The sequence below is a fragment of the Clostridia bacterium genome, assembly GCA_035561135.1.
Classification (GTDB): domain Bacteria; phylum Acidobacteriota; class Terriglobia; order Terriglobales; family Acidobacteriaceae; genus DATMYA01.
Genome location: DATMYA010000055.1, coordinates 1 through 57,671 on the forward strand (window position 1 = coordinate 1; position 57,671 = coordinate 57,671).

The 57,671-nt window shown below is 58.0% G+C and carries 58 protein-coding genes and 1 tRNA gene (1 of these 59 running past the window's edge); 46 read left to right on the forward strand and 13 right to left on the reverse strand.

The window, feature by feature from the left end:
* Positions 1-6: 6 nt before the first annotated feature.
* Both VN622_12400 and pepE read right to left on the reverse strand, forming a co-directional pair.
* A tRNA-Val gene (locus VN622_12400) sits at positions 7-83 on the reverse strand.
* A gap of 157 nt (positions 84-240) precedes the next feature.
* Positions 241-948: a dipeptidase PepE gene (pepE, locus tag VN622_12405; protein HWR36661.1), complete on the reverse strand. Its 708-nt coding sequence runs from the start codon at positions 946-948 to the stop codon at positions 241-243.
* A gap of 217 nt (positions 949-1,165) precedes the next feature.
* On the opposite strand from pepE, the gene VN622_12410 reads away from it, so the two are divergent.
* Both VN622_12410 and VN622_12415 read left to right on the forward strand, forming a co-directional pair.
* Positions 1,166-2,488 carry an IgA Peptidase M64 gene (locus tag VN622_12410; GenBank protein HWR36662.1) on the forward strand — a complete coding sequence of 441 codons (1,323 nt, stop codon included), beginning with the start codon at positions 1,166-1,168 and terminating at the stop codon, positions 2,486-2,488.
* 395 nt (positions 2,489-2,883) lie between these two features.
* Positions 2,884-4,638 (forward strand): winged helix-turn-helix domain-containing protein, encoded by a 1,755-nt coding sequence (locus tag VN622_12415; GenBank protein HWR36663.1) that lies wholly within the window; start codon positions 2,884-2,886, stop codon positions 4,636-4,638.
* A 53-nt stretch (positions 4,639-4,691) separates the two neighbouring features.
* Here VN622_12415 and VN622_12420 read toward each other — a convergent pair whose 3' ends face one another.
* The gene (locus tag VN622_12420) at positions 4,692-6,515 is read right to left on the reverse strand and encodes an ABC transporter ATP-binding protein (GenBank protein ID HWR36664.1); all 1,824 of its coding nucleotides are present in this window, start codon (positions 6,513-6,515) and stop codon (positions 4,692-4,694) included.
* Positions 6,516-6,866: 351 nt separating this feature from the next.
* On the reverse strand, positions 6,867-7,652 hold the full coding sequence (locus VN622_12425; GenBank protein ID HWR36665.1) for an HD-GYP domain-containing protein: 786 nt from the start codon (positions 7,650-7,652) through the stop codon (positions 6,867-6,869).
* A gap of 106 nt (positions 7,653-7,758) precedes the next feature.
* Here VN622_12425 and VN622_12430 point away from each other — a divergent pair, with 106 nt between their 5' ends.
* The 38 genes from VN622_12430 to flgL all read left to right on the forward strand — a co-directional run bounded on the left by VN622_12430 (position 7,759) and on the right by flgL (position 39,974).
* Positions 7,759-8,445 carry a response regulator transcription factor gene (locus tag VN622_12430; GenBank protein ID HWR36666.1) on the forward strand — a complete coding sequence of 229 codons (687 nt, stop codon included), beginning with the start codon at positions 7,759-7,761 and terminating at the stop codon, positions 8,443-8,445.
* The gene (locus VN622_12435; protein ID HWR36667.1) at positions 8,442-9,137 is read left to right on the forward strand and encodes a hypothetical protein; all 696 of its coding nucleotides are present in this window, start codon (positions 8,442-8,444) and stop codon (positions 9,135-9,137) included. The genes VN622_12430 and VN622_12435 overlap by 4 nt, the downstream gene beginning before the upstream one ends.
* A gap of 59 nt (positions 9,138-9,196) precedes the next feature.
* Positions 9,197-10,393 carry a sigma 54-interacting transcriptional regulator gene (locus tag VN622_12440; GenBank protein HWR36668.1) on the forward strand — a complete coding sequence of 399 codons (1,197 nt, stop codon included), beginning with the start codon at positions 9,197-9,199 and terminating at the stop codon, positions 10,391-10,393.
* Positions 10,394-10,481: 88 nt separating this feature from the next.
* Complete coding sequence (locus VN622_12445) at positions 10,482-11,378, forward strand: HAMP domain-containing sensor histidine kinase (GenBank protein ID HWR36669.1); 897 nt, start codon at positions 10,482-10,484, stop codon at positions 11,376-11,378.
* A complete protein-coding gene (locus VN622_12450; GenBank protein ID HWR36670.1) occupies positions 11,375-12,724 on the forward strand; it encodes a sigma-54 dependent transcriptional regulator in 1,350 nt (449 codons plus the stop codon). The genes VN622_12445 and VN622_12450 overlap by 4 nt, the downstream gene beginning before the upstream one ends.
* Positions 12,721-13,080 (forward strand): flagellar biosynthesis protein FlgB, encoded by a 360-nt coding sequence (locus VN622_12455; protein ID HWR36671.1) that lies wholly within the window; start codon positions 12,721-12,723, stop codon positions 13,078-13,080. The genes VN622_12450 and VN622_12455 overlap by 4 nt, the downstream gene beginning before the upstream one ends.
* A gap of 3 nt (positions 13,081-13,083) precedes the next feature.
* Complete coding sequence (gene flgC / locus VN622_12460) at positions 13,084-13,524, forward strand: flagellar basal body rod protein FlgC (protein ID HWR36672.1); 441 nt, start codon at positions 13,084-13,086, stop codon at positions 13,522-13,524.
* 20 nt (positions 13,525-13,544) lie between these two features.
* The gene (gene fliE / locus VN622_12465) at positions 13,545-13,844 is read left to right on the forward strand and encodes a flagellar hook-basal body complex protein FliE (GenBank protein ID HWR36673.1); all 300 of its coding nucleotides are present in this window, start codon (positions 13,545-13,547) and stop codon (positions 13,842-13,844) included.
* 17 nt (positions 13,845-13,861) lie between these two features.
* Positions 13,862-15,496: a flagellar basal-body MS-ring/collar protein FliF gene (gene fliF, locus VN622_12470; protein ID HWR36674.1), complete on the forward strand. Its 1,635-nt coding sequence runs from the start codon at positions 13,862-13,864 to the stop codon at positions 15,494-15,496.
* Positions 15,493-16,512 carry a flagellar motor switch protein FliG gene (gene fliG, locus VN622_12475; protein HWR36675.1) on the forward strand — a complete coding sequence of 340 codons (1,020 nt, stop codon included), beginning with the start codon at positions 15,493-15,495 and terminating at the stop codon, positions 16,510-16,512. The genes fliF and fliG overlap by 4 nt, the downstream gene beginning before the upstream one ends.
* On the forward strand, positions 16,496-17,191 hold the full coding sequence (locus VN622_12480; protein HWR36676.1) for a FliH/SctL family protein: 696 nt from the start codon (positions 16,496-16,498) through the stop codon (positions 17,189-17,191). The genes fliG and VN622_12480 overlap by 17 nt, the downstream gene beginning before the upstream one ends.
* A complete protein-coding gene (locus VN622_12485; protein ID HWR36677.1) occupies positions 17,188-18,492 on the forward strand; it encodes a FliI/YscN family ATPase in 1,305 nt (434 codons plus the stop codon). The genes VN622_12480 and VN622_12485 overlap by 4 nt, the downstream gene beginning before the upstream one ends.
* 10 nt (positions 18,493-18,502) lie before the next feature.
* Positions 18,503-18,952: a hypothetical protein gene (locus VN622_12490; GenBank protein ID HWR36678.1), complete on the forward strand. Its 450-nt coding sequence runs from the start codon at positions 18,503-18,505 to the stop codon at positions 18,950-18,952.
* Between the two features lie 509 nt (positions 18,953-19,461).
* Positions 19,462-20,802, forward strand: coding sequence for a hypothetical protein (locus tag VN622_12495; protein HWR36679.1), 1,341 nt, complete (start codon positions 19,462-19,464; stop codon positions 20,800-20,802).
* Positions 20,803-20,813: 11 nt separating this feature from the next.
* Positions 20,814-21,092: a flagellar hook capping FlgD N-terminal domain-containing protein gene (locus VN622_12500; GenBank protein HWR36680.1), complete on the forward strand. Its 279-nt coding sequence runs from the start codon at positions 20,814-20,816 to the stop codon at positions 21,090-21,092.
* A complete protein-coding gene (locus VN622_12505; protein HWR36681.1) occupies positions 21,092-22,396 on the forward strand; it encodes a flagellar hook protein FlgE in 1,305 nt (434 codons plus the stop codon). The genes VN622_12500 and VN622_12505 overlap by 1 nt, the downstream gene beginning before the upstream one ends.
* Before the next feature lie 257 nt (positions 22,397-22,653).
* Entirely contained in the window at positions 22,654-23,106 is a 453-nt protein-coding gene (locus tag VN622_12510; protein HWR36682.1) for a flagellar basal body-associated FliL family protein, read from the forward strand.
* 27 nt (positions 23,107-23,133) lie between these two features.
* Entirely contained in the window at positions 23,134-23,391 is a 258-nt protein-coding gene (locus VN622_12515) for a FliM/FliN family flagellar motor C-terminal domain-containing protein (protein ID HWR36683.1), read from the forward strand.
* A complete protein-coding gene (locus VN622_12520; GenBank protein HWR36684.1) occupies positions 23,388-23,792 on the forward strand; it encodes a flagellar biosynthetic protein FliO in 405 nt (134 codons plus the stop codon). Before VN622_12515 ends, VN622_12520 begins: the two co-directional genes overlap by 4 nt.
* A complete protein-coding gene (gene fliP, locus VN622_12525) occupies positions 23,789-24,544 on the forward strand; it encodes a flagellar type III secretion system pore protein FliP (GenBank protein HWR36685.1) in 756 nt (251 codons plus the stop codon). Before VN622_12520 ends, fliP begins: the two co-directional genes overlap by 4 nt.
* Positions 24,544-24,813: a flagellar biosynthetic protein FliQ gene (locus tag VN622_12530; protein ID HWR36686.1), complete on the forward strand. Its 270-nt coding sequence runs from the start codon at positions 24,544-24,546 to the stop codon at positions 24,811-24,813. Before fliP ends, VN622_12530 begins: the two co-directional genes overlap by 1 nt.
* Before the next feature lie 4 nt (positions 24,814-24,817).
* Complete coding sequence (gene fliR / locus VN622_12535) at positions 24,818-25,585, forward strand: flagellar biosynthetic protein FliR (protein ID HWR36687.1); 768 nt, start codon at positions 24,818-24,820, stop codon at positions 25,583-25,585.
* A 9-nt stretch (positions 25,586-25,594) separates the two neighbouring features.
* Positions 25,595-26,656 carry an EscU/YscU/HrcU family type III secretion system export apparatus switch protein gene (locus tag VN622_12540; protein ID HWR36688.1) on the forward strand — a complete coding sequence of 354 codons (1,062 nt, stop codon included), beginning with the start codon at positions 25,595-25,597 and terminating at the stop codon, positions 26,654-26,656.
* Positions 26,656-28,746 (forward strand): flagellar biosynthesis protein FlhA, encoded by a 2,091-nt coding sequence (gene flhA, locus VN622_12545; GenBank protein ID HWR36689.1) that lies wholly within the window; start codon positions 26,656-26,658, stop codon positions 28,744-28,746. Before VN622_12540 ends, flhA begins: the two co-directional genes overlap by 1 nt.
* 35 nt (positions 28,747-28,781) lie before the next feature.
* The gene (locus tag VN622_12550) at positions 28,782-29,594 is read left to right on the forward strand and encodes a FliA/WhiG family RNA polymerase sigma factor (protein HWR36690.1); all 813 of its coding nucleotides are present in this window, start codon (positions 28,782-28,784) and stop codon (positions 29,592-29,594) included.
* Positions 29,579-30,553 carry a FliM/FliN family flagellar motor switch protein gene (locus VN622_12555; GenBank protein ID HWR36691.1) on the forward strand — a complete coding sequence of 325 codons (975 nt, stop codon included), beginning with the start codon at positions 29,579-29,581 and terminating at the stop codon, positions 30,551-30,553. Before VN622_12550 ends, VN622_12555 begins: the two co-directional genes overlap by 16 nt.
* A complete protein-coding gene (gene fliN / locus VN622_12560) occupies positions 30,553-31,350 on the forward strand; it encodes a flagellar motor switch protein FliN (protein ID HWR36692.1) in 798 nt (265 codons plus the stop codon). The genes VN622_12555 and fliN overlap by 1 nt, the downstream gene beginning before the upstream one ends.
* A 266-nt stretch (positions 31,351-31,616) precedes the next feature.
* Complete coding sequence (locus tag VN622_12565) at positions 31,617-32,246, forward strand: hypothetical protein (protein ID HWR36693.1); 630 nt, start codon at positions 31,617-31,619, stop codon at positions 32,244-32,246.
* 274 nt (positions 32,247-32,520) lie between these two features.
* Positions 32,521-33,258 (forward strand): flagellar basal-body rod protein FlgF, encoded by a 738-nt coding sequence (gene flgF / locus VN622_12570; protein HWR36694.1) that lies wholly within the window; start codon positions 32,521-32,523, stop codon positions 33,256-33,258.
* A 16-nt stretch (positions 33,259-33,274) separates the two neighbouring features.
* Positions 33,275-34,066, forward strand: a complete 792-nt coding sequence (flgG, locus tag VN622_12575; protein HWR36695.1) for a flagellar basal-body rod protein FlgG — start codon at positions 33,275-33,277, stop codon at positions 34,064-34,066.
* Positions 34,067-34,070: 4 nt separating this feature from the next.
* Positions 34,071-34,628, forward strand: a complete 558-nt coding sequence (locus tag VN622_12580; GenBank protein HWR36696.1) for a flagella basal body P-ring formation protein FlgA — start codon at positions 34,071-34,073, stop codon at positions 34,626-34,628.
* Positions 34,625-35,329 carry a flagellar basal body L-ring protein FlgH gene (locus tag VN622_12585; GenBank protein HWR36697.1) on the forward strand — a complete coding sequence of 235 codons (705 nt, stop codon included), beginning with the start codon at positions 34,625-34,627 and terminating at the stop codon, positions 35,327-35,329. Before VN622_12580 ends, VN622_12585 begins: the two co-directional genes overlap by 4 nt.
* 35 nt (positions 35,330-35,364) lie before the next feature.
* On the forward strand, positions 35,365-36,444 hold the full coding sequence (locus tag VN622_12590; protein ID HWR36698.1) for a flagellar basal body P-ring protein FlgI: 1,080 nt from the start codon (positions 35,365-35,367) through the stop codon (positions 36,442-36,444).
* Positions 36,441-36,833 (forward strand): hypothetical protein, encoded by a 393-nt coding sequence (locus VN622_12595; GenBank protein HWR36699.1) that lies wholly within the window; start codon positions 36,441-36,443, stop codon positions 36,831-36,833. The genes VN622_12590 and VN622_12595 overlap by 4 nt, the downstream gene beginning before the upstream one ends.
* A gap of 94 nt (positions 36,834-36,927) precedes the next feature.
* Positions 36,928-37,230 carry a flagellar biosynthesis anti-sigma factor FlgM gene (gene flgM, locus VN622_12600; GenBank protein HWR36700.1) on the forward strand — a complete coding sequence of 101 codons (303 nt, stop codon included), beginning with the start codon at positions 36,928-36,930 and terminating at the stop codon, positions 37,228-37,230.
* An 11-nt stretch (positions 37,231-37,241) separates the two neighbouring features.
* Positions 37,242-37,709: a hypothetical protein gene (locus VN622_12605; GenBank protein HWR36701.1), complete on the forward strand. Its 468-nt coding sequence runs from the start codon at positions 37,242-37,244 to the stop codon at positions 37,707-37,709.
* A 1-nt stretch (position 37,710) separates the two neighbouring features.
* Positions 37,711-39,078, forward strand: coding sequence for a flagellar hook-associated protein FlgK (gene flgK, locus VN622_12610; protein HWR36702.1), 1,368 nt, complete (start codon positions 37,711-37,713; stop codon positions 39,076-39,078).
* Positions 39,079-39,080: 2 nt separating this feature from the next.
* The gene (flgL, locus tag VN622_12615) at positions 39,081-39,974 is read left to right on the forward strand and encodes a flagellar hook-associated protein FlgL (protein HWR36703.1); all 894 of its coding nucleotides are present in this window, start codon (positions 39,081-39,083) and stop codon (positions 39,972-39,974) included.
* Between the two features lie 62 nt (positions 39,975-40,036).
* On the opposite strand, the gene VN622_12620 is transcribed toward flgL, so the two are convergent.
* From VN622_12620 to VN622_12640, 5 genes are all read right to left on the reverse strand, one after another.
* Positions 40,037-40,369 carry a hypothetical protein gene (locus tag VN622_12620; protein ID HWR36704.1) on the reverse strand — a complete coding sequence of 111 codons (333 nt, stop codon included), beginning with the start codon at positions 40,367-40,369 and terminating at the stop codon, positions 40,037-40,039.
* Positions 40,370-40,371: 2 nt separating this feature from the next.
* On the reverse strand, positions 40,372-40,836 hold the full coding sequence (fliS, locus tag VN622_12625) for a flagellar export chaperone FliS (protein HWR36705.1): 465 nt from the start codon (positions 40,834-40,836) through the stop codon (positions 40,372-40,374).
* Positions 40,833-42,167: a flagellar filament capping protein FliD gene (gene fliD, locus VN622_12630; GenBank protein HWR36706.1), complete on the reverse strand. Its 1,335-nt coding sequence runs from the start codon at positions 42,165-42,167 to the stop codon at positions 40,833-40,835. Before fliD ends, fliS begins: the two co-directional genes overlap by 4 nt.
* Positions 42,168-42,187: 20 nt before the next feature.
* Positions 42,188-42,523, reverse strand: a complete 336-nt coding sequence (locus VN622_12635; GenBank protein ID HWR36707.1) for a hypothetical protein — start codon at positions 42,521-42,523, stop codon at positions 42,188-42,190.
* 72 nt (positions 42,524-42,595) lie between these two features.
* Positions 42,596-43,750 carry a flagellin gene (locus VN622_12640; GenBank protein ID HWR36708.1) on the reverse strand — a complete coding sequence of 385 codons (1,155 nt, stop codon included), beginning with the start codon at positions 43,748-43,750 and terminating at the stop codon, positions 42,596-42,598.
* A 284-nt stretch (positions 43,751-44,034) separates the two neighbouring features.
* Here VN622_12640 and VN622_12645 point away from each other — a divergent pair, with 284 nt between their 5' ends.
* Genes VN622_12645 through VN622_12665 form a run of 5 tightly spaced genes read left to right on the forward strand, consistent with a single transcriptional unit; the run spans position 44,035 to position 47,103 of the window.
* Positions 44,035-44,286 carry a flagellar FlbD family protein gene (locus VN622_12645; GenBank protein HWR36709.1) on the forward strand — a complete coding sequence of 84 codons (252 nt, stop codon included), beginning with the start codon at positions 44,035-44,037 and terminating at the stop codon, positions 44,284-44,286.
* 14 nt (positions 44,287-44,300) lie between these two features.
* Entirely contained in the window at positions 44,301-45,080 is a 780-nt protein-coding gene (locus VN622_12650) for a flagellar motor protein (protein HWR36710.1), read from the forward strand.
* Complete coding sequence (locus VN622_12655) at positions 45,077-45,892, forward strand: flagellar motor protein MotB (GenBank protein HWR36711.1); 816 nt, start codon at positions 45,077-45,079, stop codon at positions 45,890-45,892. The genes VN622_12650 and VN622_12655 overlap by 4 nt, the downstream gene beginning before the upstream one ends.
* Before the next feature lie 48 nt (positions 45,893-45,940).
* Positions 45,941-46,210 carry a hypothetical protein gene (locus VN622_12660; GenBank protein HWR36712.1) on the forward strand — a complete coding sequence of 90 codons (270 nt, stop codon included), beginning with the start codon at positions 45,941-45,943 and terminating at the stop codon, positions 46,208-46,210.
* Positions 46,207-47,103, forward strand: a complete 897-nt coding sequence (locus VN622_12665) for an HDOD domain-containing protein (protein HWR36713.1) — start codon at positions 46,207-46,209, stop codon at positions 47,101-47,103. Before VN622_12660 ends, VN622_12665 begins: the two co-directional genes overlap by 4 nt.
* A 21-nt stretch (positions 47,104-47,124) precedes the next feature.
* On the opposite strand, the gene VN622_12670 is transcribed toward VN622_12665, so the two are convergent.
* Complete coding sequence (locus VN622_12670) at positions 47,125-48,123, reverse strand: response regulator (GenBank protein ID HWR36714.1); 999 nt, start codon at positions 48,121-48,123, stop codon at positions 47,125-47,127.
* Between the two features lie 376 nt (positions 48,124-48,499).
* On the opposite strand from VN622_12670, the gene VN622_12675 reads away from it, so the two are divergent.
* A complete protein-coding gene (locus tag VN622_12675; GenBank protein ID HWR36715.1) occupies positions 48,500-50,260 on the forward strand; it encodes a M20/M25/M40 family metallo-hydrolase in 1,761 nt (586 codons plus the stop codon).
* Between the two features lie 51 nt (positions 50,261-50,311).
* Here VN622_12675 and VN622_12680 read toward each other — a convergent pair whose 3' ends face one another.
* The 3 genes from VN622_12680 to VN622_12690 form a co-directional block, all read right to left on the reverse strand.
* Positions 50,312-50,758 (reverse strand): response regulator, encoded by a 447-nt coding sequence (locus VN622_12680; protein ID HWR36716.1) that lies wholly within the window; start codon positions 50,756-50,758, stop codon positions 50,312-50,314.
* A 339-nt stretch (positions 50,759-51,097) separates the two neighbouring features.
* Positions 51,098-54,592 (reverse strand): carboxypeptidase regulatory-like domain-containing protein, encoded by a 3,495-nt coding sequence (locus VN622_12685; protein ID HWR36717.1) that lies wholly within the window; start codon positions 54,590-54,592, stop codon positions 51,098-51,100.
* A 456-nt stretch (positions 54,593-55,048) separates the two neighbouring features.
* On the reverse strand, positions 55,049-57,671 hold the 3' portion of the coding sequence (locus tag VN622_12690) for a carboxypeptidase regulatory-like domain-containing protein (protein HWR36718.1). Its footprint extends 752 nt past the window's final position; only the last 2,623 of its 3,375 coding nucleotides appear in the window; its start codon lies beyond the right edge, outside the window; its stop codon occupies positions 55,049-55,051.

Genomic DNA, 57,671 nt, shown 5'->3' on the forward strand with positions numbered 1-57,671 from the left:
AAGAAATGGTAGGCACGAGGAGACTCGAACTCCTGACCTCTACCGTGTCAAGGTAGCGCTCTAACCAACTGAGCTACGCGCCTACAAAAGCGTCAGATGCGCTGGGAGCACATCTCTTCCCCCTTTCGGGGTTCGCCTGAATCCTATTGTAGCGATGGTTCTAGATTCTCGCAATTGGCATTGCAGCTTGCGCGGGGGAACCCGTAGCCGGAAACGTTTTCCCTCGCGCTGGCTATGTGTCTACAACGAGAGTTTTGCGACCGGCTGAGCTTCTTCCGGCTGCTGTCCGCGGCGGAAGATGCGCGCAGCGGCCAGTCCCTTCAGCCAGAGTTCGCCGTTGGCGACCCTGAGCATTGCGCCTTCGCGGAGGCCTATCACGGGCGTGTCATTCTCCTCCAGGTATTGCAGCAGCCGTTCTTCGCGGGTCTCGCCCATGTGACGCGAATCGGGATCGGGATCGATGTAGTGCGGATTAAGTTGGTAAGGGATGAGGTTAAGGGCGTCGAATGAAGGCGGCTCGACAATCGGCATATCGTTCGTTGTGCGGATGGTCGGACCGGCAACGTTGGAGCCGGCGCTGGCGCCCATATACGGCATGCCGTGCTCGACGCGGGCGCGTATCGCTCCGATGAGATCCTTATCGTAGAGAGCCTTCAGAAGCCGAAACGTATTGCCGCCGCCAATGAAAATAGCTTCTGCCTGTTGAACGGCGTTAAGCGCATCAGGCGCTTGGTGCAGTGAGTCAAGCTCAAAGCCCATGCGTTGGAAGCGTTCGCGAGCCTTTGCTGCATAGGCGTCGCAATCGTGCAGCGCGTAAGGAACAAAGAGAACGCGGCGCACAGAGGACAGGTGATCAAAAATCTCCGGCTCGGCATGATCGAGATATCCCGTACCGAAAACTGTGGAAGTGCTGATGAGCAGCAAGCGTCTGGACGAAGGAATCTGCATAAGGTCTCCGAATGAACTGTTAAAGGTAGCAGACGAGGGCTGCGGAACGAAACGGGTCAGATTCCGTTGGAATGTTGCAGTCGCGGTTTTACAATTCCCAGCCATGAGAAACAAGCTTACTTCCGTACTCGTCTTTCCTGCTTTCCTCCTGATCGCGATTGCGGCTTTCGCGCAGTCGCCGGGTTCCGCAGCAACGCCCAACGTACAGCCGCGGACGATGCGGCTGGACTACTACCACACCGGGAACGCGAAGGCGGAGATGTTCAGCGTGGACCGCATCGTGGTGGAGCCTCTGCCGTGGCCGGGAGATTTGAAGCGCGCGATCGACGAGACCAACCTCGGCAAGTATTTCTTCGAAGTGAAGGACAAGGCAAGCGGACGCCTGCTGTACTCGCGCGGCTTCGCGTCGATCTATGGCGAGTGGGAAACGACGGATGAGGCGAAGACGGCGAACCGCACGTTCAACGAGTCGCTGCGCTTCCCCATGCCTGAGGCTCCGGTCGAAATCGTGCTAAAAAAGCGTGACCCGCAGAATGAGTTCATGAACATCTGGACGACTGTCGTCGATCCCAAGGATATGTTCGTGGACAACTCTAAGCCGGCATCACCGGGGCCGCTGCTTGCGATTGAGAAGAACGGGGACTCCCGCAATAAGGTCGATTTCCTGATCCTCGGCGACGGCTACACGGCATCGCAGAAGGGCAAGTGCGAGAAGGACGCGCGCAGGTTGGCCGAGATCATGTTCGGCACAGAACCCTTCAAGCAGCGCAGGAAGGACTTCAATGTTTGGGCCCTGTGTCCGGCGGCGGCGGAGCGCGGGATTTCTCGACCTTCCACGGGCGTACATAAGCGTTCGCCAGCGGGCTCCAGCTATGACGCGTTTGGCTCTGAGCGCTACGTACTGACGACGGACAATCACGCGTTTCGCGACCTGGCTTCATTCGCTCCAAATGAGTTTGTCGAAATCCTGGTGAACAACAACACGTATGGCGGAGGTGGAATCTTCGGCCAGTATGGGACGGTGGCGGCGGACAGCTTATGGGCGCCGTACGTGTTCGTGCACGAGTTCGGACACCACTTCGCCGCGCTGGCGGACGAGTACTACACCTCCGACGTGGCGATGAGGTCTCCCGAGAAACTGATTGAGCCTTGGGAGCCGAATGTGACGGCGCTGCTGAATCCAGCGTTGCTGAAGTGGAAGGATCTTGTAGAACCAGGCACGCCGTTGCCTACCCCGTGGAACAAGGAAGCATTCGAAACGTATTCGCATCAAGTGCAGAACACGCGACGGCAGATCCGAAAGGACAATCGCCCGGAGAGCGAGATGGACGCGCTCTTCCACAAGGAGCGCGAGGACGAGGAGAGAATGCTTGGCGCAGAGAAGTACGCGCAAAAAGTTGGCGCGTTCGAGGGCGCGAATTACGAGCCCAAGGGCTACTACCGGCCGCAGACGAACTGCATCATGTTCACGCGTACCGAGCATTTCTGCCGCGTTTGCCAGAGGGCGATTGAACGAGTGATCGACCTGTACTCGCGATAGAAGAAGATGCTTCGACGAACCGGCCTGTGCGGTTCGCGACCTCCAGCACGCGTGGACCGCGGGCGTTATTGCTTCCCTACCGTTGTCGGATTGTGCGGAAGAACGATGTGGTCCGGTCCAGGAAACGGGGCTGTTCCAGAAGAACAGCCCCGATCCGGAGACCACCAACAACCCCCGTCCTCCCCCAAGTACGACGGCTGCTGGGTCCCACCCGAAGGTGGCGAGTAAGCATATTGCCGCGAGTACGTAATCGAGTGCAACCGCTCTCCAATGAACTCCGAATGAATTCTATGTGTCTCCATCTGAGACGTAGTTGGCTGTTACGAAATCGGAACAAAAGAAAGCTAGTTGGTATTGTCTGATTTGGAGCACTGTAGGCTTGGCTGCTCCGGCCCATGGATCGACCGAACCCAGTCCGATTCCGTTTTGGCTCCTTCGAGGCGGACCTCTCGACAGGAGAACTGTACGAGAACGCTGCGAAGATTCCTATGCAGGAGAAACCTTTTCTCCTGCTCGCAACGTTGCTTCAAGGCCAGGGAAGTGTTGTCACCCGCGAAGAAATATCAAAGCGGCTGTGGCCGAACACCCACGTACAAGTCGACCAGGGACTGAACGCAGCGATTCGCAAAGTGCGCTTCGCGCTGCATGACGACGCAAACGCTCCACATTTCATAGAGACGCTGGGTAGCCGCGGTTATCGCTTCATCCACCCATTCGAAGTGTTGCGCTGGTCCAGCGGGGGGCCGAGTACGTCTGGCAGAGGCGGCGAGATTCGCATCGCCGTGCTGCCGCTCGCAAACACTAGCGAACTGGAAGACTCAGTCATAAGTCGCCTTATGACTGAGCTGACGGCCCAACTTGGACGGTTGCACCCGCTAGTGCAGGTGATCGCTTCGGAGTCTGTGCCAGGCTATTGGGGCATACAAAAATCAATCGAGCAGATTCGGCGTGAGTTGCGAGTTGAGTACGTGCTGGTCGGGAATATTTGCAAGGCCGCTGTTGGCAATCAGGTTCGGATCACAACCATGCTTTTGCAGTCCGGCGACAGGAGTTGCGCCTGGGCGGAAACGTACGAACGTGGACCGGAACAGGTGTGTTCAAGCCCGGAGGAGATTGCAAATCATGTAGCACGGTCGCTAAAGAACAGGCTGCTGTCGCCGGCTGCGAACGAAGCCCGCCCATCCAAACCAACATTTGCGGTATACGAAAGTTACCTGCGAGGGCGCTACTTCTGGAATAAGCGAACGCCGCGCGACATCGCGAAGAGCATAGAGCACTTCGAAGCCGCAATCGCGCAAGACTCCGAGTGCTCTCTTGCGTACGCAGGTTTGGCCGACGCTTACAATTCACTCGGGGTACTGAACGTCATGGTGCCGCGCGATGCTTTCAAAAGGGCGGAGGCGGCAAGCAAACGAGCGTTGCAACTCGAACCGAATCTGGCTGAAGCATATGTCGCACTTGGGCTTTCAGAATTGGCGCTGGATCGCGATTTTCGTGCTGCCGAAGCTGCGTTCGCAAGGGCGCTCGCACTGGACCCCAATTATGGATATGGGCACGCCGCGCAGGCATACCTGCTTCTGGCGCAAAGCAGGCTGGAGGCAGCCATCGCCGTAATGGTGCAGGCTCATGAACTGGACCCGCTGTCGCTGCTGATCAACGCACTGCTGGCACAGATGTATTTCTATGCGCGTCGCTATGATGACGCCGTCGTCCAAAGCCAGCACACGCTTGAATTAGATCCGCACTTCCCCCCAGCCCGGACCTGCATGGCTCTGGCGTACCTGGCATCCGGTGATTTCTCCAAGGCAGTCAAGGAAGCTGAAGAGGCGGTGGATGCGGCCGCTGGCGCACCAATGCTGCTCGGTGAACTCGCTCATGCTCGGGCAGTCAGCGGCGACCGTGAGCACGCTCGCCGGCTCGTGATGGAGATTTGTGACATTCACCAATCAGCGGTTCCTAGCTATCACATCGGGTTAACTGAACTCGCGTTGGGAGAGACGGAGGAGGCCATGCGCTGGATCGAGAGGGCCTGGGACGAGCGCACACAACTGGTCCTGTTCCTAAATGTTGACCCGCGAGTCGAGGCCCTGCGCGGCAACCCGCGATTCGAAAAGCTGCTGCACGCTGAAACAGAGCACTCGAAAGCCTGAGCACTGCCCTCGGCCCAGCTCTGCCCTCCCTGTCGCGCTTGGTCCGTATCGAATTACTGGACCAGTTTCGAGCCGGAAGGAAAGCCACTGAGCAGTGGATCATTGCTCGGAGGCTTGCTACCCATTTGTTCTACGACCTGATTGAAGTCGCTCGTCTGCAGGATCAGGCGGCCTTCCTTCAATATGAGAATCATGTCGCATCGACGCACGGTGCTGAGGCGGTGGGCGATCATGAACGTCGTGCGCCCGACAACAAGATTATCGATAGCGTCCATGATCGCGGCTTCCGTCTTGATATCAATGGCCGAGGTAGGCTCATCGAGTATGAGCAACGGGGCGTTTTTCAGGAAAGCGCGCGCGATAGCTATTCGCTGACGTTCGCCCCCCGAGAGACGCAGCCCGTTGTCTCCAATCTGCGTGTCGTAACCCTGGGGCAGGCGGGATATAAACTTGTCAGCGTTCGCCGATTTAGCAGCGTCTACTATCTGGGCGCGGCTGGCGTCTGGACGCGCGTAGGCGATATTGCCGGCAATGCTGGTCGAGAACAGCATCGGCTCCTGCATAACAATCGAAAACTGATTGCGCAGGTCGGCGATGCGGAAGTTGCGCAAATCAATTCCGTCCAGGCGTATACGACCACAGGCGGGATCATAGAAACGCGTCAGCAGATTGATGAGGGTGCTCTTCCCAGAGCCGCTTGGCCCAACGATGCCGACGCGACAACCTGCCGGAATATAGAACGAGATATCGTGCAAGACGCGACGGTTCTCGCCGTACTGGAACGAAACGTTTTCGAACGAGACATCGCCGCGGATGGGCCGAGTGGTGGTTACGGACGTGTTCTCGCCAAGCTCCGGCACTTCGTCAAGCAACGAGAAGGCGCGCTGCACACTTGCGATGGCCCCCTGTAATTCCGGGATTTTCGCGCTGATGGTACGTAGCGGCTCATAGAGCTGCGCCATGTACGCCATTACCATAAAGAGTTCGCCGACGCTGATGCGTCCGGCCTGCACCTGCTTCACTCCAACCAGGAGTGCGGCGGCAGTGCCGAGGGCGATTGTGAGCCCAATGAAAACGTGGAAGCTCGCCTGAATGGAGGCAAGGTGAACCTGCTCGGACATTCGCAAGCGCGACTTGCGGCGAAACAGGTTGTCCTCAAACTGCTCCTGGCCGAAGGCTTTCACTGCGCGCACGGAGGACAGCGCTTCATGCAGAACCAGCATCGCCGAGCTGTCGAGTTCTTTAAGGCCGTCGTAGCCCGTACGGACCTTTCGGCTGGAGTTGCGTGCAAGCAGGTAGAGCAGCGGCGAAAGTAGTAGAGCGATTGCGGCCAGTTGCCAGTTGATGCGAGTGGTGACGTAGAGCATCGCAAGGAAGCTGAAGACGGCTGTCACCATCGGAAGGATTCCCTGCACCAGGATGTTCTGCACGGCGGGTGCATCGTGCTGGATCCGATATGCGGTGTCGATGTAGCCGCGGCGATCATGGAATCCGAGGCTCAACCGCTGGGCATGCCAGAGCAGTTGACTGCGGAAATCGAGCACGAGCTTCTCGCCCGTGTAGGTCTGCAGCAGCCAGGCTGCGAGCGATTGCAAACTGACGAGCACAGCAATCCCTAGGAGCAGTCCTGCGGCGACAACGACGGTCCCGGGGTGGCGGGCGGCGGAAACGGGCAATATCGTCGAAAGCCAGGACGGTAAAGCATCGTGACCAAGGACTCCGTCGACGGCTATCTTGAGCGGCAACGGCGCAAGCAGCGACAATGGCGTAGAGAGCAAACTTAGTGCGGCAATCGCGCACAGGTGTGGCCAGCATGGGCGCGAGAGAACTGCGAGACGCTTGCAGAACAGATGGTTTTTAGCGGAAAACTTCAGCACACAATCCCTGCAACGAACGACCTGAGATATTTGGAAAGCCTCGGGCAAGGCTTCCGCCACTTGAAGCTTGGCTATTCAGGATAGAAGTGCCAATCGGGAACGACAATTAGGTAGCGTGTTTAGTTCGTAGCGGGACGGGCCCTAGTACCGGGTACTCAACACACCACCTCCGCACCAAAATGGGACGCTGCGCGAATCGGGAATGTGAATATCGATTACGCACCCGCGGCTATGGAAACTACTGAAGTCCTGCGTCATGCTTGCCGAACACAGAGAACCCATGTCGCGCCCAAGAATTCGTATAGGCAACCGAAGGACGGCGACGTACACGAACTCAAATTGTGTGCTGAACTATTGCACTGTGCGAGGCGGGCACTCGCGCTCGGCAGAGACGCGCAGGTCCATCAACGTGGAGTCCGGTATGCGGAGGAAGAGCTGAGTCAACCGCGGATCGAATTGCGTGCCGGCGCACTCGCAAATTTCGCTTCTCGCTTCTGCAAATGTAAGTGCTTTGCGATAGCAGCGGTCGGAAGTCATGGCGTCAAGCGTGTCAGCGAAGGCAAAGATGCGAGAACCGAGAGGAATCTGATCGCATACCAGACGATCGGGATATCCGGAACCGTCATACCGCTCATGATGATGCCGGATGATGGCGGCGCTGTCGCGAAAGTGATCGATACGGGAAACGATCTGTTCGCCAACAACGGAATGCTCTTTCAGCAGAGCGAACTCTTCGGTCGTGAGCTTGTCCGGCTTGAGAAGAATGGCGTCAGGAACGGCGAATTTCCCAATGTCGTGCAACAGGGCAGCCTGCTCGAGTTGTGGAAGCAGGGCGGCGGGATAGCCGGCGAGCCGTGCCATATGCGACGTGTAGGCGCGAACACGGAAAGAGTGCGCGGCGGTTTCATGCTCGCGCGCGTCGAGCGCAGCGACCAGGGCCACAAGCGTGCTGCTGTAGCTGCTATCGACCTTGCGCATCGCAGCTTGCAGTTCGAGCGATCGACGCTGCATGGCAGATCCGAGCGACTCCATTTCATCATTGGAGAGCGCAGAGTCTTCCTGGATATCGATGATGAGGCGGCGAATATCAGGCTCGTCATTGATCACCAACACCTTGGGACGGGTATACGTCAGCATCGAAGACTCCGCGGCACGTGCGACAAGGCCTATACAGAATGATCGTCAAAGACGCGACAACACTTGAGTGGAACCGAGACGGCAAACTTTAAAGGCAGGCGAGTCGATGAGAATCCTGGTTGTAGAAGACGATGCACCACTGGCGAGTTTCGTGCGCAAGGGCCTCGAGGCCGAATGTTACGCCGTTGATGTTGCGTGTGATGGCGAGCAGGCGCGCGACATGGCCCTGGAATACGAATACGACCTCGTGGTGCTGGACCTGAATCTCCCCAAGCTGGACGGGTTAGCGGTACTGAACCTTTTGCGTCCGGCTAAGCCTAACCTCCCCGTATTGGTTTTGACCGCGCGCAGCCGCGTGGAGGATCGGGTGCAGTCGCTCGATCATGGCGCCGACGATTGCCTGAACAAGCCGTTTTCTTTCACAGAACTTTCGGCAAGAGTTCGTGCGCTTCTGCGCCGCGGACGTGCAGCCACCGGCTCGGTACTGAAGGTTGAGGACCTTACGTTGGATCGAATCGAGCGTCGGGTGGAGCGCGGCGGAAAACGGATCGAACTTACATCGAAAGAGTTTGCGCTGCTGGAGTATCTGATGCGCAACACTGGCCGTCGCATCACGCGCTCAATGATCGTGGAGCACGTCTGGAACATATCCTTCGACACGGCGACGAATGTGGTCGATGTATACATCAATTACCTTCGAAAGAAGGTTGATGAGGGCTATACACCGAAGGTGATTCACACGGTTCGAGGTGTGGGCTATGAGATGCGCGGCCAGCAGGAGCCAATGGCATGAACGCCGAACAACCGCGCGACCCTGATCAGATCGCGGACCGACAGCGCCTTGTCTCCGACATTTTTCACACCTTGAGCCAGCCGCTGACCTCATTGCACTGCTCACTCGAGCTTGCATTGCGGAAGCGCATGAGTTCCGCCGAATATCGCGACGCGTTACAGATTGCACTCGATCTAACTGAGGAGGTAATGCAGTCGGCTGTCTTCGTACGGCAACTGGTTGAGGCTGAAGATCCGGGCACAACTGTTGCGATAAACCTCAACGCGGTGATGACCGAGCTATTGCAGGACTTCGAGCCAATTGCCGAATCGCAGCATGTGCGAGTGCGAGCTGACCTGGCCGGAGAACTATGGTTCCGCGGCGATCTCGAACGAATGCGCCGTGCCTTCTTCTGCCTGCTGGACTCCGTCCTGCACGATTGCCGACGCGGATCATCGCCCCTGGTGAGCAGCCGTGATGAGCAGGGCTGCATCGTTCTCCGAATTCTCGCGGATGGCGACGAACGGCGAAGTATCGCAGCGGTCGCCGGCGATCGCTGCTTCCAACTCGCTGCACGCATGGTGAGTGCCATTGGAGGCAGCCTTGAATCCCAGCGACAGGGCGGGAGCACGATGCTCACGTTGCGACTACCTCGCCTGGAGAACTGCGACGAAAGCGTATCGGCGCGATGTCAGCCCGGCTTTAGTAAATAAGGGTCATTTAATGTTCTTCTAATCGCTTCCTAACGTTGCTCGGTTAGAAATTACTCATCATGAGCACAGCACTAGTTTCCTGCGGCACACAAACGCACGGCATCCTTGTCGCGAGTTCAAATGAGTTTCTTCGGCGACGTATCATCGAGACGCTCAAGACTCGCCGATTGCCGGCGCAGGAAGCGTTAGGTGGCGCCGATGCGCTTGGCAAGCTGGAAACAACCCGCTGCCGGCTTCTCTTGCTGGATCATCACCTCGCAGATCTGAATGCAACAGATGTTGTCGACGTGATCGAGGCGAAGTATCCGTGGACGGAAGTGGTATTGCTCGACCCAGACACTGGCCGTTTCTTGCTTCCTCCCAACGCCGGTGACTCCCCCCGCATGTACGAGATCTTCTCGGCATTGCAATCGGCGGATGGACACGTACACACGTGTGCTTCGTCGCGCAGCGCTGAGCGTATTGCAAAAATGGTGGAGCCACTCACCGGCATGGTTGGCACTTCCGAAGCTATGCAGCATCTGTCTCGCCTCGTGCGCCTGGTTGCGGAAAGAAACACGACGGTGCTGCTTACGGGTGAAACCGGTACTGGCAAGGAACTTGTTGCCCAGGGCATCCATGAACTGAGCGGCCGCGCGCAGCGGCCCATCGTTACGGTGAATTGTGCGGCCATTCCCGAGGCGCTGCTGGAAGCCGAACTCTTCGGCTACACGCGTGGCGCGTTCACAGGTGCCGTGCAGTCTCGCGTTGGACGCATCCATGCCGCACAAGGTGGCACGCTGTTTCTGGACGAGATAGGAGAACTGCCGCTGGGCTTGCAGGCTAAGCTCTTGCGATTTCTGGAAGAAGGCGAGGTGCAAAGGCTTGGCAGCTCCGACGTGTTTCGCGTCGCCGTGCGAGTAGTAGCGGCGACAAATGTGCAGGTCGAGCAGCGAGTTGCAGAAAAGCAATTCCGCGAAGACCTCTATTATCGTCTGGCTGTTTTCCCCATCGAAATTCCGCCACTACGCGAACGAGGCAATGATGTACTCACAATTGCCGAGCACTTCCTGCGCAAGTTCGCCACCACGCGCGCCACTCTCAGCGAAGACGCACGGCAGATGCTGACGCGTCATGCGTGGCCCGGCAATGTCCGCGAACTCAAGCATGTCATGGAGCGCGCCAGCATTCTCGCCGGAGATGCGGAAGAGATCACAACTGAGCACATTACGATTCGTGGCATGGGAGCGCGCGACCGCTCAAGACGCGTGAACTGACCTGTAAGAGCTTTCTAACGTTCGGCATCTTCCGCTGGCACCAGGTTTGCAGGGTGATAGGCATATGTTGCCCAATAGCAATGCGACTGTGGATACAGCATCAGCCGTGCTCCGTGTTCCGATGGCGCGCAGCGCAGACTCGCACGGTGACGAAAGCAGACTCGCGTCGGCATTCGCATGGTTTAGCGAAACGGCGGGGTCGCTGGAAAGATCCTACGGACAACTTCAATCTGAGTTGGCCCGCTTGCGTCATGAACTGAAGAGCGCCCAGGGCGATCTGGAACGCGAGCGCGAACAGAAGCGCAAGTTGGAAGCCCTAGCTGAGATGTCAGCCGTTCTGGCGCACGAAATCCGGAACCCACTGGCAAGCCTCGAACTGTTCACTTCCCTGCTTGAGACCGCGCCTGAGTTGGGTAAAGAGAGTCACTCGTGGGTTCTTCAAATGCAAGGCGGCCTACGCACACTAAGCGCAACCGTCAATAACGTCCTCCACTTTCATAACGGACCATCTGCACAGTGCGTCCCAACGCATTTGGACAATCTGTTGAGGATGACCGCCGAGTTCCTCCGTCCGGTTGCTTCGCAGTCGGGCGTCGAAATCGTATTTACCGGAGGACTGGACGGTGCGCACGTGATTGCCGATCCACACCAACTACAACAAGTGCTACTCAACCTGTCGCTGAATGCTTTCCGTTACGCGGGAGTTGGCGGGCGATTGACGATCGTGACATCTACCACGAACTCCGCTCGCGGAAATTTCGCAAGAGTCGAGGTGCGCGACACTGGCTGCGGCATGACGCCCGAGACTGCCGCGAACATCTTCGAACCTGGCTTCACGACAAGGCCGGGCAGCGCGGGGCTTGGGCTCGCCGTCTGCAATCGGATCATGCAGCGGCACGGTGGAACCATCAAAGTGGAGAGCGAGCCCGGCAAGGGCACGACCTTCGTTCTCACCTTTCCGTTACAGGGCAAGGGCCAAGCATGACGACCGACGCGAATCGACAGGTTCTGGTGGTGGATGACGAAGCACCGATGAGGACGGCCCTGCAAGCTAGTTTCCGCCGGCATGGTTGGCGGGCAGAGACTGCGAGCGGCGTTGCCGAAGCGCGAGCGCAACTCGATCGCGCTTCGTTCGGCCTGGTCGTCACCGACGTGCGCATGTCGGATGGCAGCGGTCTGGAAGTGATGCGGCACGTGCGAAACAATTCACCTTCGACAGCAGTCATCGTGCTTACCGCGTTCGGAAATGTTCCAGGCGCTGTTGCCGCAATGCGCGACGGCGCTTGCGACTACCTGGTGAAACCGATCTCCTTCGAGCAATTGCAGGCAGCGGTGGAGCGTGTCATGGCACGCGCCGGAGCGCAACCGCAAGTAATTCAACCGAGCTCCGCGCAATCGGAATTTCCTTGCATCATCGGCCATTCTCCGGCCTTGCTTCGTGCTCTGGAGCGGGCGCGGCAGGCGGCCTCGACCGACGCAGACGTACTGATTGAAGCTGAGAGTGGCACCGGAAAGGAACTACTCGCCCGATTGATCCACGAAGCAAGCCCACGACGCGGACAACCATTTGTGGCTGTGAACTGTGCGGCCTTGCCCGAACCGTTGCTGGAAAGCGAACTCTTCGGTCACGTGCGAGGCGCGTTTACCGGCGCACTCGCAACGAAGCCGGGAAAATTCGAATTGGCGAACGGTGGGACGCTGCTGCTGGATGAGGTGGGTGAAATGCCACTCAGTCTGCAGCCAAAGTTGCTTCGCGTATTGCAGGAACGAGAGGTTGAAAGGCTGGGGGACACGCGCCCCGTCAAGGTTGACATACGAGTCATCGCTACGACGAATCGCTCGCTGGATGAACTGGTGCGCAACGGCGAGTTCCGCGCAGATCTCTACTACCGCCTGAACGTGATTCCCCTGTCCCTGCCACCGCTGCGCGAACGTCGCGAGGACATTGGCGAATTGGCTGAGTTTTTCGCGCGCAAGTACGCCGGCGAAAAACATATGCAGCTGTCGCATGATTTCGTGCGCGGCTTGCAGGAACATCCGTGGACGGGGAACGTTCGCGAGTTGGCAAATTTCATTCGGCGCGTAACCGCATTGTGTTCAGGAAACGAGATCGGAAGCGAGTTCCTTGAGTTTGGCCGCCAGGCCGAGAAGAGGGTCGCCGCGCTGGAACCAGGAGTTTCGCTGCGCGATCTGGAACGCAAGCTTCTGGAAGTGACGCTGGCGGCCACCGAGGGAAATCGCACGCGAGCCGCCGAAATGCTAGGCGTCAGCCTGCGAACCGTGCGCAACAAGATACGTGACTACGGGCTGCCACCGAGGAGGTTCGCATGAACGACGCATCAATGACGAGCACACCAATGATGCAGGTGCTATCAAAATTCCTGGACGTGACGGCGTACCGGCAGACGCTCATCGCAGGCAACATGGCGAACGTCAACACGCCGGGCTATCGCACGCTGGACATTGATTTTCGCAACGAATTGCATCGCGCAATGGCGTCCGAAGAAGAGGTTTCGTCGTTTGCCAAGCCGGTAGCGGGCCTGATCGAGCGTCCGGACGGGAACAACGTTAGCCTGGATCGCGAGGGCCTCATGATGGCGCACAACCAACTACAGTTCCGCGCCGGCGTGGCCTTGCTGCGCAGCGAATTTCGTCGCGTGGCTTCGGCGATCAATGAGGGGAGATAAGCAATGAACCTGTTCGGAGTTCTCGGAATCAGCGCCTCAGGCTTGCAGGCAGAGCGGCAGAGAGCGGAAGTGGTCGCCGCAAACCTGGCAAACGCGGAGACCACTCGCACGCCAGAGGGCGGACCGTACCGGCGTCGCCAGGTGATCTTCGCCGCTCAGGGCAAACCGCAGTTCGGGCCGAGGCTGGCAATGTCGACTCGCGAACTTTCAAGCGCGCGTGGCGTGGAGATCCGCGACGTGGTTGCCGATCCATCGATGCCCGGCGAGCGCTTCGATCCGTCGCATCCGGACGCGAACGAAAAGGGCTACGTTGCGTATCCCAACATCAACCCCGTCGCGGAGATGGTGGACTTGATGTCGGCGGTGCGCTCCTACCAGATGAACGCGGCGGCGGTAAACGCCTCCAAGCAGATGATTCAGCAATCGATCGAAATCCTTCGCTAAAGAAAGGCATGACCGTGGTGATGAACACGATATCCGCAGTGCGCGTTCCGACCGAGATACAGGCACCAACAGCAGACCGGACGAACACGGCAGGCAAGGCGTCCGGGTTTATGAGCACGCTCGAGGGAGCGATGCAGGACATCGAAAGGTTGCAATCTTCGGCGCAGGACAAAGTGACAGCGCTACTCGATGGAAGTGGGCAGGACGTTCACAGCGCCATGATTGCCGTGGAACAGGCTGACCTCTCGTTCCAGTTGATGATGCAGGTGCGCAACAAGATCGTAAATGCATACCAGGAAGTTTCGCGGATGCAGTTCTGAGTAGGGACGACAACTAAGTGGACACCGGTAACAAATCCATGGGATCGGCGCTGGCGCAGTTGGGCGAGTTCGGAAAGAGCCTTTCCATGCGTCAGCGAATGCTTTTGGGCGGTGGCGCGGTCCTTGTCGGCCTGACGCTGTTCGTCTTCGTACGACTAATCGGCAAGCCGGAGATGAAGCCTCTGTATTCGGGCATGAACCCTGCCGAAGCGCAGGCTCTGGGCGCACGGCTCGGCGAAAAGAACGTGCGATTCGAGATGTCGCCGGACGGAACTTCTGTGAGCGTTCCAGCGGACCAACTGGATGCGAGTCGACTGGAACTGGCGCAACAGGGGATGCCGCACAGCGGACGGCTCGGCTTCGAGCTTTTTGACAAGCCGAACTGGGGGGGCAGCGACTTCAGCGAGAAGGTCAACTATCAGCGTGCATTAGAAGGCGAACTGGAGCGCACGATACAGACGATGAGTGATGTCGAGGCCGTGCGCGTCCATCTGGTCATGCCAGCCAGTTCCGTTTTTACCGAGCGCGAAAGAGAGGCCAAAGCGGCCGTCATCCTGAAGTTGCGGAGTGGACGGCTGCCAGAGACGTCGCAGCTGGGCATTGCGCGCCTGGTCGCAAGCAGCGTTGACAAGCTGAAAGCCGAAAACGTGACCGTCGTGGATGCCGACACGAATCGGCCTCTGAACGCGGAGGCGTTGGCAGGTGTATCGGCAGGGATGCAACTGGACGAGCAATTGGCAGCGCGGTTGGTGAAAACGCTGGAACCTGTGGTGGGTGCGCAGCGTGTGCGGGCAAGCGTGAAACTGGAATACGACCTGAGCACGAGTGAAGAAAGCCAGGAGAGTTATGACCCGAGCAGCGCAGTGGCGCTGACAATGCAGCGTAGCGAAGAGAGGTCTGGCACCGGCACTACGAGCGGAGTCGCGGGCACGGCTAGCAATGTTCCGAGCGCGACCGGCACTGCCGCAAAGGTCGGCAACGATGAAGGAAGTCAATCCTCCAAGAGCGAGAGTGGCACATATGCCGTAAACAGGATTACGAAGCACACCATGTTGCCGGCCGGACGACTGAAGCGGATCGCGACGGCGCTACTGGTGGACGACATCGTCGAACTGAAAGATGAGAACGGCAAGCGCTCCGAGAATCGTCGCAAACGCACCAACGATGAGATGAAGCAGATCGAGGACTTGGCGAAGGCGGCAATCGGATTCGACGAGTCGCGTGGCGATGTTGTCTCGGTGCAAAACCTATCGTTCCAATCGATGCCGCTGGAAGTACCGCCTGCACCATCAGCTCATCAGAAGGTCAGAACAATATTGAACAACTGGTCGCCCGCCTTGCGTTACGCCTCATTGGCATCGCTGTTCCTGATGATGTACCTGCTCATGCTGAGGCCGTTGAAGAAACAGTTGATGACATCGTTCCGGGAACTACCCGCGCGCATGGCTGCCGCGAAAATCGCCGCGAAGACGGGTCAAGCTACGAACGTGATCAGCGCGGAAACGGACGGCGAACTGCTGGACACCTCCGCGCCCGCGGAGGTGAAGCGTGTTGCGGCATTAAAGCGTCAACTCACGGAAAGGGTGAAGGCCGAACCAGCTGCGACCAGCCGGCTTGTGCAAACTTGGATACGTGAAGGAGGTCTCGAGTGACCGCGCCGGCCGCGAGTCTGAAGGGAGCTCGTAAGGCGGCGATCCTGGTTGTGTTGCTGGGTGAAGAGGTAGCGTCCAATATTTATCGCAATCTTTCCGAGCGGGAGTTGCAGCGCATAACGCAGGAAGTGGCTGAGCTGGAATACGTCTCGCCGGAGATGGCGGAGCAGGTATTGGAAGAGTATTACAGGCTGACGCTGACGCAGGAGTATCTCACGCAGGGCGGCAGCGAATATGCGGCAAAGATCCTGGTAAAGGCCTTCGGGGAGGAGGGCGCACGGTCACTCCTCGAGCAGGTTGCGCGTGCGCAGGAACTCAGTGCCAGTAAACTCGATTCGCTTCAGAAGGCCGACCCGCAGCAGTTGGCGAAGTTCCTGGAGAGCGAACATCCGCAGACGATTGCTCTGATCCTGGCGCACCTTGATGCGAAGCAGGCCTCTTCCCTGCTGATGAAACTGCCGGAGCAGATACGCGCCGAGTCGGTGAAACGACTTGCGCAGTTGCGACAGTTCTCGCCGGAGATGGCGCAGAAAGTTTCGGTGGTCCTGCACAAGCGGCTTCAGAGTTTGGGCGAGCAGAGCCGCCGCACTTACGCAGGCTTCAAGGGCGTTGCCGACGTCCTGAACCGATTGGACCCATCGTCCGGAAAGATGATCCTGGAGATGATCGAGCGAGACGAGCCAAAGATTGCAATGAGCATTCGCAACCTGATGTTCACGTTTGACGATCTGCTCGGCGTCCCGGAAAGCGGCATTCGCGAAATACTGGCGCAACTCGACAAGAAGACTCTCGCAATGGGGCTGAAGGGAGCGCCAGAGCAGTTACGTAATCACATCTTCAAGTCCATGTCATCGCGTGCGGTGGAGATGTTGAAGGAAGACATGGAAGCGCTTGGGCCTGTGCGCTCGCGAGATGTTACGAAGTCGCAACAGGAAGCAGTCGCTGTTGCGCGCAAACTCGAATCAGAGGGCAAACTCGTGCTGAAAACCGAAGGAGAGGATGAGTACGTTGTCTGAATCAGCGTGGCAGGCAGCCGCGGCCGGAGTAATCGAATCTTTCGATTATCCCCGCGCCGGCAACAGAACACTGTCGGAAGCTCCGAACGGCCAGTGGACGCCCCCAAGTATCGCCGTAACTCCGGACGACCCGACGGCGACCGAGCAAGCTGCGGAGAAGGAACGGCTCGCTCGCGAGGAAGGCATCCGTGAGGGAGAATTGCGAGCTCGAACGGCCTTTCAGGAAAGTCTTGCGGCGGAGCGGCAAGCCATAACAGACGCCGTGCAAGAGTTCGCAGAGGAACGCGCTGTCTATTACGACAAGGTAGAAGGAGAAGTCGTACAGTTCGCGCTTGCGATGGTTCGCAAAGTACTGGACCGCGAAGCGCAGGTGGATCCAATACTACTCGCCGGCGTTGTGCAGGCTGCGTTGCAGCGGTTCGAGAGCGGCACACGGGTGCTGTTGCGTGTGCACCCGTCGCAAGCTGCGGAATGGCGGGAGTTTTTCACACGCCGCCCGGACGCTCGAGTTGCGCCCGAAGTTTTGGAGGATGGCGCGGTCAGCAGAGATCACTGCGTCCTGCAAACGCAAATGGGTTTTTCTGAGTTGAGCATTGAGGGTCGGCTACAGGAAATCGAGCGCGGCATCTTCGATGTGCTGGCGCAGCAACAACCGGCAGCGGCGCAGGTACTGCAGTGAGCGGCACACTCGATCCGTACTTCAACCGACTGGAGTCTCTCTCACTAACACATTGGAGCGGCAAGGTCGTCCAGGCGATTGGAAACCTGATCGAGTCTGAAGGTCCATTCTGTTCTGTGGGCGAGTGCTGCGACATCGTCAACGACTCCGGAACACATTTCCCCGGCGAAGTCGTGGGATTCCGCGGACCGATCGTACTGTCCATGGCGCTCGATAAACCTAGCGGCATCCGCTTCGGCAACGTTATTACCACGCGTGGACAACGCGCCACAGTGCCCGTCGGAGATGGCCTGCTCGGGCGCGTTATCGATGGCGCAGGAATTCCGATCGACGGAGGCGGCGCAGTTAGCGCGACTGCACGGCGAGAGCTGGAAACTTCGGCACCGTCGCCACTGGAGCGCCTTCCTATACGGGAGCCCCTGGGATGCGGTATACGCGCAGTCGATTCCTTCCTCACCTGTGGCCGAGGTCAGCGCGTAGGCATTTTCGGCGGCAGCGGCGTAGGCAAGAGCACGCTGATTGGCATGATGACGCGTGGCACCGATGCCGACCTCACCGTTCTCGCACTGGTGGGAGAACGTGGCCGAGAAGTCGGTGAGTTCCTGGAGACGATCGGGGACGAGGGGCGCCGCCGGTCAGTCGTGGTAGTGTCAACGTCCGACCAATCGCCCCTGCTAAGAATTCGCGCGGCACTTACTGCAACCACCATCGCCGAGTACTTCTCAGGCACGGGAAGGAATGTGTTGCTCGTCGTCGATTCCTTGACGCGCTTCGCAATGGCGCAGCGAGAAATCGGTCTCGCGGCCGGTGAACCGCCAACGGCGAAGGGGTACACACCCTCTGTCTTCAGCCTGCTAGCCCGTGTTGTTGAGCGCGCGGGACGCTTCCAGCGCGGCAGCATAACCGCGTTCTACACCGTCTTGATGGAAGGTGACGATCAGCAGGACCCGCTGGTGGACACCGTTCGCTCCCTGCTCGATGGACACATCGTTCTGGACCGCCGATTGGCTGCACAGAACCACTATCCTCCTATCTCAATCCTGGATAGTCTGAGCCGCTTGATGCCGGCCGTTGCATCCCGAGAACATCTGACGAAAACCGGGGCTCTGCGCAGCTTGCTTGCGCTCTATTCGCGCTCAGAAGATTTGATCCGCGTAGGCGCGTATCAACGCGGAAGCGACCGCGAGCTTGATAAAGCGATTGAATTTTCGCCAGTGCTCAACGAGTTCTTGCGGCAGAGTCCCGATGAAACGCCGGCACTCGCGCGCAACGTCGAACGTCTACTCGCGCTGCCAAGCTAAGGACTGTGCGATGCGGTTCCGTTTCCCCCTACAATCGCTGCTGAGATACAGAGAAAACCTGGAAGAACATGAACGCGCTTTGCTCGAGCAGTTCACCCGCGAGGCGTCGATCTTGCGCGAGCAGCTTGCGACCATCGAGTGCTCGCGCTTGCTGCAACTGCGGCATGACGCCGAAACCCTTGAGGTACACGGGCTGCGCGGATCGGAAATGCAGTTCGCGGCCGAGTGCCACATCAACTCATCGTTGAGGCACGTCCGCCTGACTAAGGAATTGGAAGAAGTTGAACGCAAACGCTTCGATCAGCAGGGTCGCTATGCGGCAGCGCGGCAACAACGCGAGGTGCTGGACAGCCTGCGCGACACGCAGAAACAAGTCTTCGATCGCGAAGTGCTACGCCACGATCAGAATGCTTCGGACGATCTGTTCCTCATCCGCCGCACTATGGACAAGCTTGCCTAGCAAAGTAGGCAAATGTTGCCCGAAGCGCACCTTCCCTTCCCCCCGACTCCGTGAGCTTTACGTCGGCGCAACTCTGAATGACTTGAGCGCGAGAGAGTTGCTGGTCTAACAGGATTACTCGTCCGATGCTCCGACTTTGGCACTGCGTCTGCAAGAGAACACATGCAGCGATGCCGAGCCCAATTCAACTCGAGTGTACAAATACGGCATCAAGGATCGGCGCTTCTCAGTCCACCGCCGTGTCCGGCGCCGATTCGCCGTTTGCCGGATTGCTCGCCGCGGCGCGAGCTTCCGCGCACACTGAAGCACCCGCGTGGAAATATTCGAGAGATACAAGTGCGCCGAACTCGTCACAAGGGGCGAGGGGCGAAGATGCAGACGACGAGGATGTGCGGCTCCACGTTGCCTCTGCCGAAGACGGCGAGGACATCGATACTCTTGCGACTTTGGATGTCATCTTGGCCCAACCGCTCCCGGCAGTGCCCGTACAAACGTTAAGCGCGGAGTGCATGACACAGTCCTGTGAGGCCAACGCCTTGGCAACGGAAGCATCTCTGCCAACGGGTTCGTCAGCGGCACACGATTCGCCGGCATCCTTTTCCGCCGGAGCGACCTTATCCCTCGACACCGCCGCTCGGCTCGAATTCAGCACGGTAGATGAGTGTCTGGAGACAGACGAGGGGCTCATCGGCGCGAACGAAAAGCAGTCGAACAATTCGCAGATACACCGTGCGAATGATCGAGATGTTTCCTTCGAGGCCGACGTAAACATTGTCGCCGCAGCGACCGTAGCAGCAGAACAGGCACTTGCGCACGGCGAGTCGTCACAGCTTGAGCATACGACAGATCTCGAAATACTTGCCCCACAGGTCGCGGCACAGTTGCCGGGCGACCCGAAGGCGCGAACGCCCAATCCTATCGTCACGCAATCAGCTGTAGCGCAGGCGTCGTCATCGGAGAGAGCAAGGGCAGTCGTGGCATTGCCGAAGAGCCCAGATCAGCCACCCCCGTTATGCAGCGTAGCGACGCAAGCAAACGATGCCTTGAACAACAATCCGGCGAACAACGATTCGTTGGCGAAAGATTCGACATCCACCGTGCCTTCGGTGTCAGCAGAGGCGACCGCTGGAGAGAACCACGACAACTCAAGAAAAGTGCGCTCAGAAAGACGCGACGCACAAATGCAACCGTCGCATTCACAGATGCAACCCGCCAACACAATTGCCGAAATCGCAACAGTTGTGTCAACAAGTGTCGGAGAGCGGAGCACAACATCTGCGGGCAGCGCAGTCGAGCACGCAGAACTGCTGCCACTGCACACTATGGTCGAGACTGGCACAACGACTAACCAGCCGAAAGCAGAGATCACCGAAATCACGAGCGCGTCAGCTGACTTAGCGGCGAGCAGGCACGAGGCACGTTCTGCACAGGCGGCAGCGGCACAGGAACTCGTGCACGCCGTGCGATTGCTCGATCGCCTTAATCACTCGGAAATGCGCATTGGGCTGACAACTGAGTACGGTCGCATCGATATCCGGACGGTGATACGCGACAGCCACGTGGGAGCAACGATTGGGATTGAAGCAGGCGAGCTTGGCAGTGCCCTCACGGCCCAGTTGCCCGCCCTGAAGGAGGCACTCACGAGCCATCGCCTGGATTCAACCGTGGTGGTGTACGACGCAGGAACTGGTCACCACGCTGGCTCGCAGCATGGCAATGCCAGGCAGCACCCGCAAGCGACATCGCCGGTTCCAGGCATAGCCTCAGAAGATCCGGCGGCACCGCGCGACTCGAGTCGCTTGATGACCGGCGATTCCGACTATGGCACAGGATTGAATGTAACCGCATAAGGGGGACAGAGATGCAGATTTATGGCGCAACACAGTCGCAACCGGCCGAACAAAAAAGCGACTCCAGTGCGACGCTGGGCGGAGAAATGGGAGACATGTTCCTGAAACTGCTTACGACGCAGTTAAAAGCGCAGGACCCCATTTCACCGATGAACCCAACGGAATTCGTCGGCCAACTGGTGCAGTTCAATACATTAGGGCAGATCGTAGCGATTCGCGAACTGCTTGAACCTCAAAACATCGAGTCCACGAGGGGCGCAACAGCGCCTGCGATTGCAGGAGGAAAGTAATGCCGGTTTTCTCGATTCCGCTTTCTGGTCTAACCGCAAGTTCTACCGCTCTGTCTGCAATCGCAAACAACCTCGCCAACCTGAATACAGTTGGCTACAAGCAGACGCGCGCCACCTTTCGCGACCTCTTTTACCAGAGGATCGGCTCAAATGGCGCCGGCGACCCCATCCAGATCGGCGCGGGAGCCGCAGTGGGCTCACTTTCCACGGTGTTCACCGGAGGCAACGTTGAGACGAGCGGCATTTCGACCGATGTCGCCATCACCGGTGACGGGTTCTTCGTCGTCGAAAAAGATGGGATGTTGCAATACACGCGCGCCGGCAACTTTTCCGAAAGTCCGGAGGGCTTTCTCGTCACAGAGGACGGCGCGCAAGTGCTCGGGTATCCGTCTATCAACGGCCAAATCAGCACTGGGCAGGGACTCGGACCCATCCAACTCGGCAAAGGGCAGATCAATCCTCCGCAAGCAACATCCACGTTACAAATGAAGACAAACCTGGACGCGAACGCCCTCGCAGGCACGACGTTCAGCACACCACTTACCGTGTACGACTCCCTTGGCGCAAGCCACGTAGTCACGTTCAAGTTCACCAAAACGGGTGCGGACGCGCTAGGCAATTCCGCGTGGAGCTACGAAGCCTCGGTCCCTAGCCTGGAGATGAAGCCTGCGCTGGATGCGAGCGGCAACCCGATACCGATCGATCCCAAGGTGCCGAAGGCCGTCGTGAGTGGTTCCGTGAGTTTTGACGGCTTTGGCAAACTCGTTCCAAGCATAGATATCAGTGGCTTGCCAATCTACGACGATGTCGCACTGAACATCAGTGGCTTCGCGAATGGCGCCAACGATCTGAACACTTCCTGGAAGGTGTTCGACAACAAGGTGGGCCTGCTGACGCAAGTGGCCGCACCCAGTGACACGGCCTCGACCTACCAAGACGGCTTCGGTGCAGGCTCCATGCTCGATTTCGCAATCGGCGCGGATGGCGTGGTGCTCGGCGCCTTCACGAACGGCACAAAGATGCTTGGCCAGTTGGCGCTCGCGACATTTCCCAATGTGCAGGGGCTCACGCGCCAGGGGCACAACAACTTCGCCTCGACGCTTGCCTCGGGACAGGCAGCCATTGGAGAACCTGGAACCGGCGGACGCGGGACATTGGCAGGCGGTGCGCTGGAGCTGTCCAACGTTGATATCGCACGCGAGTTCGCGCAGTTGATCATGGCGCAGCGTGGCTTCCAGGCAAATGCGCGCGCAATCACCACCTTCGACGAAATCACGCAGGAGACCATCAACCTCAAACGTTAGCGATGACCGAATGAGGAAGGGCAGGCTTCGCAATGCCCTTCCTCAGAGTCTTCTAATGAGACCATTCCAATCCTGAACTGCGCGTTTCGGCAGGATTGTGCAAATCTTTAGTCGCCCTTCCCGTCCGAACGGCTAAGTGCAAGCGAGTCGGCGACTTCACGATTCTCGCCGCGTCACGTTCTCCGCGTCACTCCCGGCAACTCAATTGCACAACTATCCTCGCAATGTCGGACAACACAACTGAAATTCTAGAAACAGTGCCCGCGAAGAAATCGCGCGGCTTGGGTTGGGCCTTTGTCGCGCTGCTGATTACTGCCGCAGTACTCGCGGCTATGCTGCTCGTCGTGAGCCGTCGTCAGGCGCACAAAAGGACTGTCGTCGCTGAACCGCCGGTTGGCGCCGTGCTGCACCTGGAGACATTCGTCGTGAACGTAGGCGAATCCGAACAGGGCGGGTATCTGCGAGTAGGAATTGATCTGGGACTGGAGAGCGCGCCTGGTAAATCGGGCGAAGGCAAAGAGTCGCAACTGCCGACCGCCATGATCCGCGATACAACATTGGGCGTCCTGAGTGTCGCAAAGGCGGACGAACTGTTGACCGCCGAAGGCAAAAAAAAGCTAAAGGAAACACTTCAGCAAGCGCTGAACGCGCGTGCGCCCGAACTTCGTGTCCGCGAAGTGTACTTCACCGAATTCATGATGCAGAGGTAATCGACAGTGCAGACGCAAGCACTCGAATTGACTAAGGAGCAAGTACGAATTGTCGACGAAGACTGGGGGACCATGTTGTCGCTTCCCTGCCAGCTCACGTTGGAGCTGCGGGTGCCGGCGTTCACGGTGCGGAGTCTGCTCAGGCTCGAAAAAGACACTGTGATCGACACCAAGTGGAGCCAGGGCACGGACATTCCGCTTCGCGCAAATGGACAGTTAATCGGTTGGACGGAGTTCGAAGTGGTGGGCGAGCGTCTTGCGCTGCGACTGACGGAGTTGGCATGAGTTCACGAACTCGCAAGAACACAAGGAAGAAACGTAAAGCGATCACTACGTTGCCACGCGCGCGCACACTCGCACGTGCCTCATGGCGGCAAAAGCTGAACAAGCTGCTGTTCTGGCTATCTGAGCGGATGCGGCAGGCGCAGGCCGCAAGACCAGCGCGGAAGCTGCGCGTCTGTGAGACGGCGTCGCTCGGCGACAAACGTTTTGTCGCCGTCGTTCAGTTTGAGAATGAACGATTTCTTCTCGGAGGCGCTGCGGGCTCTGTAACGCTCATTGCGCGACTCGGCGCAAGCCAGGCGTTCGTCTCCGCTCTCGATGCGTGTGTCGTTCCGAAAATGCCTGTCCAGTTCGCGACCTTGCAGACGCAGAAACCGGATACGCCGGAGCGCGTTGCAAGATGAAGCGGCTTTTCACATGCGTCACCGTGGCGGTGCTGCTCTTGAGCGCGCCCGTCACTCTGGCCGGACCGGTTCCGAGTGCCCTGCCGGCGCCCGCGACCGGATTGCAATGGAGCGGCCTCGGCACAAGCGGCTCGATGCCGTGGGGCATTGTCGTGCTGCTCACGGTTCTGACGCTTCTCCCCGCCTTGTTGCTGTGCATGACGCCGTTCATCCGGCTGCTTGTCATCTTCCATTTCTTGCGGCAGGCGCTTGGAACCCAGACGACTCCGAGTAACCAGACGCTGATCGGCCTATCACTGGTGTTGACGTACTTCCTTATGCAACCTGTCGCCGTGGCCATCCAACAGCAGGCGCTCACTCCTTTTCAGCAAGGTCGTGTAACGGCGTTCCAGGCGGCGGAGTTAGGCTCCGCGCCGTTGAAGCACTTCATGTTGAAGTACGTGCGCGAGAAGGATGCGGCGCTCTTCGTAGAGTTGGCGCATGAGCCTCGCCCACGTACGCCGGACGACCTGTCGTTGCGAATCGTGATGCCCGCTTACATCCTCTCTGAACTCAAGGCCGGTTTCCAGATCGGCGCCGTGCTCTTTCTCCCATTCCTCGTCGTCGATCTTGTGGTGGCTTCCATCACGACTTCGATAGGAATGCTGCAACTTCCTCCCGTCGTGATTTCTACGCCTCTAAAGCTGCTGCTGTTCGTAATGGTGGACGGCTGGAACCTGCTGGTGGGTTCTGTCATGCGGAGCTTCACCTGATGCCCATGGAAACAGTGGTCGAGCTCGGAAGGACAACCTTGAAGGCGGCGTTGCTGATCTGCGCTCCGGTCCTGGCGATTGCGACCATCGTCAGCCTGCTGATCAACATTGTGCAGGTATTGACTTCCGTGCAGGAGACGACGGTTGCGACCGTGCCACGACTGCTGGCGGCTGCGCTCGCAATTTTTTTATTGCTCCCGTGGATGCTGCGGCGACTCGCGATGTTCACCACAGACGTATTCGGCGATTTTCATCGCTACCTGGGCTGAGGTCATGATGCTGGATATCGACAAGGCAATCGCAGGCTTGGTGTTCGTTGGCGTTCGCGTCTCCGGCTTGCTGCTGTTCGCGCCTTTTCTGGGCAGCATGACGGTTCCGGCGCGCGTCAAGGCCAGCCTTGCGGTTGCGATCACCGCCTTGCTGTGGCCCGCGCAGATGGCGAATGTTGGGTCGCTCACGGCACTAGATGCAACGAAGCTGATTGGCAGTGAATTCGTCATTGGCTTGCTGATGGGTTTGTCGGTGGCCTTGATTTTCGACGCAGTTCAATTGTCGGGACAGGTATTGGGTCTACAGATGGGCTACTCGCTGGTCAACATCATGGATCCGCAGACACAGGTGGATACGCCTGTGCTGGCGCTCTTCCACCAGACGATCGCAATGCTCATCTTTCTTCGGCTCGACGTTCACCACTGGATGTTGCGCGGCGTGGCACGCAGTTTCGGATACATGCCGGCGGGCAACGTGATGACGAACGGCGCGGTAGCCGACGCTGCGCTACGTGCTGCCGGCGGCATTTGGCTCGCAGGTGTGCAGATTGCCGCACCAGCACTGGCGGCGACGATGTTGGCGGATGTTGCGCTGGCATTTCTCGGCAAAGCATCGCCGCAATTGCCGGTGCTATTCATCGGTCTTTCCGTGAAGAACGTGCTTGGACTTGTGATGTTGATTTCCGCCATCAGCCTGTGGCCTGGACTGATGGAGCGCTACTTCAGCTCGGCTGTGGAAACGGGCGAACGACTGCTGCAACTTGCGCATTGAGGCGAACTGGTGGGCTCCGATAACAAGACCGAGCAACCGACACCACGGCGAAGAGACAAGGCACGTGAGCAAGGCCAGATTGCGCGAAGCCGCGAGCTGCCGGGAGCGCTCTCGGTGTTTGGCGCGCTCATGGTGCTGGCGTGGCAAGGCCCTTCCATGCTGATGCTGTGGCGCGATTTCTTCACGGCCAGCCTGCGTGCGGCCGAGGGCGACTTGCGAATTGAGAGTCCTCTTCTGCTCTGGAGCGTCGTTGCCGTTGGGCGATGGGTATTGCCGGCCGTTGCCGCTGCGTGGACTTTGGCAGTCGCGTCTTCGCTGGCGCAAGGCGGCTTAGTCTGGGCACCGGCTGCGCTCGCTTTCAAGCCTGAACGTCTGAGTCCGGCGAGCAAACTTGGGCAACTGTTCTCGACCCAGGCAGTAAGCGGCGTTTTGAAATCGCTGCTGCCCGCCGGTGCAGTTCTCTACCTTTCGTTGCAGGTATTGGAGCGCGAGTGGGTTCGGCTTGTGATGAGTGCAAACCTCCGAGCCACGGCCGTGCTGCCCATTGTTCTCGAATGCGCCTTTGAAATCGGGTGGAAGTGCGGGCTGGCCCTGCTGGCCTGGGCGGGTGCGGACTACCTGCTGGTGCGACAGAAGTTGGAAGGTGAATTGAAGATGAGTCGCGAGGAAGTTCGCGAAGAGATGAAGCAGAGCGAAGGGAATCCTGCGGTCAAAGGACGCATACGGAGATTGCAGCGACAGGTGCAGCGTCGTCGCATGTTGCAGGACGTGGAGCGCGCGACCGTCGTGGTGGTGAACCCGACGCACTTCGCCATCGCGCTCGAGTATCAGCCAGACATGGCGGCGCCGACTGTCATCGCCAAGGGCCGTAACCTGCTTGCAGAGCAGATCAAGCAGACGGCGCGCTGGCACAACGTACCGATTGTGGAGAACCCTCCACTTGCCCATGCGCTCTATCGCGCCACGCAGGTCGGTCAGGCAATCCCCGCGAAACTCTACGCCGCAGTCGCTGAGATTCTAGCGTTCGTCTACCGCGCAGAGGCGGCCGCTCGCGCCCGGGGGCGACGCTGATGGCAGCTAACCCCAGCACGCTTGCGGCGCTGCGAAACTCAGCTGCCGATTGGGTTCTTCCGGCAGCGGCGGTCAGCATCGTCTTCGTCATGCTGGTGCCATTGCCTGCCGTTGTGCTCGATCTTTTGTTGGCAGTCAGCATCACGGCATCGGTCCTGGTATTGCTCGCAGCGGTGCACATCCTGCGTCCCGTGCAGTTTTCGGTGTTTCCGAGTCTGCTGTTGCTACTGACGCTCTTCAGGCTGTCTCTGAACTTGGCCAGCAGCCGGCGAATCCTTCTACACGGCAATGAGGGCGCGAGCGCTGCGGGAGACGTGATTGAGGCTTTCGGCCAATTCGTTGTCGGCGGCAATTACGTCGTCGGATTCGTTCTCTTCCTGGCGTTGATTGCGATCCAATACATGGTAGTGAGCCACGGCGCAGTGCGTACTGCCGAAGTGACGGCGCGCTTCACGCTCGATGCGCTGCCCGGCAAACAGATGGCGATTGATGCAGACCTGAATGCCGGGTTAATCGACGAAGTGCAGGCGCGTGTAAGGCGCGCTGACATTGCGCACGAAGCCGAGTTCTATGGCGCGATGGACGGTGCCGCGCGATTCAATCAGCGCGACTCGCTGGCCACTATCCTCATCACCGCGATCAACATCATCGCCGGATTCCTCATCGGCGTCTTCCAGTTGGACATCCCGTTCCGCGAGGCGCTGAAGACCTACACCGTGCTGACGGTGGGAGATGGGCTTGTAACCATGATCCCGTCGCTATTGGTCTCCGTCGGCGGCGGAATCGTAGTTACACGCGCGTCGTCGCGCAACAGCCTCGGCTCAGACATTGGTCAACAACTGTTCGGAAAGAGCGGACCTTTGTGGATCGCGGCCGTGGCGATGGTCGCGTTGGCTCTCGTACCCGGGCTGCCGAAGATTTCATTTCTTTCTATGGCCGCGTTGCTCGCCTACGGCGCACGGCGCGCAAGCAAGAAGGTTGACACGTATTCCGAAGGGGCAACGACGGATCCCGGCAAACCGGGCAAGCCGGGAGACCCGGCCGCGCAATCGCAGGAAGCTTTTGAATCGGTCATCACGCTGGACGAACTGAGTCTCGAAGTTGGTTACGGTCTGGTTCCACTTGTGGATCAAAAGCAGGGAGGACAGTTGCTCCAGCGCGTACGTGCGCTGCGCCGGCACCTCGCCACACAACTGGGGTTCATTGTTCCCGCCGTACACATTACCGACAACCTTCGATTGAAGGCGCGTGAGTACGTGATCTACCTCCGAGGGGTCGAAGTGGCTCGCTGGGAGATGCGCGAAGAGTGCTTGCTGGCGATAAGTTCCGACGTGACTCCTCCGAACCTGCAGGGCTTTGAAACGCGGGAGCCTGCCTTCGGTGTGGCCGCGAAGTGGATTGCGCCTGCACTGCACGACCAGGCATTGGCCGCAGGCTACGCCGTCGTCGACCAGACTTCCGTAATGGCGACGCATCTCGCCGAGGTCATCAAGCAACACGCGCACGAACTGCTGACGAGGCACGAGACGAAGCGGCTGCTTGATCGGATGGGCGAAAGCCATCCCAAGCTACTTGACGAATTAGTGCCGAAGCTCATGACCCTTGGAGAAGTACAAAAGGTACTTCAACAATTGCTCCGCGAGCAGGTCTCCGTTCGCGATCTCGCGACGATTTTGGAATCGATGATTGATACCGCCTCTGTCAGCAAGCATCCGGTGGTGCTGGTTGAAACGGCGCGACAGGCCTTGGGGCGAGCCCTGGTGCGCCCACTTCTTTCAGAGGACGGCGGGCTCAGGGTCGTGACATTAGATGCACTCATCGAGGAAGAACTGAGTCGCGCCTTCAACCTGCAAGCGACAACAGTTCCTGCGACTGCATTGCAGCCATCCATCGTACGCCGCGTGCTGGACTCGTTGAAGGCTCTGGTTGGCGAGCAGGTCACAGTTGCAACGCCAGTATTGCTGTGCAGCACTCCCGCGCGCTTTCACCTGCGGCGACTGCTGGAACCGTTCTTGCCGAAAGTCGTCGTGCTGTCGCCAGGCGAGATTCCTCCGGCTATACAGGTTCAATCGATCGGGATGGTGCGTTAACCGCAACAAGCTTTCTGCGAAGGGATAGCCGAAGTATGAACTCAGTCCACGTTGCATACGAAGAAGTGCTCGACAGAGAGGAGCGCGACCGTCTGCTGATGGAGCAGTTGCCGCAGGTACGCTACATCGCTCGGCGAATCCATGACCGACTGCCGCAGCACGTTCTGCTGGAAGACCTGGTCCATGCCGGTGTGCTGGGGCTTATGGATGCGCTGCAGAAGTACGACCATCGCAAAAACGTGCAATTCAAGTCTTATGCCAAATTCCGCATACGAGGCGCGATTCTAGACAGCCTTCGTGAGTTGGACTGGAGCCCTCGCGATTTGCGCCGCAAGGCGCGCAGGCTGGAACAGGCCAATAGCAAGCTCGGAACGGAACTCGGGCGCTCCGCAAGCGAGATGGAATTGGCGGCGGAACTCGGCATGGACCTCGATGAATTCCAGCACATGTTAACCGAGTTGGGAGGATTGGACCTCGGCAGCCTGCAGATCGAGTCGTCGCAAGATGGCCACGAAGAGGATCTCTGCGAATATCTGCCGGGTAATCCAGAGGAGAGTCCGTACTTTCTCTGCCTGCGCTCAGAGATGAAGGCGCTGCTCGCGACGTCGATTAGCGAGATGTCGGAGAAAGAGCAACAGGTGCTCTCGCTCTACTACTACGAAGAACTCACGATGAAGGAAGTTGGGGCGGTCCTTGGCGTGGGTGAATCTCGTGTGTCACAAATCCACTCACTTGCGATGATTCGCCTGCGCTCGCGCCTACAGGAAATGCCCGGAACGCGTACCACTCCTGCGGCCCTGACCAAGGGAATGCAGTCGATCATGGGGGGCTCATGGAAAAGATCCTGAACCAGGAAGAAATCGACGCGATGTTCCGTGCCGCCCGTGGCGATGCTAGAACACCAGTGGTACACCCGGCGGACGTGGTAGCTTGCAACTTTCGTCAAGCAGGACAGGTCGGCAAAGACCAGTTGCGGGCAATCAGCATGTTGCACGAGATTTTTGCACGGAACCTCACGCATTCGCTGGGCGCGTATTTACGCGTTGTGTTCGAGGTCACTCTAGTTTCAGTAGAACAACTGACATATCGCGAATTCCTGTCGTGCGTTGCGGAGATTGCGTACCTGGCGTCGTACCGATTGCCTTCTCTCAATGCCACGGCAGCTTTGCAACTCGACCTCTCGCTCGCCTTCCCCATCATCGACCTTCTGCTCGGGGGCCAGGGAAAGCCCGAAGCGGTGCTGCGCGAGGTGACTGAGATCGAAGAACAGATCATGGAAGGTGTCGTGAAGATCATTTGTCGCGAGTTGCAAACGGCGTGGCAGCCGCTGGGTCTGGACTTCGTCTTCGATCAGCGACAGCAAGCTACGCAGATGCAGCGCCTCATGCCGCCGGACGAGATGACCCTTTCGCTCAGCTTTGAGATCAAGATGCCGCAGGCGCGCGGCAGCTTGAATCTTGTCTTCCCCGCCGTAGTTTCGACTGCATTGCGCAAGTTGTCGCGCGACTGGGCATACCAGAAACCGAAGGGAACCGCCGAAGCAGCTCAGCAGCTACGTCGAACCATGCTTGGCTGCCCGTTCCCTGTACAACTCGGAATGGCGCAGATCCCCGTGAAACTCCGTGATGTGCTTTCGTTGAGGCCGGGGCAGGTGCTTCCTCTGAAACAGCGCGCCGATGAGCCTGCGCTGCTGATCGTAAGCGGCTGCAACACGTTCACTGCGAACGTCGTACGCAACGGACTGTGGCGCGCTGCGCAGATTCGCGAACGAATTCATAGCGCTGCTGAGCACAGGAAGGAAGTTTGATGCCGTCCGAGAATCGATTGGAGCTCAACGACTTTGTCCAAGCCTGGTGCGAGCAGATGGCGCTGGCTCTCTCCCAAGCCTCCGGTAAAACCTGGAATGCCGCTATGACCGACGATGGCGCGAACGCCAGCGACGCGGTTCACCTCTGCTTCTCGGTGTCGAAAAGCCTGCGCGGTGAAATGGCGATTCGACTCGCAACCGCCGATGCGGTCCAAATGGCGCGCCAGTTTACTGGTGCCGCGTATAGCGGCGAAGTTGTTCTGGGCGGCGATGATCGCGACGCATTCATTGAGCTACTTCGACAGGTTTCAGGGCTGGTTGCGTCGGTAATCAAGCCTCGCGCTGGCGAGGTGGAATTCAGCGGCGGGAACCTGCTCGCTATTGCCTGGCACCCGGTCTCGACGGTAACGATCGCGGTGGAATGCGGCGCCGAAAAGTTGCTGATCCATCTGCTACTGAGCGCGGAGCTGGCTGAATCTCTAAATCCGGCTCCAACGCCAGCAATGAACACCGCCACCCTGCGACAACTTGCGCGCGACGGTAATCTCGACCTGCTCATGGACGTGGAACTCGGGATGACGCTTCGTTTCGGCGAGCGTCGCATGTTGCTTCGCGAAATCCTCGATCTCAGCTCCGGAGCGGTAATCGAACTGGACCGGCAGGTTCACGAAACCGTCGATCTGCTGCTGGACAACAGAGTCGTCGCGCGCGGCGAAGTCGTCATTGTGGACGGCAACTACGGGTTGCGAATCACGGAAGTCGCCTCAGCCGCGCAGCGAATCGAAACGATGCAATAGGAGTTCTGGATATGTTGGAAGCGATGACAATGCGTCAATGGTTACCTCAGTTGAAGCTGGACCTGAGTTCGTTCGTCCCGCGGTGCGGAAACGATGGATGCGCGAGTGATCATCCGATATGGAATGGGCTCACCCGGCGAGCAGAAGGGTTGAACGTACAAGGCTCATGGTACTGCTCGGAGGCGTGTGTAACGCAGACTCTTGAGAAGACCTTCCAGAGGCTGCTGCTTTCACCTGCCACTGCAATGACGAAAGTTCGTCACCGCATGCCTCTTGGTCTGCTGCTGATGTCGCGCGGCGTGATCCAGCACGAGCAACTCAAGACAGCACTCGAACTTCAGCAACAGCACGGAGGCCGAATCGGGGAGTGGCTGTGCAAGGTTGCAAATTTGACGCAGGAGCAGGTAGCAACCGCCGTTGGATTGCAGTGGGGATGCCCAGTATTTCCCGCCGCTTCGGCAGATGCCGAGTGCGCGCGTTCCGTTCCCTTCCACCTGCTGGAGACCTACGGCATGGTTCCCGTGCACTGGGTATCTTCTGCACGTGAGTTGTACGTAGGCTTCAACGTGAAGGTGGACTACACAGCACTGTACGCGATTGAGCAGATGTTGGACTGCCACACCGAACCCTGCGTGCTCGCCGACTCTGAACTGAACGGTGCATTGCAGCGGGCGCGAGAAGCGTGCAACCAGCACGAGATTGTGATGGACGGACTCGACTCAGCCGAGGAGATGACTCGCATCGTCATCAGCTACGCGCACCAGGTCGGCGCAGCAAGCTTGCGCTTCGTCGAGTGCGGAACTTATATCTGGTTAAGACTGGCAAACACGAAGCACTCAACGGACCTGTTGTTTCGGCGCGAATGTTCTTCTTCCAACCGCGATCGCCGGGGATGACTGCCAACTGCACTCACTCCTCGACGGCAGCAACCAAGTGGCACTCGACTTCGGGGACTCCGCTATCACAATTGCATTGGAATTGCACAGCTATACAAACCATAAGGACGCCTGTGCAAGCTTGCATCAACGTGCCGCCTGCATGGGCGCCTCCTTCATTAACGCTTTTTAACTTTTGCGCGCCGCTCCGCACCAATCTTCAATCACTTGCAAACCCCGTGGCAGTTGCGATTGGGCACTGACGTGCTCTTAAGACCGTGAAGGATTCGAGTCTATGGACAGCGGCTATTACGCGGCATGTACGGGCCTGATCGCCCGAACCGAAGCACTTGAGATTGCGGCCAACAACCTCGCGAATGCGAATACAAGCGGCTTCCGCGCTAAACACGAAACCTTCCATTCGCTGCTCGCGCAAAGCACGGGCACGCGGCTGACCGACATCAACCGCGCGGTGAACGACTACGGCGTGCTAGGCAGCGCGCGCGTGGATTTGTCGCAAGGAAATTTGGAACGCACCGGAAACGTGCTTGATCTCGCCATCGAGGGTCGCGGTTTCTTTGCCGTGCAAACGGCAGGGGGTACACGCTACACGCGGGACGGAAGCTTTCAGCAAACACGCGACGGTTACCTGGTCACGAACGGTGGAGATCGCGTTCTCGGCGAGAACGGCGCAGCTATACGGATGCTGGACGGAACGGCCGACATCAGCGGCGAAGGAACGATATCCGTCAGCGGCGCACTGGCGGGCAAGTTGAAGATTGTCGAGTTTGTACCGGGCACGCAGCTTGAGAGCGTTGGCGACTCGTACTACTCGGCACCGTCGAACTCGGTAGTGGCTCCATCTGCCTCGCGCGTGAGACAGGGAATGGTCGAAGGCTCGAATGTGAATCCGGTGGCTAGCGCCGTCGGCCTAATCGCATTGCAACGCCACGCCGAAATGTTGCAGCGCGCGCTCTCCACGTTTCACTCAGAGTTCAACCGGATTGCAGCCGAGGAGCTACCACGCGTTTAGCGCGTGAGGAGATCTCATGTTTCGCGCACTTTATACAGCGGCCAGCGGAATGGTGGCGCAGCAGCTCAATCTCGACAACATTGCCAACAATCTCTCGAACGCCAGCACTGCCGGATTCCGCCGCCGCCGGCTACAGTTCCAGGATTTGATGTACCAGAACATGGTGATGCCCGGATCGGCCGCAACTCAGCAAACAACCGTCGCGGCCGGACTGCAGATCGGTCTCGGAACCAGGGCCATCGCTTCCGAGATGATCCAAACTCAAGGCGATTTCAACACGACGAATAACCCGTTCGACCTCACGATCAAGGGCCAAGGATTTTTTCAGGTTCGCTTAACAAATGGCGAAGTGGGCTATACACGCTCGGGGACATTTCATCCGGACGCGCAAGGAAACATCGTGACGGCCGACGGTGATCCGCTCGACCCGGCAATCACAATTCCGCCGGACGCCTTGTCTGTAACCATCGGCGCGGATGGCACGGTGACGGTAACGCAGCCGGGCCAGAGCGCAGCGCAGCAGGTTGGCAATATTCAACTGGCGATGTTCACAAATCCCGGCGGCTTGAATAGCGTTGGTAAAAATCTCTTTATGCCGACGAGCGCATCGGGCGACGCGATTATAGGCACGCCCGGCGGTTCCGAAGGGTTAGGAAGCATCGAGCAATTCGTGCTGGAGCAGTCAAACGTCAACGTCGTCGAAGAGTTCATCGCCATGATCCTGGCACAACGCTCCTACGAAGCGAATTCGCGAGTCGTGCGCGCCGCCGATGAAATGTTCCAGCAGCTCAATTCGCTTGGTCGGTAACCCGATGCTTCACTCTCTTACGCTCGCTTGCACGCTCACGTTCCTGGCGGCGGCTCCGGATATGGCCGCACAGATCAGCTCGCCGACATCGACGCGCGTCATCACTGCAATACATGGTGCTTTGCAACAACACGCCTGCGGGAAGAGCCTTCGCAGCGACTCAATCGAAGTGCTCGGCGCCCCACGGCGCGGCGATGTTGCATTCATTGTCACAGATGTTGCCAAAGACCGCAGCAGTGAGGCCTTGCGAGTGCGGCTCGCGTGTGAGCCTCGCAACGCTTGCCTTCCGTTCTATGCACTCGTCCATGACGAGAGCCTGATAAGCAACTTTCAACCAACCGATGCGCCAGCCCGGCAGCGTGCGGCGATGAAACCACTGGTGAAAGCAGGCGACAAGGCCATGCTGCGGATTGACTCAGCAGGGCTGAAGATTTCAACCGAAGTCATCTGCCTGCAGTCAGGCAGGCTTGCTGATGTGATTCGAGTACGGGACGTGTCGCGAAAGCATGTCTTCAAAGCGGAGGTGGTTTCTGAGGGCCTTTTGCGCGGAGTACTGCCATGACCAATCCTCGAGTGATGCACGTTATCATCTCGCCGCTACTGGTGCTTGCACTGGCAGTGCCACTCTGCGCCGGCGACAAGCGGCAGAAGAACGCGCGCACCTTGCAGGATTACCTCGCTAGCCTGCCTCAAGATTCCGCCAAGCCACAGGAGCGAACTGCTGGCAGCCTTTGGCTCGATGGCGCGGCACTCACCGATTTGGCGGCCGATTACAAAGCACATCGTTTGCACGACATCATCACCGTGCACATCGTCGAACAGACGCTGGCAGAGGCCAGCGCTAGCGTCACTTCGCAGCGCGGGTTTGAAGCAAACTCCGGCGTGACGGCACTCGCGGGCAAGGTAAACACCAGCAGCTTGGAGTCTCTCTTCTCGCCACATTCGCAGAGCAAACTACAAGGCGAAGGAAAAACGGCTTCGAATTCCCGCCTGCGCACGAGCCTCGCCGGACAGGTTGTATCGGTGTTGCCGAACGGATCGCTTGTGGTGCAGGCCGAACGCCAGGTGGCCATGAACAACGAGCGCCAGACGGTGATTGTTCGCGGAGTGGTTCGTGCCGGAGACATCAGCGCAAATAATGCCATTGTTTCTACCGCGATGAGCAATCTCGAAATTGAATTGAAGGGAAAAGGCGTGATTACTGAAAGCACGCGTCCACCGAACTGGATTGTCCGCATTCTGCTGAGAGTTCTGGGGTTCTGATGCGACAGAGGGCGTTGGGCATTGCAACTTGCGCGTTGGCTCTGTGTCTTGCCGCACCGGCCGTGGAGAGTCCGTCTCGCCAGGCGCGTGTGCGGGACATCGCCTCCGTCGAGGGTGTGCGCGAAAACCCGCTCGTAGGCTACGGCCTCGTCATCGGATTGAATGGCACAGGCGACCGCAGGCAAACCGTTTTTACGATTCAGACGCTGGCGAATGTGCTTCAGCGAATGGGTATGCAGATTCCCGCTAGTTCGGTGCGTGTCAACAACGTGGCCGCCGTTTTCGTGACGGCCAGTCTGCCCGCTTTTGCGCGTCCTGGCACACAGATCGATATCACTGTGTCATCGATTGGCGACGCGAAATCGCTTGAAGGCGGATTGCTGCTCCTGACGCCGCTGCATGCAGCTGATGGGCAGGTTTACGCCGCCGCCCAAGGCGCACTCACGCTCGGCGGATACTCGGCGGGTGGCCAGGGAAATTCGCGCCAGGTAAATCACCCAACCGTCGCGCGCATTCCCTCTGGCGGCATGGTAGAGCGCGAGTCGGTTCTCAATCTGCGAGACCGTTCATCGATCTCCCTGCTGTTGAGGGATCCGGACTTTGGCGTAGCGCATGATATGGCCGAGGCTATCAATCGAGAACTCGGACGCCCGGCAGCATCGGCCGTAGACGCCCGGCGTGTTGAGATAACCGCCATCGAAGGTGTAAAGGATTCCATCCCCGCTATGCTGGCCAGAATCGAGCAGGTGGCAATCTCCATACATCAACGCGCCAAGGTGGTCATCAACGAACGCACGGGCACGGTGGTTATTGGCCGTGATGTAAGACTCGGAGCCGTGTCCATACTGCATGGCAATCTCTCCATCGAGATTGCTACCGAATTCAATGTGTCGCAACCCCAGGCATTTGGAACCGGCGACACCAGAGTCGTACCGCAGCAGACAACCCGCGCGCAGGAGTCACCAGCGCGACGGGTCGAGCTAACGGAAGGCGCAAGCGTAGAGCAGTTGGTGAATGGGTTGCAATCCATCGGCGCAACAGCAAGGGATGTTGTGGCGATTCTGCAGGCAATCAAAGCCGCCGGTGCGCTCCAGGCGGAACTGGAGGTTCTGTGAGCATTCCCATAGGTGAAGCCGCCGGTTTCGCCATGAGAGCACAATCAGTTAGCGCCGCCGAACAACTCCGGCGAACCACCACGACTGCCGGGGCAAAGCTGCAGCAGGCTGCTCGCGATTTCGAATCGATCTTGCTAGCGAGTTGGCTCGAAAAGATGCAGGAGACACTTTCGACCATCCCGGGCGGCGACGCCGATCCGGCGCACGAAAACCTGCGCTCACTGGGAGTTCAGACGCTCGCCTCCGGCATCGTTGACGCCGGAGGGATTGGGATTGCGCAGGTTATCCTGCGCGATTTCGAGCAGGGACGTACCTCAGCGGTAACCAGTCCCACGATAAAGTCACGAGCAGTGGCTGCCGATCAAGATATTGAAGCGCCACGCAGTTGAGAACAAGTGAACTTCTTTATTAAAGATTTCTAATCCGATGCCGATTCTCTAGTTGCAGGGCCAACAGAGAGCGGAACCGACTGGAGTTGCAGCAATGCGAATCGACTTACATCTACCCACAACCACTGCGGTGGACGCAAACCGCGGAACTAAGGGAAGCAGCGGCCCCGCCCAATCGACCCGCACCGAATCTCACGCGGACGAGACGCGACTGTCCAACAACTCAACCTTGGAGTTGTTGCAGACACGGATGCAGCGCATGACTGAAATCCGCCAGGAGCGCGTGGACTCGCTGCGGGGAGCGATTTCCGCCGGCACCTACGAACTGCAGCCATCCAAGATTGCGGAGTCGATTTTCACCGAATTCTTTGGACGTACAACGCTGGCGATCGAGTAGGCGGTTTAACAATGACTTCGAAGCGGACGGTAGCTAATCGCGATCACCTGCTGGAGCGATACCGGCACGTGCAGCAACAGAGATTGTCCACGTTGTGCGCTCTTTGCGCGGAGCTACGCGATGTCCAGGAATCGATCGTCGCGATGGACCTTCCGCGGATTGAAACGAACGTCCGGGCGGAGGAGTCCCTCTGCACAGAGCTGCGAGCAATCCATCGCGAAATAACAGAGTTGGCTTCGGCGCTCGACCTGCCTGTCGAACCTGGGCGAGACATCGACGGCACCGGCGAACTCGACATCGTGCAATCCCTTGCCGATGTGCAATCTGAAGTTCGTCAACTAACACGCGTGAACGCCGCCCTCGTGCACCGCTCGCGCCGTTCCATCAATGTACTGCTAAACGTGCTTGCAACGTGCTGTGGCGGCTACGGCTCGGTTACGGCAACGGTGTCTGGCTCGGCTGCGGAGCTTGGAATTTAGCATGTCTTCCCTCTTCGGCAGCATCTCAATCTCCTTACGCGCTCTGCTCGCTCAACAGGGCGCCCTGCAGACCACGACCGCAAACATCGCCAATGCGAACACGCCCGGTTACGCACGCCGTCGCGCCGTTATGACGGAGGAAGCGCCGGTGTTCGAGGCTGGACTACTCATTGGGCGTGGCGTGACAATTTCCAGTGTAGAAAGCGTGCGCGACCGAATTCTTGAACTTCGCATTCAGGACGAGACTCAGCAGCAGGGCGCGTCCGAGGCTTACGTTGGTGCCATGCAGTCGGTCGAAACGCTCATCGGAAATTCCGATGGAATTGCCAGTCAGATCGACAAGTTCTTCAACAGCATCACTCGCCTTTCCACCGATCCTTCGGACATTCCTTTGCGACAGGCGGTGCTCACCGCTGGCTCAAACCTTGCTGGAGCATTTCGCGACACGGCCCGAAAGCTGGCCAGCATCCAGCAGAACCTTGATCTCGGAGTGCAACAATCGATCGCAGAAGTGAACAGAGTTGTAGAACAGATCGGCGGACTCAACACGCAGGTTGCAGCTCTTGAAAAGCTCGGCCAGGATGGCGGAGCGCTCGAAGATCAGCGCATACTGCTCATCCGTCAGTTGTCCACCCTGATCGATGTTTCCATTGCCGAAAGCAGCGATGGCCTCACGCTGACAACGCCGGGCGGTCAACCTCTCGTAGTCGGGTCACGCACCTTCACACTGGAAACGTCTCCGGACCCAGGCACCGGCATGAACCGCATTATCGCCGGAACTGCGGACATTACCCCGGAGCTGCACGCTGGACGACTCGGCGGTCTGCTTTCGGCCCGCGACAAGAGTATTGCCGAGCTCTCCGCTGGATTGGACACGCTGGCCTTCTCGTTGGCCCAGCGCCTGAACAACGAGCATCAGTCGGGCTTTGACTTGAACGGAGATGCAGGCGGCGCTCTCTTCAGCTTGCCGGCCGACGAGCATGGCGCGGCAAGCACCATAGCTTTCCTAATCACAAACTCTGCGAAGATTGCGGCCAGTTCCGACGCGAGTGTCGGCAGCAACGGCAATCTGGCGAATATGTCCGCCCTCCGCAGCGAAGCAATCGTAGGACAAGCTACCGCCACGGACTGCTATGCCAACCTGGTCTTCCGTGTCGGCAGCGAGGTCGCAAACGGCAAAGCCGAAGCGGAGGCGAGCGAGATGATTGTTCGTCAACTCGACAACCAGCGCGGCGCCATCTCGGGAGTATCGATGGACGAAGAGGCTGCGAACTTGATTCGTTTTCAACGAGCGTTCGAAGCTGCGGCGCGGGTGATCTCAGTCGTTAATGAACTGACACAAACGGCCGTCAACCTCGGGAGGAATTAACGATGCGGATCAACCCCGATCCATATCCTGATCTGCTCGTTGCCATTAACAGGGCAAAGCGACTGGAGAGTCAGTACGTTCAACAGCTTGCTTCCGGCCGGCGTATCTCCACGCCCTCGGATGATCCAACAGCTTCCGCGCTGCTGGTGCGAAATCAGTCGCGCCAGGCGGCGAACGACGAGTTTCTGCACAACAATTCGAGCGTGGCTGCCGGCCTGCGCACGGCTGACGCAACACTCTCGTCCGCCGTGCTCGCGCTTCAGCGTGCCGTGACACTGGGCGTACAGGGCGCGAACGGCACTCTGTCCAATGAGAATCGAATAGCGTTGGCAGGCGAGCTACACGGCATCGTCGACCAAATGCTCAGCCTGGCGAACACATCCTTTCGTGGCAGTTATATCTTTGCGGGAACCGCGAGTAAGAATGCACCCTTCGTCGGCGATGACACGGTGCCGGGAGGCGTGCGCTACGACGGCAATTCCACGGTAAACGAAGTTCAAGTCGGCGAGACGCGTTTTATCGCCGCCAATGTTCCTGGAAGGCAGATTTTCAATGATCCGTCAGCCCACGTTTTTGAGGCATTGAACGAGCTCACCACGGCGATGGAAGCGGGAGACCAGGACCAAATTGCTGCAGCGACCGGAAGAGTGCGCGCCGCATTCGACCACATCACGTCGGAGCGCGTCTTCTACGGCAACACGCTAAACCAGCTCGAGGCCGAAGACACTTTCCTGGACGGGCAGACGTTGGAGATCAAGACCGCAGAGAACGACCTGGCCGGAGCAGATCCACTGGAAGCAACCGCTGCGCTCCTTCAGGCGCGACTCGCTCGCGATGCGGCGCTGGCTGCCACAGGCAAAGCCTCCATGCTGAGTCTGCTGGATTTCCTGAAATAACCAGTTCCTTAGAAGCGCTGGTCGCAAAGCGAATTTTCTCACAAACAAGCGGATCAACGCTGCTAACGCCGGCAGGGGCCCGCGTTCCAGGCTGCCGCGGCTTCGAGTTGCTGACGATCACGACTTAGCCTTGCACGTTCGGCGAGAAAATTTCGTTCTGCCTGATGCAGCGCAGCCTGCAGCGCAGAAAGATTTCCGCGATATCGCTGAATTTCAGCAGCCACGACTGGATCTCTGGCAAGCAGATAGTAGCCAAGAGCTCCCGCCATCTCTGCGAGTGCACTAGCGACCTCGGTCAACTGTTCGAGCGTGACCGAACTCGCAGGTGCGGCTTCCATCGATTCAAGGAAGCCAACCAGCAAAGCATTCGTTCTTTTCAACGTCTCTGCCGGCATGGTCAGGCGCTCCAGTGCAGCGCCGATGAGTCGGTCGCAGAAGGCGTGGCTGCCGAGGGCTGCACATCGGACCTGGCGTTGCCTGCCGTTCGGGGCTGTGCATTGCCCTCCACCGTTCGCCAAGCATCTCGCAGATCGCGAAACAGTGCCAACTGCTCACCTATCATTTGCCCGGATTGCTTGAGATGAGCTTCCAGCAGCTTCGCGCGCGCGATCGAGTAGAACCGGTCGAGGTTGCGCGCAGCTTCGCCGCCCTGCTCCATTTGCAAGGTCGCTTGTAGCTGCTGGATAGCGAGCATCGCATGAGTCAACTCACTCGTCCGCTTCTCGACGTCTTTAACGTGCAGGGCGAGCATGGCACGGCCGAGGTCTTCAATGACGACGTCGTAAAGCATGACAACCAGACCCACAGCGGTAGCGCTGCGCACGGCCGCTTCGCGATAGATAAGACGCGGATCATGATTCATTTCAGGCTTTCCAGTTGAGCAGTTAACTGCGCTTGGATCAGTGGAAATTGGCGAAGCATCGTATCGATCCTTGAGTACTGGTCCAGCAGGGTCTTTCGGCGCATGTCCAGGCGCGATTCCAGATCATCGATCTGGTCGGAGATCATTCTGCTGGTCGCTCCCAGGCCGGTGATATCCACAGCGAGCGGGCCGTCGATGGAGTCGTTGATGACCGCCATTTGCGCGCTTAGGCGACATGCGAAACCCTCCGGCTCTCTTGACTGGAAGAACGACTGTACCTCTGTGAAGTGTTGGGACAACGCAGCATCCAGTTCCGTGCTGTTCATCTGCAACGTCCCATCGTTCTTCATGTCAATTCCGAGCGATGCCAGCGAGGTGATCGCTCCGTTACCTTTGACTACTTGTGACATTGCTGGAAGGAGCGTCGCTTGCACACCGCGAATGGACGAGTTGCCGGCCAGCGGACCAGCACTGCCAGTCTGCTGGTTATACGTGAACTGCGCGTTGATGTTGCCGACCACGGAGTTGTAGCTTGTTACAAAATCGCTGATTGCCTGACGTGCCCGGGCCGCGTCAGGGGCGACAGAGACGGTTACCTGGGTGCCGGGGCTCGCACTGGATAGTTCGAAAGTTACGCCCGGAATGACACCCGTCAAACTGTTTGTGCTGCTCTGTACCGGAACGCCATCGACCACAACGTCGGCGTTCGCGCCCGTGCTGCCCCGATGCATCGCGATTTCCGCCGGAGCTTGCAGCAACTTGATATCGCCTGCTGCGCCGCTCGTTGCACTCACCAGCGCGAGATGCAGTCCTGTCGCATCGGTAATGACGTTCGCCATCACTCCAGCCTGTTTCGTATTGATGAACTCGGCAGCGGCGGCGAGAGTTGAGTGTCCCGCGTCAAACGTGAACGTAATGGGAGTCGCAGTCCCAACCTGTATTGTGAGATCGCCCGGGGTGAAAACGCCGTCGGCAACGGCATCGCTGTACCAGGATGAAGTCGTTGCCAGCGAGTTCACAGTTATTACGTGCTTGCCGATGGTTGCCGTACGATCCGCACTCGCCGATAGAATGCTGCTTTGAGACGAGGAAGCGATGCGCGCGCCCATCGATGCGGAAACGTCCTTCAGGGAATTGACGGTGTTACCCAGCGTCGTGAGCCTGGACTGTATGTCGCGCAGAGCGGAAGCTTGCGCATTGAGCATCTGCTGCTGACTTTGCATCAGGCGCTCGGGTGCGCGCTCGGCATACATTATTTGGTCGACCGTTGCGCCCACGTCAAGGCCAGTACCTGAACTTCCTGAGTTGATTCCCGTCACCGCACTCGCCATGCATCCTCTCTAAGACTGGTCTAAGACTTGATATCGAGTTCCTGCCCCTGTTGCTCCTTCAGGAATTGGTCGATGTTGCGCGCAATCCGCAACACTTCCTCCGATGGCAACTGGCACAGGACATCGCCAGTGCGCTGATCCCGAACGAGATAGATGGGACGCTTCCCCTCGTCAAGCCACACGGTCTCGCGCTCGGCGTTATTGCCTCCTGTGTAGGTTTCAGTCTGCGGCGCCGGCAACACGGGCGATTCCTGTTGCTTGATAAGCACGTTCGTTTCCGTAGCTGGCTGGACCGGTTCATTAATTGGGGAGCGTTTTACGTCAGCGGGAATGGACGGAACCATATCGATCCGCATTTGTCCACCTCATTCACTTTTGAACCTTAGAAAAAGGTGGGGCGTGATGCCCCACCTCAGGAGGTCACTCGATTACCGAAGGAGCGACAAGACGCCTTGCTGCATCTGGTTTGCCTGTGCCAGGGCCGAAATGCCGGTCTGGTTCAGGATATTGAACTTCGTCATGTTCGCAACTTCCCGGGCGATGTCCGCCGAGCGGATGCCGTCCTCAGCAGCCGTCAGATTCTGCACCTGGTTGGTGATGACGTTGCTCGCCGACTCGAGACGATTCATCACGGCGCCCATCGTGCCGCGATCGCTGGCAACATTGGCAATCGCACTGGTGATTTTCGTCAGGGCTGTCTGCGCCTTCGTGGCGGTCTTCAGATCATCAGCGCTGAGGTCGATCTTGCCAGCGCCCGTACCGATGCTGTTCGAGGAAAGCGCGCTGATCGTCGTTGCGATGGTGCCTCCGCCCGCCGTCGTGCCGTCACTCAGGTACACATCGGTGCCGCCTGAAATCGTTGCCTTCGCAACAGCGCCAACTCCGGTCAGAGGCGTGCTGCTGACCACGATGCTGCCATTGCCGGTCTTATCCGCTATCTGCAAGTGTCCGGTTGCGTCGAGACTGGCCGTGACGCCAATATTGCCCGAGCTGTTGAAACGGGTCATCAGCGTCTGCATGGTGTCGAGGGCGACTACGGTGTAGGTATCGCTCAGGCCGGTGTCCGTGTCGGTAATCGTCATTGTTTGGCCGGCGGTGAGTACCGTCGCACTGGTATTGCCTCCGGTCGCGCCAACCCACTTGTTCGGGTCCGAACTGCTGCCGGCTCCGAAGATTCCCTCTCCGTTGTAAGTGGTTTTGCTGCCGATACGATCGATTTCCTGCTTGATCTGCAAGAACTCGGCGTCGAGAGCTTCGCGCTGCGCCGGGTTCACTGTGCCCGTCGAGGCTTCGGTAGCCAGAGTAACGGCACGGTTCAACAGACTACTTACCTGCGAGAGGGCGCCATCTGCCACCTGCAGTTTGCCAATGCCGTCCGTGGCATTGCGAGCAGACTGGCTCAGCGCTGTGACGTTAGCACGCAAGCCATCTGCGATCGCCAGACCTGCGGCGTCATCGGCTCCAGAATTGATGCGCGAGCCGGACGAGAGACGGAACAATGTTTTCTGGAGGCCGCTGCCGGTGATGGAAAGTTGATTCTGCGCGGCCAGGGACGGGATGTTGTTCAGGATGCTGAGTGCCATTGGAACGCTCCTTTTCGCTTCTGGTTCCGCCTCAATAGAAGGCTGCGCGTAAACGACTCTACGGACGCGTCCCGCTGACCGGAACCATCACGTTGTTCACTAGCACTATCGGCACCTCTGCCTGCAGCTTTAGCCTCCGCGGAGTTACTGGGCAAGAATTTCCATTTTCATTGCCCGCGAGCGATACGGTTTTTCCTCATTTCAGGATTGAAGGTACGCGCGTGCTTGCCGATAAGAGTCACAGCGACCGTATATCTGTGCGCGTCGGTAATAGGAAGAATGAAATGATCCAACTCACGCGATTGAACAATCAGCCCTTGATGGTGAATGCGGACTTGATCAAGTTCGTGGAGCAAGCGCCAGATACCGTCATCACACTCGTGACCGGAGACAAGCTCGTTGTGCGAGAAAGTGCGCAGGAAGTGATGGATCTTATCCTTGAGTTCAGGCGCTCGCTGATGGCCGCCCCGGTCGTCCCGAAGTGTTCGCCTACCGTAAGCGCCCAAGCGCAGAGCGCCAAAGATGACGGCGAGTGAAACGCGAGGGCTCCGTGGATAAGGCAACACTTGGCGGCGTGGTCGTTGGAGTCGGCGGCATCGTTGGTGGCCTGCTGCTGGAGGGCGGTAGCCTGACGCAGATATTGCAACCTACCGCCGCCTTCATCGTTTTCGGCGGCACGCTGGGCGCGGTCCTCATTCAGTTCCCTCTTCGTACGTTGATCACTGCTTTCAAAAAATTGGAGACCGTCCTTCTTGAGCCCAAGCAGGATCCGCAAGGGATGATTCGCGAGCTTGTGAAATATGCGAACAAGGCCCGCAAGGAAGGCATCGTTTCACTTGACGGCGATCTGCCCAAGATCGCCAATCCGTTTCTTAAAAAATCTCTTATGTTGGCCGTCGACGGAACCGAGCCACAGGAACTCCGAAAGATGATGGAGTTGGAATTGGACAACGGAGCCGAGCACGACGAAACCATCCCGCAGGTATTCGAGTCCGCTGGCGGATTCTCGCCCACAATCGGCATCATCGGCGCCGTGCTGGGCCTCATTCAGGTCATGCAGCACCTGGACAACATCGACGAAGTGGGCAAAGGGATTGCCGTGGCATTTGTCGCCACGGTCTACGGCGTCGGCGCGGCAAATCTCCTGCTCCTGCCAGTCGCGGGCAAGCTGAAGATTCGTTTACGCGAGGAACAGATGTTGCGCGAGATGACTCTGGAAGGCGTGGTCTCGATCCTCGAAGGCATGAACCCGCGCATGCTCGAAACGAAGTTGCTAGGGTTCTTGCAAAATGCGAACCAGCCTGGGCCAGAGGAACCGGCGCAAACGTGAGTCGGCGCAAAAGGAGACAAGCGCACGCCAATCACGAGCGATGGCTCGTTTCCTATGCGGACTTCATGACATTACTGTTCGCGTTCTTCGTTGTCCTCTATGCATCCTCTCAGGTTGATAAGCACAAGATGGGACAACTCGCGAACGCAATTCAGGCAGCATTCCAGGAACTCGGAGTGTTCCCAGGCCAGAGCATTGGCCCTCCCATAGCATTGAAGGAATCTACCGGCGCAGGGCGGAGCGAAGCGGAGAAGGCGCGCATCGCGCAGGACCTCGCCCGAGTGGTTGAGCCGATACAAATACGCGCCGGCGCGCAGTTGCGCCCGGACGTCGAACAACTCAGACGCGCAATAGAGGTGGCCCTTGCGCCAGAAATACAGCGCAAGGAAGTCGCACTGCGAGTCGGCCCCGAGGGTTTGGTGATCAGTCTGCGCGAAGTTGGCTTTTTTGATAGCGGCTCGGCTGCAATGCGACCGGGCGCAGAAGCGGCGTTTGGGCGCATCGCCGCCCTGCTTCGCGAGCGCGACTGCGAGCTACGCGTGGAAGGGCACACCGATGACGTCCCAATCCATACAGCGCAGTTTCAGTCAAACTGGGAACTCTCGACGACGCGCGCAACCGGGATCATCAGGGAACTGATAACTCAGTACCACTTCTCGCCCGAACGATTGTCGGCCGCCGGTTATGGCGAGTTCCATCCGACGGCGAGCAATACCACCGCCGAAGGACGCCGCTTGAACCGGCGCATAGACCTCGTTGTCATGGGTGCCCGCAGCTCAATCGCGGTCGCCCCAGCCACGGGTCGGTCTTGAAACGGCGGTTAAAGTTCCGGGCTACTCAGCCGATTTCATTGCTAGCACATGTCCGGCGAGATGAACTCGATGATGACAAATGGCCTTTCCCAAGATGATGTCCTGGTGCAATTGTGTCGGAAAGACTTGCTCACCTCACGGGTGAAGGTCTCGCCATTAGATTTGCTCGACAATTCGCGCGTGACTCTTCTGGAGAGCATGGACGTATTCCCGTTGTACAAGGTGCTGAGCCCCTTCGGCGCAGCCAGCAAGCGGCGTGTCATTCAGCACTTCTATAACGATCTCCAAGAGCAACAAAGCGGCCAAGGTGCGCGATGACCTACGTCAGCATGGATAATGTCCGCGTGCGGGTGGAGCAACTGAAGTCCATTCAGAGCGTCCCGGCCATCCTCATCCCACTGCTGCATCGACTCGACAAGCCAACCGAAGATGTTGATATTCAGAAGGTTGTTGAGTTGATAGCGCACGACAACTCTCTTGCGGCGCAAACTCTGCATATGGCGAACTCGCCGCTGTACGGGAGAAGACAGACGATCGGAACCGTTCGCGGCGCAGTGCTGGCGCTCGGCGTCTCTCGCGTGCGCGAGATTGCCACCGCCTGCTGCGTATTGAACCTTCTGCCTCAAGACATTGGGAGCATTGACCCGCGAGTGTTCTGGGAGCACTCACTCGGCTGTGCGCTCGTGTCGCGCCGATTCGCCCGAAAAATCGGATTTGCGGAACCGGAAAAGGCATACCTCGCCGGACTGCTCCATGACCTCGGTTTCCTTGTTAACTTGCTCGTACTCCGCGATGAGTTCCGCGCAGTCGCCGCGCTGGCATACTCCACACGCATTCCCTTGGAAGAGGCGGAAGCCAGGCTGCTCGGCTTTACGCACGGCTTTACCGGCGACCTGCTCGCCGAAGCTTGGGACCTGGGCAGCGAGATCAAAGAAGTGATACGGCGCCACCATCAAGTCGAGCGCGCCACATCGCATCGCAGCCTCGTCGCTCTGGTCAGCTTGAGCGATCTGCTGTGCCGCACGTGCGGACTCGGATACGGTTATACGGAAGCGCTACAAGTGGACTCTACGCGCGAATACGGGTGGCAGGTATTGATGCAGGAACACCCAGCGCTCGCTCGCTTCGATTGGTTCACGTTTGCCCATGAGCTCGACGCCTACGTGAAAGAAGTACGGCAACTGGTCGCTGTCTTGTTCCGAATCTCCTGAACTGCCTGCCGGATGCGAAGGCTAGTCCGATGCGCAGGAAGACGCCTGCCGCAAATTCACAGGCGACGCCACACCGGCTCCATCGTCAAAGTCCAATACCTCTCGCACTTTTTTCGTCAGAGAAGCGACTGTGAAAGGCTTCTGCAAGAATGCAGTACGTGGATTCTTGAAGGCTTTCCGATGCAGTTCACTGTCCGTGTAGCCTGACATATAGATGATTTTTATTGCGGGCGAGAGTTCTGTAAGGCGATGCGCGAGATCGTGTCCGTTTATCCCCGGCATCACCACGTCGGTCAATACCAGATGCACAGCGCCCTCATGCTCCTGAAACAGCCGCATTCCTGTCTGCGCATCTTGTGCTTCCAAAACGTGATAGCCAGCTATCTCCAGAACTTCGCGTGTCACGTTGCGCACGAACTCCTCGTCCTCGACGAGCAGGATCGTCTCCCATCCTTCCGGCATGTCATCTTGCACAGACTCCCCGCCCTGATCCAGCGCCCTCAGATACAGACGGAACGTAACTCCGAAGCTAACCTCCGATTTCATGGCGAGTTCGCCACCATCGCCGCGCAAGAGGTCGACACAATTGCGGAGCGCCGGAGAAGCATCGAGTTGCTCAGGGCGCGGCAACATTTCCCTACCAACAGCTTCGCGGGTACAGCAAGAGGCCGAAATCGTGATACTCATCACCACGTACTCGCCCGGGTCCAAAAAACTCCCCACTCCGCCCTGGGTCGCGTCTGCACGGAAAATTCCAGTCCTCAGGAGTAACGCCGCGGATTGCGTTTGCAACCCGGCCCGCTGCTCGGCGATGAGTGCTTGCAGGGCGCAGATCAAAGCTTGGGGATCCGCGTCAGCTTCTTCGATTCCGGCACAAACTTCACTGGAAACCAGGAACGACTTCGAACAGGTGTTGTTAAGCCAGCTAATCAGATTTGCGGTAAGCGCGTTGACATTGACCATTGCGTAGGGGCCCACTTTCATTGCATGAAGAAATGCAATGTGCAGAACGAGTTCCAAACTGCTCGTTCTTGCTCCCCCAAAAACAAAAAAACTTTGTCAGTCCAGAAAACAGTACGCCAAGGCTTGCGAATGCCTGAATGCAAAATCAGAACGCTGGCAAGAACCAGCGCAAGCCACCGGCCTGCCGACGGCTCGGCTTTTCGGCTTTCCCATATGGGAGGACCAAAGCGGAACAAATCTCGAAGTTGGAATGGAAACCGTATATAGCGCGACCAGTTTACCGGGACAATTCCAAAAGATTCAGGATTCGATCCAGCAGAGCTGGTGATAACATCTGCGGCACCTTGCAAATACCCGCAAGTGACGGACGCCGACGGCTTGGGCAGGAAGCCGCTTCTGGGCGCTGCCACTATCCATCTTGGAGCGTAAAAACATGTCGCAAACTTCAGTGAAGGCCATGCGCAATACAGTGCTGGCCACGTTATCCATCGTGCTCATGCTCGTCGTGCCCGCCATCCTTTTTGCGGCGGCTAATGACAACGTCGACCTGCAGACGGTAACGCGTATCCGCCATGAAGGTTTCCGCAACTCCAAGGTCATGGAGACCATGGGGGAACTAACCGATAGGATCGGTCCGCGCCTGACGGGTTCTGCGAGCCACAAACGCGCAAACGAATGGACCAGTGAGCAACTGAAGGCGTGGGGCCTCGCCAACGCGCATATGGAACCTTTCCCATTCGGCCGCGGATGGGCGCTGGAATCCGTCTCTGTGCGGATGCTTTCTCCAGATGTTTCGCAGCTTTACGCGCTGCCCAAGGCGTGGACGCCCTCGACTCCCGGCCCGGTTCGCGGCGAGGTGGTCCGCCTGACAGCAACAACGAAGGAAGATTTGGAGAAACAGCGCGGCAACTATGCGGGCAAGATGGTGCTGATCGGCGACATGCGCGAAGTTAAGCCCCAGTCGGAACCGGCGCTACGCCGATATGACGAGAATCGCCTTCGCGAAATCGGCGATTACCAGATTCCGGGCGAGCGCCGACAGGACCCGACAGGCCAGGTCATTTCGCGTGAAGACCTTATTAAACGCTTCGAATTCCAGCGCTTGCTACAGAAGTTTTTCGTAGACGAAAAACCAGCGGCCGTCATCGAGCCGAGCCGTGGAGAGGCTGGCCTGATCTTCGTTCAAGGCACGAACGCGTACAAGCCTGGAGAATCGGATGGCGTTCCGCAGCTTGTGATGTCGATCGAAAACTACGGACGCATTTCGAGGCTGCTCGACCGCAAAATTCCGGTCCAGATTGAAGTCGAAGTCAAAGTGCATTTCGAAGACGGCGACGGTAATGCCTACAACACCATCGCCGAGATTCCGGGCAGCGACAAGAAAGATGAGATCGTGATGGCCGGCGCACACATCGATTCGTGGCACGGCGGCACGGGCGCGACAGATAACGCCGCCGGTTGTGCCGTAACGATGGAAGCCCTTCGTATCCTCCAGTCGCTGGGCATCAAACCGCGGCGTACTATCCGCATAGGATTGTGGGGCGGCGAGGAACAGGGCTTGCTCGGGTCACGCGCATACGTGGCCGAGCATTTCGGAAAACGGCCCGAGCCCAAGCAGTCCGACAGTGGCTTGCCTTCCTACTTGCGTCCCGAGACGGGTCCACTGATGCTGAAGCCGAAACAACAAAAAATCTCCGCCTACTTCAACATCGACAATGGAACCGGCAAGTTGCGCGGTATCTATTTACAGGAAAATTCGGCGGCCCGCCCAGTCATAGAACCTTGGATGGAGCCGTTCAAGGATTTGGGATTCAACACAATAAGCATGCGGAACACCGGTTCCACGGACCACGTTCCATTCGATGCCGTTGGCATCCCGGGATTCCAGTTCATTCAGGACCCGGTCGAGTATATGACCCGTACGCACCACTCAAACGCCGACGTGTATGAGCGCGTACAGCGCGAAGACATGATGCAGGCGTCCGTGATCCTTGCATCTTTCCTCTACGACGCCGCGATGCGTGACGAAATGCTTCCGCGCAAGCCCCTGCCCAACGACGTTGTATGGGAAACGCCCAAGGATGCAGTCCTGCTCAGATCCGAACCCAAGAAAGCGCACAAGAAGAGCGACGCGAAAACGGACAAGAAGGCAGAACAAAAACAAAAGCCAGCAACCGCCGAAAAGAAAAGCTAACACACAATCCTGACTCAGGCGGGGCACATGCCCCGCCTCCTGTTTTCAAGCTCATCTAACTCTTTTCGCACTCTCGTCTAGAGATTGTGCGTCTTCTGAGGTCGCGCCTGGGTTCGGCGCGGCCAAACGATCTGCTTCGTTTCGATCCCTCGTCACCGAGTCGAGCACCACTCTAAGCTGCTGGGGCGAATCTCCCTTTTCTACAACTCCGGCAATCGCATTTGCCAGTTCGGGTGCGACATAAGGCATGCCTGAGATTAGAACGATTGGTACTCGTGCACTGGTTTCATGCAGGATTCGAATTGCGGAGTCCAAATTCGTGTCGGGACGATCGATGACAACGGCAGAAATCGAATGAGAGAGCAGTAAAGGCGCCGCCTCCGAAGCGGTTCGTGCAGCCATAACGCGATAGCCGAAGCTCTCGATGACAAGCTTTCGGACATTACCAAGAACCGCATCAGCATCCACGCACAACACAATCTTCGACCGCTTCGCCAAAGCGCCTCCTTTGGTCAAGCCGTGCAGGGTCGGCTATGACTTGGGCCGGGAGCCCTCGCTATAGACACTTGCCCTTCTGTTTGCATCGTGAATGCCAATCTGTAAGTTGTTTTATTTATTGCAGCAGGCACGACCGGCGGTGTGCCCGTTCAGGAAAGATTTACGCGGTCGCAGGAAGACCTGGCTTCAGGCCGATGACCCAATCGCAATTGACTCAGAACTTGTTCAATCAGGAGGGTATCGCATCCAGTATGGCGAGAGTCGCACGACAACAGCTATGGAAGCTGGAAAAAAAGAGGGCCGGTTTCCCGACCCTCCAAGTCAAACAGTTTTTTCGGATTAGAAGCTGAGTGAAAGCTTCAACCGAAGTGTGCGTCCGCCCTGGAACAGCGTCGGCTGACCATACATGGAGTTCAGCGTGGCAGGCGTAAAGCTGTACTGGTGCGGCAGAGGAGTGCCTGCCGTGTTAACCGCGGTGTTGGAGACGGCAATGTAATCCCAGCCACCGCCAGTCAAGGCATTCCAGTTCACGAGTGCCATGTTGTTCGGAATGACAGTTCCGACCAGAGACGGATCGACTACAACGCCCCCGATCTTGTCCGTCGCCACATAGCGAAGGTTGGGATCATTGAGGTGAGGAGTTGCCGCCACCGAGTTCGCCAGCGGGGTACTCATATAAGTGAGCACTGAGCGCTGGTTGAACAGGTTGCTGACATTGGCTTCGAAGCCGATACGCATCTGTTCGTGCGTCTTGCTCGGCTTGAAATCCTGCACGAGAGTAAGGTCAGTCTGGGTAAATGCCGGACTGCGCCTGTTCTGAATGACACCATCGCTAACAATGTTGCCGGTGGTCGCATCACGATGCAGGTTGACCCAGTTCCCACGATTCTCTACGAACGAGCAAGCCGACTGAGTGGTAACGGACGGCCAGCAGGTGGACTGTGGCGTGCCCTGGTAAGCCACCTGGGTGCCGCCAATCAAGGTTTCCATCTTCCAATACTTCAGACGGTAATAGCCGAACGCCTTGAAGGTGTGCGGGCGGTCGGTTCCGAGCGGGCCCATCGCCGGCGTCCCATCAGCAGTGAACTGCATATTGGGCGAGTCGAACGAGCGGTTGTTGTTTGGATTGTGACGACCACCACCCGAACCGGCATTGACCGACGCTGCGTCGTTCACGTCCGACGACGTCAGGCCGGAGTAGTTCCCGTAAAGACGGCTATAGGTGTAGGACAAGGTTCCGTACCACTTATTGGATGCCCGCTTGATGACGCGGAATTCCACGCCATCGTAGTTGCGGGTAGCCTTCGGGCTCAGCGGGCAGCTCGCACACTGAGGATCGTAAGTGTCTTCGCCGTCAATGATGGGACGATTCAGCAGGTTCGCGTAGGTGTTCGCGCCAGGGTTTCCGATTTTGTAGAGTTCGCCACCGGGAACCACGATGCCGATATCCTCAATTGTGTTTCTGAGGCGCTTGCGGCTGTAACGCGCTTCAAAGCCAATCTGCGAGGTCACGGCGTAGTCAACGCCGAGGGTCATATCCCACTGACTCATCGGCTTGAGATTAGGATCGACACCCGGGTCGGCGCCAGCAAGGCTGGGCTTCCGGAAGTCGAAGTTTTCAATGAATGTGCCAGGGGTCGTGCCAGTAGCGGGACCTGTACCGGCGCAGGTGTGGGTGCCAACCATGGCCGGTTGGATTCCCGTGTAGTTGGTGTCATTCAGGGTGTAGACGCACTCGTGCCAGTATTCACCGCCGAACGAACCGCGAGGCAGCGAGTACTTCATGATGTCAAAGAAAGTACCGTAGCTTCCGTAGATCTTCAGCTTGCCATTTCTGAGGACATCCCAGGCAGCGCCCAGACGTGGAGCGATCTTATCCCCAAATCCGAAGCTGATGTCAGTGGCGCCCGCTGAGTACGGCGGCAGGTATTCCTTGTCGAAACGAAGACCGGCGTTGACCGTCACGCCTTTGCCCAAAGTCCACGCATCCTGGAAGTACAGTGCGTGGTTGAGGCTCTTGGCGAGACCGCCCGAGACGAAGTCATAGACCTTGTAGTAACCGTATGTGCCACGGCACTGCCCGTTGACGGTAGCGGCTGCAGGGCAGCTAGTACCGATGGGCGAGTAGGCCTGACCAGGATACAAGTCAACGCGAGCAAAGTTAGCAGCGCTCGCGAGATCGTTCGTGATTCGATTGTTCGAGTACCCGACCTTGAAATTGTGGGTACCGAAGAACTTCGCGAAGTAAGAAACATCCGTGCTGAGCGAGTTACGGTGGTAAGCGTCCATGAGTTGCTGGACGTTGCTTGGCATGCTTGTCGAGCCTGTCGTGGAAGCAGCTCCAAAGTTCCCGGGTAGCGCAACATTGAACGGGTCAGTCAGCGCCTGACCTCCCGTCACGCTTGTACCGGCTCCATTGGCTTGCCAGATGTAGCGGATACCAACTGGTGCGCCGCGGGTCGAGCTGTTGGTAAACCATTTGCCGTAGCGGGCAGTCGCGACCATGTTTGGAGTGATCGTTACGTCTCCCCCGAAGATGATGACGCTGTTGGGATTAACGCTACCAGCATCAGCCCGATACGTAGTCCGCGGGTCGACCGTGGCGCTGTTGTTGACCTGACTCGCGAAAGCCGGATCTGGGTCAGGCGCGGAGTTGCCCGAGATGCGATTGTACCCATACTGCCAAGACGCAAACGTACGGATTTTGCTCGTAACCATGTAGTCCAAACGGTTTAGAGCATTGTAGGTGTTGTTCACATACCGGAACGTGTAGGGACCTTTCACTGCCCCCGTGAAGTTCACGGTACGGGTACGCGAGTAGTAGCTCGGAACAAAGCTGCTGAACAGCCAGAGGCGATCTTTCAGCAGGTAGCCACCGGCTTCGTAGCCAGGCTCCACCGTACGATAGTGGTCCTTCTTGGGTCGGTAGTACTCGGTCGGGCGGTCGGTCCTGAGATTGGCGCCGGACGTTGTGTAGTTTCCGACCGTACCAGGGATGTAGCGCAAGCCACAAGCATTGTAGATCAAGCACGTATCGTTGGCGTTGAACGCATCGCTACGGTAGTAGCTGAACACGCTGCCATGCCAATCATTGCCGCCACGCTTTTGGACGACGTTCACAACGCCGCCGAGCGCGCCACCGAACTCAGCTTCGAATCCGCCGGTCTTAATCTGGACTTCCTGAATGAACTCCATCGGAACGTTATTGCCAGAACCACCACCGGTGACTCCCGTGGTGTCCATGCCTTCTGACATGTACGTGTTTTCCGAGTCCGAAGCGCCATCGATCTGGTAACCAGTAGCGCCGGCAGCACCCGTCAGCGAACCGCCACGCGTAGTGGAGGTCAGCGGCTCCTGGCGAGCGCCAGGGGCGAACGGGATGAGCGACTCAAAGGAGCGGCCCTTAGGAATGCTATTGAGAACTTCCGAGGAAACGGTGACGGCGACCTTGGACTGTGTCGTGTCAACCATCGGAGCAACGCCTGAAACTTCGACGACCTGCTCATTGCCGCCAATTTCGAGCTTCAGGTCGATTGTGGGGAGCTTGCCGACTTCCAGCTTGATACCAGCAAGTTTGCTGGTACGAAAGCCTGCTGCTGTCGTGGTGATCAGGTACTCACCGGGAGGCAGGTGGGTAAAACGGTAATATCCGCTGCCATCGGTCTCCATTTTTTTGGAACCGATCAGTGCGCGGCCAGTCACTTCCACAGTAGCCTTCGACACCACAGCGCCGGTCGGGTCCTTCACGGTACCCTGAATGCCGGCTGTGGTTTCCTGGGCGACTGCGCTCGCGACGAGCAACAGCACTACCAGTAGCCATACGAATTTCTTCATGAGCCAAATCCTCCTATAGGATTCGTGTCTTTGTGGGAAACGGAATAGGCAAGCGACGTCAGATGGCTCGAAAGTCGAGTCCCCAGACGTTCACTGCCTCCTGAAAACGTGAACGGTGTTGCATATACAGAGAAACGGTTGCCCCACAGAGAGCAACTCACCATCCAAAGACAACGCTCCAGAGTTCCTGTGTTTACAACAACTAACGATTTCCACAGGGCAGTTTTCTACTGAAAAATGGATTGTTGCTGGTTCGCTTATGAGAAATGTAGAGCGTCAAGGCTTCCGAGGGTGGCGCAGGAAGATCTCAAGCCAGGCGAAAGCTAAGGTCGCAACGACTCAGGCGCGACTACGGCTGAGGGGTTCTTCGGAGGAAATAGTCGATTTGGACAAAAAAAGAGGGCCGGTTGCCCGGCCCCCACAGTTGATCTTCTAACTGATTAGAAGCTGAAAGAATTAGAAGCTGAAACGTACCTTGAAGCGCATCGTACGGCCGACCTGGAACAGGTTGGCTGCGCCGTACTGCGAATTCAAGACAGTCGTTGGTTCCAGGCTGTTTGCCTGGGCCTGCCAGTTGAAGCCCGTCATCAGGCTCTTATAGTCCACACCCGCACAATCTGTAGGCAATGGGCTGATCTGGCAATGAGCGGTAAGGCCAGCAGTCGGCTGTAGTGAACCGGTGCTGAACAGGTTTGTATCGGTGCTGAGAACTGAGTGCTGGTTGAAGACGTTCGTTACGTTCGCTTCAAAGCCGAGCTTCAGGTTCTCATTCGTCTTGCTGATGTGGAAATCCTGAACAAAGTTCAGGTCAAGCTGGCTGAACATCGGGGTGCGAAGCTTCACGGGCTTACCAAAAGTGACCACGCCGGTGCCGGAAGTACGAGTCGCCGGGACGAACATGCCGCGACCTTCCGGATACTGGTTAGCACCGTAAGCGTCGAAGTAGGTCGTCAGCGGCGTGCCCTGGTACCACTGCTGGGTCAAGCCGATCAGGCTTTCGTGATTGCCCCACCACTTCAGGTGATACCAGCCATAGGCCTTGAAGGTGTTAGGACGATCGGTTGCGAGCGGGCCATCGATGACGCGTCCGTAAGAATCGAACTGCATCCATGGCTCGTCGAAGGCGCGTTCAACGTTCGGCGACGAACGACCGGTCGAGCTGTCCGCCGTATCGGTCGAAGACAGACCGCTGTAGTTGCCGGACAGTTTGCTGTACGTGTAGGACAAGCTGCCGAACCACTTGTCGGAAGCGCGCTTCGTGAGTCGGATTTCCAGGGCGTCGTAGTTACGGACTGCCTTGGGCTGAACCGGGCAATTTACGCAGTTAATAGAATCAACCGGCTGCCTGTTGATTCCGGTGCCGGGGTTGATGATATAGAACTGCTCGCCGGCAGCCGTGAGCAGGCCAGCATCTTCGATGGTCTGGTCAAGGCGCTTGCGCGAGTAACGGGTTTCGAGTCCGATCACGGGTGTGATGGCGTAGTCAGCACCAAACACCATTTCGTGCTGCTTCATCGGCTCCAGGTTCGGATCGATACGGACGTTGGTAGGATCGTTGGACGAGGTCCGGAAATCCTTGTTTTCGATGAAACGCAGGCCGGCCGGATCGCCACCAACAAAGTTGGCGCCACCTGTCGGATTGCAGAAGTGACCATTGGCCCCGCGGGTAGGCACGTACTTCGTGTAGTCCGGGTCGTCCATGGCATATACGCAATCATGCCAGTAGTCGCCACCGAAAGAACCGCGCGGCATTTCATACTTCATGATGTCGAAGAAGTAACCGAAGCTGCCGTATACCTTGAACTTACCGTTCTGTAACACATCCCATGATCCACCCAGGCGAGGAGCGATCTTGTCGCTGAAGCCGAAGGCGATTCCGGGGGCGGAATTGTAGGAAGGAACTGCTTCCTTGTCTGCGCGGACACCGATGTTCAGCGTGATGCCTTTGCCGATCGTCCAGGCGTCCTGCAGGTAAAGCGCGTGGTTGGCGCTGCTAGCCGATCCGACCAGACCGTATTCACGGAAGTTAACGGTACCCCAGAGTCCCTGGCACGAATTGCCCGCGGCGTCGCCGCCAGGATTCCAACCTTGGGCTACGTTTCCAGCCGTGATGGCCTGACATACTGACTTATTGGAAGGAAGAACGGTATACGGCCTGCCGTACGCCAGATAAGCTTGCGAGGTGATGTAACCATTTATGGTGCTGTTGCTGAGACGGTTCTGCGCATACCCGCCCTTTACGTTGTGCGTGCCGAAGAAACCCTTCTTGAACCAGGCAAGATCCTGTGTGAACGATTTGCGCTGGAACTTATCGTAGAGGGTCTGCAAATTGACGCCCATGCTGTTGAAGCCGCGGGTCATCGCGAAGTCGTCCGGAATTGGAGTGCCGTCCAGAGCTTCAATGCCGATGCTCGAAAGAGCGCCATAAGCTATTCCGGAGATGTAGTTTGAGTCTCTCCAGCGGTAGCGGACACCGGTTGGTAGACCACGATCCTGATAATCGCTGTAGAAGCGCCCAAAGCGCGTGGTTGCAATCAAGTTGTTGGTAAGCGTAATGTCCGCGCCGGTGTTGAAGATGATATTCGGCTGGACGTTGCCGATCCCGGAATTGTAATCGTCAGGATTCGCGCTTGCTAAGTCGTTGGACTTGCCGAAAGCATCGTCAGCATTTGGCATGCTGATGCCGCTATTGCGGTCATACGAATACTGCCACGATCCAAACACGCGGATCTTGGACGTAACCAGTGCATCAAGACGAGCAAGCGAGTAGTAGGTTTCTTCGTTGTTGAAGAACTTGCGTTCTCCCGCGTCCATCTTCACCGTGCGGGTGATTCGGTCGATGCGCGGAACCGCACTGGCAAATGCCCAGATACGATCCTTCACAAGGTAGCCGCCTACTTCGAAGCCGGGCTCAATTGTGCGCCGGTGATCCTTCTTGGGCTGCACGTACTCGAACGGCCCGCCGAGACGGCAGGTGTTAGAGGCTACACAACCAGGTTTGCTGATGGGATCGACTTCGTTATCCGAGTCTGTGTAACGGGTATAACGATTGGGCGCGGAATTGAAGATGTCGCCGGCA

Bases quoted from the DNA above. Each gene is read 5' to 3' on its own strand.
- fliP (HWR36685.1), top strand. From the start codon at position 23,789: ATGAAGCGGCTTTTCACATGCGTCACCGTGGCGGTGCTGCTCTTGAGC.
- VN622_12665 (HWR36713.1), top strand. From the start codon at position 46,207: ATGACCTACGTCAGCATGGATAATGTCCGCGTGCGGGTGGAGCAACTG.
- pepE (HWR36661.1), bottom strand. From the start codon at position 948: ATGCAGATTCCTTCGTCCAGACGCTTGCTGCTCATCAGCACTTCCACA.
- VN622_12640 (HWR36708.1), bottom strand. From the start codon at position 43,750: ATGGCACTCAGCATCCTGAACAACATCCCGTCCCTGGCCGCGCAGAAT.
- fliD (HWR36706.1), bottom strand. From the start codon at position 42,167: ATGGCGAGTGCGGTGACGGGAATCAACTCAGGAAGTTCAGGTACTGGC.
- VN622_12435 (HWR36667.1), top strand. From the start codon at position 8,442: ATGAACGCCGAACAACCGCGCGACCCTGATCAGATCGCGGACCGACAG.
- VN622_12675 (HWR36715.1), top strand. From the start codon at position 48,500: ATGTCGCAAACTTCAGTGAAGGCCATGCGCAATACAGTGCTGGCCACG.
- flgK (HWR36702.1), top strand. From the start codon at position 37,711: ATGTCTTCCCTCTTCGGCAGCATCTCAATCTCCTTACGCGCTCTGCTC.
- VN622_12585 (HWR36697.1), top strand. From the start codon at position 34,625: ATGACCAATCCTCGAGTGATGCACGTTATCATCTCGCCGCTACTGGTG.
- VN622_12685 (HWR36717.1), bottom strand. From the start codon at position 54,592: ATGAAGAAATTCGTATGGCTACTGGTAGTGCTGTTGCTCGTCGCGAGC.
- VN622_12430 (HWR36666.1), top strand. From the start codon at position 7,759: ATGAGAATCCTGGTTGTAGAAGACGATGCACCACTGGCGAGTTTCGTG.
- VN622_12455 (HWR36671.1), top strand. From the start codon at position 12,721: ATGAACGACGCATCAATGACGAGCACACCAATGATGCAGGTGCTATCA.
- VN622_12530 (HWR36686.1), top strand. From the start codon at position 24,544: ATGCCCATGGAAACAGTGGTCGAGCTCGGAAGGACAACCTTGAAGGCG.
- VN622_12490 (HWR36678.1), top strand. From the start codon at position 18,503: ATGCGGTTCCGTTTCCCCCTACAATCGCTGCTGAGATACAGAGAAAAC.
- VN622_12635 (HWR36707.1), bottom strand. From the start codon at position 42,523: ATGCGGATCGATATGGTTCCGTCCATTCCCGCTGACGTAAAACGCTCC.
- flgF (HWR36694.1), top strand. From the start codon at position 32,521: ATGGACAGCGGCTATTACGCGGCATGTACGGGCCTGATCGCCCGAACC.
- VN622_12505 (HWR36681.1), top strand. From the start codon at position 21,092: ATGCCGGTTTTCTCGATTCCGCTTTCTGGTCTAACCGCAAGTTCTACC.
- fliR (HWR36687.1), top strand. From the start codon at position 24,818: ATGATGCTGGATATCGACAAGGCAATCGCAGGCTTGGTGTTCGTTGGC.
- VN622_12620 (HWR36704.1), bottom strand. From the start codon at position 40,369: ATGCCGGCAGAGACGTTGAAAAGAACGAATGCTTTGCTGGTTGGCTTC.
- VN622_12555 (HWR36691.1), top strand. From the start codon at position 29,579: ATGGAAAAGATCCTGAACCAGGAAGAAATCGACGCGATGTTCCGTGCC.
- flgM (HWR36700.1), top strand. From the start codon at position 36,928: ATGCGAATCGACTTACATCTACCCACAACCACTGCGGTGGACGCAAAC.
- VN622_12645 (HWR36709.1), top strand. From the start codon at position 44,035: ATGATCCAACTCACGCGATTGAACAATCAGCCCTTGATGGTGAATGCG.
- VN622_12425 (HWR36665.1), bottom strand. From the start codon at position 7,652: ATGCTGACGTATACCCGTCCCAAGGTGTTGGTGATCAATGACGAGCCT.
- VN622_12480 (HWR36676.1), top strand. From the start codon at position 16,496: ATGAGTACGTTGTCTGAATCAGCGTGGCAGGCAGCCGCGGCCGGAGTA.
- flhA (HWR36689.1), top strand. From the start codon at position 26,656: ATGGCAGCTAACCCCAGCACGCTTGCGGCGCTGCGAAACTCAGCTGCC.
- VN622_12520 (HWR36684.1), top strand. From the start codon at position 23,388: ATGAGTTCACGAACTCGCAAGAACACAAGGAAGAAACGTAAAGCGATC.
- flgC (HWR36672.1), top strand. From the start codon at position 13,084: ATGAACCTGTTCGGAGTTCTCGGAATCAGCGCCTCAGGCTTGCAGGCA.
- VN622_12500 (HWR36680.1), top strand. From the start codon at position 20,814: ATGCAGATTTATGGCGCAACACAGTCGCAACCGGCCGAACAAAAAAGC.
- fliN (HWR36692.1), top strand. From the start codon at position 30,553: ATGCCGTCCGAGAATCGATTGGAGCTCAACGACTTTGTCCAAGCCTGG.
- VN622_12550 (HWR36690.1), top strand. From the start codon at position 28,782: ATGAACTCAGTCCACGTTGCATACGAAGAAGTGCTCGACAGAGAGGAG.
- flgG (HWR36695.1), top strand. From the start codon at position 33,275: ATGTTTCGCGCACTTTATACAGCGGCCAGCGGAATGGTGGCGCAGCAG.
- VN622_12580 (HWR36696.1), top strand. From the start codon at position 34,071: ATGCTTCACTCTCTTACGCTCGCTTGCACGCTCACGTTCCTGGCGGCG.
- VN622_12495 (HWR36679.1), top strand. From the start codon at position 19,462: ATGACACAGTCCTGTGAGGCCAACGCCTTGGCAACGGAAGCATCTCTG.
- VN622_12410 (HWR36662.1), top strand. From the start codon at position 1,166: ATGCGGCTGGACTACTACCACACCGGGAACGCGAAGGCGGAGATGTTC.
- VN622_12660 (HWR36712.1), top strand. From the start codon at position 45,941: ATGTCCGGCGAGATGAACTCGATGATGACAAATGGCCTTTCCCAAGAT.
- VN622_12565 (HWR36693.1), top strand. From the start codon at position 31,617: ATGCCTCTTGGTCTGCTGCTGATGTCGCGCGGCGTGATCCAGCACGAG.
- fliS (HWR36705.1), bottom strand. From the start codon at position 40,836: ATGAATCATGATCCGCGTCTTATCTATCGCGAAGCGGCCGTGCGCAGC.
- fliE (HWR36673.1), top strand. From the start codon at position 13,545: ATGAACACGATATCCGCAGTGCGCGTTCCGACCGAGATACAGGCACCA.
- VN622_12605 (HWR36701.1), top strand. From the start codon at position 37,242: ATGACTTCGAAGCGGACGGTAGCTAATCGCGATCACCTGCTGGAGCGA.
- VN622_12415 (HWR36663.1), top strand. From the start codon at position 2,884: ATGGATCGACCGAACCCAGTCCGATTCCGTTTTGGCTCCTTCGAGGCG.
- flgL (HWR36703.1), top strand. From the start codon at position 39,081: ATGCGGATCAACCCCGATCCATATCCTGATCTGCTCGTTGCCATTAAC.
- VN622_12450 (HWR36670.1), top strand. From the start codon at position 11,375: ATGACGACCGACGCGAATCGACAGGTTCTGGTGGTGGATGACGAAGCA.
- VN622_12440 (HWR36668.1), top strand. From the start codon at position 9,197: ATGAGCACAGCACTAGTTTCCTGCGGCACACAAACGCACGGCATCCTT.